At 71.5% G+C, this 55,983-nt stretch carries 48 protein-coding genes and 3 pseudogenes (1 of these 51 only partly in view); 26 read left to right on the top strand and 25 right to left on the bottom strand.

Annotated elements, in window-relative coordinates:
• The 4 genes from ABZ396_RS36945 to ABZ396_RS36930 all read right to left on the bottom strand — a co-directional run.
• A protein-coding gene (locus ABZ396_RS36945) for a hypothetical protein (protein ID WP_358922846.1) crosses the window boundary here: on the bottom strand, window positions 1–102 show its beginning. Its footprint begins 420 nt before the window's first position; only the first 102 of its 522 coding nucleotides appear in the window; the start codon lies at window positions 100–102; its stop codon lies off the left edge, out of view.
• Window positions 103–235: 133 nt separating this feature from the next.
• Window positions 236–2,191, bottom strand: a complete 1,956-nt coding sequence (locus ABZ396_RS36940; RefSeq protein WP_358922848.1) for an amino acid transporter — start codon at window positions 2,189–2,191, stop codon at window positions 236–238.
• Window positions 2,192–2,653: 462 nt separating this feature from the next.
• On the bottom strand, window positions 2,654–3,454 hold the full coding sequence (locus tag ABZ396_RS36935; protein WP_358922849.1) for an SDR family NAD(P)-dependent oxidoreductase: 801 nt from the start codon (window positions 3,452–3,454) through the stop codon (window positions 2,654–2,656).
• Window positions 3,455–4,114: 660 nt separating this feature from the next.
• Window positions 4,115–5,674, bottom strand: a complete 1,560-nt coding sequence (locus ABZ396_RS36930; protein WP_358922900.1) for a Na+/H+ antiporter — start codon at window positions 5,672–5,674, stop codon at window positions 4,115–4,117.
• 182 nt (window positions 5,675–5,856) lie between these two features.
• Here ABZ396_RS36930 and ABZ396_RS36925 point away from each other — a divergent pair, with 182 nt between their 5' ends.
• Window positions 5,857–8,355: an ATP-binding protein gene (locus ABZ396_RS36925; protein WP_358922850.1), complete on the top strand. Its 2,499-nt coding sequence runs from the start codon at window positions 5,857–5,859 to the stop codon at window positions 8,353–8,355.
• Complete coding sequence (locus ABZ396_RS36920) at window positions 8,352–9,137, top strand: DUF4118 domain-containing protein (protein WP_358922851.1); 786 nt, start codon at window positions 8,352–8,354, stop codon at window positions 9,135–9,137. The genes ABZ396_RS36925 and ABZ396_RS36920 overlap by 4 nt, the downstream gene beginning before the upstream one ends.
• Window positions 9,138–9,143: 6 nt before the next feature.
• On the opposite strand, the gene ABZ396_RS36915 is transcribed toward ABZ396_RS36920, so the two are convergent.
• Window positions 9,144–9,662 (bottom strand): hypothetical protein, encoded by a 519-nt coding sequence (locus tag ABZ396_RS36915; RefSeq protein ID WP_358922852.1) that lies wholly within the window; start codon window positions 9,660–9,662, stop codon window positions 9,144–9,146.
• Between the two features lie 260 nt (window positions 9,663–9,922).
• On the opposite strand from ABZ396_RS36915, the gene ABZ396_RS36910 reads away from it, so the two are divergent.
• The 7 genes from ABZ396_RS36910 to ABZ396_RS36880 all read left to right on the top strand — a co-directional run bounded on the left by ABZ396_RS36910 (window position 9,923) and on the right by ABZ396_RS36880 (window position 19,865).
• Entirely contained in the window at window positions 9,923–11,764 is a 1,842-nt protein-coding gene (locus ABZ396_RS36910) for an APC family permease (protein WP_358922853.1), read from the top strand.
• A gap of 298 nt (window positions 11,765–12,062) precedes the next feature.
• A complete protein-coding gene (gene kdpF, locus ABZ396_RS36905) occupies window positions 12,063–12,152 on the top strand; it encodes a K(+)-transporting ATPase subunit F (protein WP_016434100.1) in 90 nt (29 codons plus the stop codon).
• A gap of 7 nt (window positions 12,153–12,159) precedes the next feature.
• Window positions 12,160–13,824, top strand: a complete 1,665-nt coding sequence (gene kdpA, locus ABZ396_RS36900; RefSeq protein WP_358922854.1) for a potassium-transporting ATPase subunit KdpA — start codon at window positions 12,160–12,162, stop codon at window positions 13,822–13,824.
• Window positions 13,825–13,853: 29 nt separating this feature from the next.
• Complete coding sequence (gene kdpB / locus ABZ396_RS36895) at window positions 13,854–15,944, top strand: potassium-transporting ATPase subunit KdpB (RefSeq protein WP_358922902.1); 2,091 nt, start codon at window positions 13,854–13,856, stop codon at window positions 15,942–15,944.
• A 24-nt stretch (window positions 15,945–15,968) separates the two neighbouring features.
• The gene (locus tag ABZ396_RS36890; RefSeq protein ID WP_358922855.1) at window positions 15,969–16,637 is read left to right on the top strand and encodes a potassium-transporting ATPase subunit C; all 669 of its coding nucleotides are present in this window, start codon (window positions 15,969–15,971) and stop codon (window positions 16,635–16,637) included.
• Window positions 16,637–17,320: a response regulator gene (locus tag ABZ396_RS36885; protein WP_358922857.1), complete on the top strand. Its 684-nt coding sequence runs from the start codon at window positions 16,637–16,639 to the stop codon at window positions 17,318–17,320. The genes ABZ396_RS36890 and ABZ396_RS36885 overlap by 1 nt, the downstream gene beginning before the upstream one ends.
• 1 nt (window position 17,321) lies before the next feature.
• On the top strand, window positions 17,322–19,865 hold the full coding sequence (locus tag ABZ396_RS36880; protein ID WP_358922859.1) for a DUF4118 domain-containing protein: 2,544 nt from the start codon (window positions 17,322–17,324) through the stop codon (window positions 19,863–19,865).
• A gap of 24 nt (window positions 19,866–19,889) precedes the next feature.
• On the opposite strand, the gene ABZ396_RS36875 is transcribed toward ABZ396_RS36880, so the two are convergent.
• A complete protein-coding gene (locus tag ABZ396_RS36875; protein ID WP_358922861.1) occupies window positions 19,890–20,429 on the bottom strand; it encodes a universal stress protein in 540 nt (179 codons plus the stop codon).
• A 302-nt stretch (window positions 20,430–20,731) separates the two neighbouring features.
• On the opposite strand from ABZ396_RS36875, the gene ABZ396_RS36870 reads away from it, so the two are divergent.
• The 8 genes from ABZ396_RS36870 to ABZ396_RS36835 all read left to right on the top strand — a co-directional run bounded on the left by ABZ396_RS36870 (window position 20,732) and on the right by ABZ396_RS36835 (window position 30,451).
• On the top strand, window positions 20,732–21,079 hold the full coding sequence (locus ABZ396_RS36870; protein ID WP_358922862.1) for an SAV_915 family protein: 348 nt from the start codon (window positions 20,732–20,734) through the stop codon (window positions 21,077–21,079).
• 29 nt (window positions 21,080–21,108) lie between these two features.
• Window positions 21,109–22,443 carry a diaminopimelate decarboxylase gene (lysA, locus tag ABZ396_RS36865; RefSeq protein WP_358922864.1) on the top strand — a complete coding sequence of 445 codons (1,335 nt, stop codon included), beginning with the start codon at window positions 21,109–21,111 and terminating at the stop codon, window positions 22,441–22,443.
• 170 nt (window positions 22,444–22,613) lie between these two features.
• Window positions 22,614–24,431 (top strand): amino acid permease, encoded by a 1,818-nt coding sequence (locus tag ABZ396_RS36860; protein WP_358922866.1) that lies wholly within the window; start codon window positions 22,614–22,616, stop codon window positions 24,429–24,431.
• Between the two features lie 99 nt (window positions 24,432–24,530).
• Entirely contained in the window at window positions 24,531–26,045 is a 1,515-nt protein-coding gene (locus ABZ396_RS36855) for a glycoside hydrolase family 43 protein (protein ID WP_358922867.1), read from the top strand.
• A gap of 175 nt (window positions 26,046–26,220) precedes the next feature.
• Window positions 26,221–27,513 (top strand): extracellular solute-binding protein, encoded by a 1,293-nt coding sequence (locus ABZ396_RS36850; protein WP_358922869.1) that lies wholly within the window; start codon window positions 26,221–26,223, stop codon window positions 27,511–27,513.
• Between the two features lie 8 nt (window positions 27,514–27,521).
• Complete coding sequence (locus ABZ396_RS36845; protein WP_358922871.1) at window positions 27,522–28,517, top strand: sugar ABC transporter permease; 996 nt, start codon at window positions 27,522–27,524, stop codon at window positions 28,515–28,517.
• Window positions 28,514–29,347, top strand: a complete 834-nt coding sequence (locus ABZ396_RS36840; RefSeq protein ID WP_358922872.1) for a carbohydrate ABC transporter permease — start codon at window positions 28,514–28,516, stop codon at window positions 29,345–29,347. Before ABZ396_RS36845 ends, ABZ396_RS36840 begins: the two co-directional genes overlap by 4 nt.
• A gap of 51 nt (window positions 29,348–29,398) precedes the next feature.
• On the top strand, window positions 29,399–30,451 hold the full coding sequence (locus ABZ396_RS36835; RefSeq protein ID WP_358922873.1) for an endo-1,4-beta-xylanase: 1,053 nt from the start codon (window positions 29,399–29,401) through the stop codon (window positions 30,449–30,451).
• Between the two features lie 107 nt (window positions 30,452–30,558).
• On the opposite strand, the gene ABZ396_RS36830 is transcribed toward ABZ396_RS36835, so the two are convergent.
• Both ABZ396_RS36830 and ABZ396_RS36825 read right to left on the bottom strand, forming a co-directional pair.
• Entirely contained in the window at window positions 30,559–30,765 is a 207-nt protein-coding gene (locus ABZ396_RS36830) for a DUF5999 family protein (protein WP_358922875.1), read from the bottom strand.
• A 353-nt stretch (window positions 30,766–31,118) separates the two neighbouring features.
• Entirely contained in the window at window positions 31,119–31,703 is a 585-nt protein-coding gene (locus tag ABZ396_RS36825) for a hypothetical protein (protein ID WP_358922877.1), read from the bottom strand.
• Window positions 31,704–32,263: 560 nt separating this feature from the next.
• Here ABZ396_RS36825 and ABZ396_RS36820 point away from each other — a divergent pair.
• The gene (locus ABZ396_RS36820) at window positions 32,264–33,784 is read left to right on the top strand and encodes a glutamate--cysteine ligase (protein ID WP_358922879.1); all 1,521 of its coding nucleotides are present in this window, start codon (window positions 32,264–32,266) and stop codon (window positions 33,782–33,784) included.
• Between the two features lie 243 nt (window positions 33,785–34,027).
• Entirely contained in the window at window positions 34,028–34,768 is a 741-nt protein-coding gene (locus ABZ396_RS36815; protein WP_358922903.1) for a type II CAAX endopeptidase family protein, read from the top strand.
• Here the strand turns inward: ABZ396_RS36815 and ABZ396_RS36810 are convergent.
• Window positions 34,758–35,570 carry a PhzF family phenazine biosynthesis isomerase gene (locus ABZ396_RS36810; RefSeq protein ID WP_358922880.1) on the bottom strand — a complete coding sequence of 271 codons (813 nt, stop codon included), beginning with the start codon at window positions 35,568–35,570 and terminating at the stop codon, window positions 34,758–34,760. The two genes, ABZ396_RS36815 and ABZ396_RS36810, sit on opposite strands and share 11 nt — an antisense overlap.
• A gap of 217 nt (window positions 35,571–35,787) precedes the next feature.
• Window positions 35,788–37,236, bottom strand: a complete 1,449-nt coding sequence (argG, locus tag ABZ396_RS36805) for an argininosuccinate synthase (protein WP_358922905.1) — start codon at window positions 37,234–37,236, stop codon at window positions 35,788–35,790.
• A gap of 158 nt (window positions 37,237–37,394) precedes the next feature.
• Here argG and ABZ396_RS36800 point away from each other — a divergent pair, with 158 nt between their 5' ends.
• Window positions 37,395–38,003, top strand: coding sequence for a PadR family transcriptional regulator (locus ABZ396_RS36800; protein WP_358922882.1), 609 nt, complete (start codon window positions 37,395–37,397; stop codon window positions 38,001–38,003).
• Between the two features lie 81 nt (window positions 38,004–38,084).
• Here the strand turns inward: ABZ396_RS36800 and ABZ396_RS36795 are convergent.
• Window positions 38,085–38,516 (bottom strand): annotated as a pseudogene (locus tag ABZ396_RS36795) (SRPBCC family protein).
• A 54-nt stretch (window positions 38,517–38,570) separates the two neighbouring features.
• Window positions 38,571–38,765 (bottom strand): hypothetical protein, encoded by a 195-nt coding sequence (locus ABZ396_RS36790; protein ID WP_358922884.1) that lies wholly within the window; start codon window positions 38,763–38,765, stop codon window positions 38,571–38,573.
• A 196-nt stretch (window positions 38,766–38,961) separates the two neighbouring features.
• On the opposite strand from ABZ396_RS36790, the gene ABZ396_RS36785 reads away from it, so the two are divergent.
• Both ABZ396_RS36785 and ABZ396_RS36780 read left to right on the top strand, forming a co-directional pair.
• On the top strand, window positions 38,962–39,537 hold the full coding sequence (locus tag ABZ396_RS36785) for a Clp protease N-terminal domain-containing protein (protein ID WP_358922886.1): 576 nt from the start codon (window positions 38,962–38,964) through the stop codon (window positions 39,535–39,537).
• Window positions 39,538–39,583: 46 nt separating this feature from the next.
• Window positions 39,584–40,561 carry an EamA family transporter gene (locus ABZ396_RS36780; RefSeq protein ID WP_358922887.1) on the top strand — a complete coding sequence of 326 codons (978 nt, stop codon included), beginning with the start codon at window positions 39,584–39,586 and terminating at the stop codon, window positions 40,559–40,561.
• A 120-nt stretch (window positions 40,562–40,681) separates the two neighbouring features.
• Here the strand turns inward: ABZ396_RS36780 and ABZ396_RS36775 are convergent, their stop codons facing one another.
• A complete protein-coding gene (locus tag ABZ396_RS36775) occupies window positions 40,682–41,359 on the bottom strand; it encodes a pyridoxamine 5'-phosphate oxidase family protein (RefSeq protein ID WP_358922907.1) in 678 nt (225 codons plus the stop codon).
• 57 nt (window positions 41,360–41,416) lie between these two features.
• Here ABZ396_RS36775 and ABZ396_RS36770 point away from each other — a divergent pair, with 57 nt between their 5' ends.
• Entirely contained in the window at window positions 41,417–42,751 is a 1,335-nt protein-coding gene (locus tag ABZ396_RS36770) for an aminotransferase class I/II-fold pyridoxal phosphate-dependent enzyme (RefSeq protein ID WP_358922889.1), read from the top strand.
• Here ABZ396_RS36770 and ABZ396_RS36765 read toward each other — a convergent pair.
• Window positions 42,748–43,698, bottom strand: a complete 951-nt coding sequence (locus tag ABZ396_RS36765; protein ID WP_358922891.1) for a DMT family transporter — start codon at window positions 43,696–43,698, stop codon at window positions 42,748–42,750. The genes ABZ396_RS36770 and ABZ396_RS36765 overlap by 4 nt on opposite strands.
• A 74-nt stretch (window positions 43,699–43,772) precedes the next feature.
• Here ABZ396_RS36765 and ABZ396_RS36760 point away from each other — a divergent pair, with 74 nt between their 5' ends.
• Window positions 43,773–44,675 (top strand): LysR family transcriptional regulator, encoded by a 903-nt coding sequence (locus ABZ396_RS36760; protein ID WP_358922893.1) that lies wholly within the window; start codon window positions 43,773–43,775, stop codon window positions 44,673–44,675.
• Window positions 44,676–44,706: 31 nt separating this feature from the next.
• Here the strand turns inward: ABZ396_RS36760 and ABZ396_RS36755 are convergent.
• Together ABZ396_RS36755 and ABZ396_RS36750 are read right to left on the bottom strand one after the other, a co-directional pair.
• Window positions 44,707–44,904: pseudogene (locus ABZ396_RS36755) on the bottom strand (ArsR family transcriptional regulator); the annotation flags it as partial.
• Window positions 44,905–44,997: 93 nt separating this feature from the next.
• Window positions 44,998–45,462, bottom strand: a complete 465-nt coding sequence (locus tag ABZ396_RS36750) for a pyridoxamine 5'-phosphate oxidase family protein (protein WP_358922895.1) — start codon at window positions 45,460–45,462, stop codon at window positions 44,998–45,000.
• A gap of 76 nt (window positions 45,463–45,538) precedes the next feature.
• On the opposite strand from ABZ396_RS36750, the gene ABZ396_RS36745 reads away from it, so the two are divergent.
• Window positions 45,539–46,183: an isochorismatase family protein gene (locus ABZ396_RS36745; RefSeq protein ID WP_358922897.1), complete on the top strand. Its 645-nt coding sequence runs from the start codon at window positions 45,539–45,541 to the stop codon at window positions 46,181–46,183.
• Between the two features lie 8 nt (window positions 46,184–46,191).
• Here ABZ396_RS36745 and ABZ396_RS36740 read toward each other — a convergent pair whose 3' ends face one another.
• The 9 genes from ABZ396_RS36740 to ABZ396_RS36700 all read right to left on the bottom strand — a co-directional run bounded on the left by ABZ396_RS36740 (window position 46,192) and on the right by ABZ396_RS36700 (window position 54,842).
• On the bottom strand, window positions 46,192–46,629 hold the full coding sequence (locus tag ABZ396_RS36740) for a Rieske (2Fe-2S) protein (protein WP_358922899.1): 438 nt from the start codon (window positions 46,627–46,629) through the stop codon (window positions 46,192–46,194).
• Between the two features lie 162 nt (window positions 46,630–46,791).
• Complete coding sequence (locus ABZ396_RS36735) at window positions 46,792–47,889, bottom strand: MSMEG_0565 family glycosyltransferase (RefSeq protein WP_359186803.1); 1,098 nt, start codon at window positions 47,887–47,889, stop codon at window positions 46,792–46,794.
• The gene (locus tag ABZ396_RS36730; protein ID WP_358927069.1) at window positions 47,886–48,722 is read right to left on the bottom strand and encodes a carbon-nitrogen hydrolase family protein; all 837 of its coding nucleotides are present in this window, start codon (window positions 48,720–48,722) and stop codon (window positions 47,886–47,888) included. Before ABZ396_RS36730 ends, ABZ396_RS36735 begins: the two co-directional genes overlap by 4 nt.
• Window positions 48,719–49,570: a carbon-nitrogen hydrolase family protein gene (locus tag ABZ396_RS36725; protein WP_358927070.1), complete on the bottom strand. Its 852-nt coding sequence runs from the start codon at window positions 49,568–49,570 to the stop codon at window positions 48,719–48,721. Before ABZ396_RS36725 ends, ABZ396_RS36730 begins: the two co-directional genes overlap by 4 nt.
• On the bottom strand, window positions 49,567–51,039 hold the full coding sequence (locus ABZ396_RS36720) for an MSMEG_0567/sll0787 family protein (protein ID WP_359186800.1): 1,473 nt from the start codon (window positions 51,037–51,039) through the stop codon (window positions 49,567–49,569). The genes ABZ396_RS36725 and ABZ396_RS36720 overlap by 4 nt, the downstream gene beginning before the upstream one ends.
• Window positions 51,036–52,118 (bottom strand): MSMEG_0568 family radical SAM protein, encoded by a 1,083-nt coding sequence (locus tag ABZ396_RS36715; protein ID WP_358923889.1) that lies wholly within the window; start codon window positions 52,116–52,118, stop codon window positions 51,036–51,038. The genes ABZ396_RS36720 and ABZ396_RS36715 overlap by 4 nt, the downstream gene beginning before the upstream one ends.
• Window positions 52,119–52,126: 8 nt before the next feature.
• Window positions 52,127–52,651 carry an MSMEG_0572/Sll0783 family nitrogen starvation response protein gene (locus ABZ396_RS36710; RefSeq protein ID WP_358923887.1) on the bottom strand — a complete coding sequence of 175 codons (525 nt, stop codon included), beginning with the start codon at window positions 52,649–52,651 and terminating at the stop codon, window positions 52,127–52,129.
• A gap of 39 nt (window positions 52,652–52,690) precedes the next feature.
• On the bottom strand, window positions 52,691–53,506 hold the full coding sequence (locus ABZ396_RS36705) for an amidohydrolase family protein (protein ID WP_358923885.1): 816 nt from the start codon (window positions 53,504–53,506) through the stop codon (window positions 52,691–52,693).
• 19 nt (window positions 53,507–53,525) lie between these two features.
• Entirely contained in the window at window positions 53,526–54,842 is a 1,317-nt protein-coding gene (locus ABZ396_RS36700; RefSeq protein ID WP_358923884.1) for an MSMEG_0569 family flavin-dependent oxidoreductase, read from the bottom strand.
• A 271-nt stretch (window positions 54,843–55,113) separates the two neighbouring features.
• On the opposite strand from ABZ396_RS36700, the pseudogene ABZ396_RS36695 reads away from it, so the two are divergent.
• Window positions 55,114–55,747: pseudogene (locus tag ABZ396_RS36695) on the top strand (amidohydrolase); the annotation flags it as partial.
• Window positions 55,748–55,983 lie beyond the last annotated feature (236 nt).

Genomic DNA, 55,983 nt, shown 5'->3' with positions numbered 1-55,983 from the left:
CGTCAGGCCGCCGAAGCCGAGGGCACAGCCGACGGCCAGGCGGGCGCTCCCGCGCCAGGTGCGGTCGCCGGCTGCCCGGCCCCCGCGTCGTCTGTCCTCCATGACGTCGACGGTAGGGGCCGGTGGGCGCCTGGGGACGGCGGCTGACGGGGCTCTTATGCGGACTGGGCGGTTATTGACGGGATCCTTACGACCGGGCTCGCTCCGGCGTGGGGGGTGGATGCGGTGTGGGCGCTCAGCCCACGTGGACGCGCGGCCGCCGGGAGCGGTCCGGCTCCGCCTCGCGCAGCACCTCCCGGGTGACCGGGGCGACCTCGCCCTGGCCGAAGAGGAAGAAGCGCAGGAAGTTGGCGAACGGGTTGCCCTCGGTCCATTCGAAGTAGATGTGCGGGATGCAGCGGGTTTCGTCGCGGACGTGGAGCAGCAGCGCGGCCAGGGCGTTCGGGACGGACGCCGACTCCAGGGTGAGGACCCGGTAGCGGTTGTGCAGGACCTCGCCGCGGACGGTCAGGCCCGCCTCGAACTCGGAGGGGTCGGTGACCGTGACCTCGACGAAGACGAAGTCCTCCTGCTCCGGCATGTCGTTGTCGGCCCGGATCTGCTCGATCTTGTCGCGGTACTCGGCCTTGTCACGGGCGTCCGGCTCGTTGGCGATGAACCGGATCTTGCGACTGGCCATGTCCCTGATGAACCGTTCCGCCAAGTCGTCTAGCGTCACACTCGTCACGCGCAGCTCGAAGGCGCGGGCCAGCCGGGAGAGCAGCGAGAGCAGGATGATGCCGACGATGAAGCAGGCACCGATCTTCACACCGTCGGGGCGCTCGATGACGTTCACGACGGTCGTATAGAGGAACACCGCCGAGATGGCCGCGAAGCCGATGGCCCATTTGCGCTGGCCGGCCTTGCGGGCGGCGATGGTCACCGCGATCGCCGCGGAGCTGATCAGCACCAGCACACCAGTTGCGTAGGCGCCGCCCTGTGCGTCGACGCTGGCGTCGAAGATCCAGGTGACCAGGAAGGCGATCAGGGTGAAGACGATGACCATCGGGCGCACGGCGCGCGCCCAGTGCGGGGCCATGCCGTAACGGGGCAGGTAGCGCGGCATCAGGTTGAGCAGGCCGGCCATCGCGGAGGCGCCGGCGAACCACAGGATGCAGATGGTCGAGACGTCGTACACCGTGCCGAAGGCGTTGCCGAGGTACTCGTGCGCCAGGTAGGCGAGCGCACGGCCGTTGGCGTTGCCACCGGGCTTGAACTCCTGCTCCGGGATCAGCAGCGTGGTGATGAAGCTGGTCGCGATCAGGAAGCAGCTCATGATCAGGGCGGCCGTGGTGAGCAGCTTCTTGGTGTCCCGGATCCGGCCGGTGGGCCGCTCCTCGGTGTCGCCCGGGTCGCCCTGGACGTGCGGCATGACGGCGACGCCGGTCTCAAAACCGGACAGGCCCAGCGCCAGCTTGGGGAAGACGATCAGGGCCACGCCGATCATGACGAAGACATTGCCGTGTTCCGCGGTGAGGGCACTGGTCCAGTCGGTGATGACATGGCCCGCGGTGACGACGTGGTAGAGGCCGACGATCACGACCACGACGTTCAGCGCGAGGTAGATGCCGACGAGGGCGACCGCGACACCGATGGCCTCCAGGAAGCCCTTGAGGAAGACCGCGCCGAGCAGCGCCACCAGGAAGAGCGTGATCACCAGCTGCTTGCCCTGGAGGAAGTCCGTCAGATGCGGGTTCTCCACCAGGTGGGTGGAGGCGTCGGCGGCCGACAGGGTGATGGTGATGAGGAAGTCGGTGGCGGCGAAGCCGAGCAGGGTCAGCACGAAGAGCTTGCCCTGCCAGAAGGAGAGCAGCCGTTCCAGCATGGCGATGGAGCCCTCGCCGTGCGGGCTCTCCTCGGCGACGCGCCGGTACACCGGCAGGGCGCCGGCCAGGGTGACGATGACCAGCACGATGGTCGCGATCGGCGACAGCAGGCCGGCCGCCAGGGCCGCGATGCCCGGCTGATAGCCGAGGGTCGAGAAGTAGTCCACACCGGTCAGACACATCACCCGCCACCAGCGCTGGCCCTTGTGAGCGGGTTCCGGCTGCGCGTGGGGCCCCGTGTGGCCGCCGCTCTTACCCATGTCGGACAGCCCCTCCAGCATCCAGGCGCGCAGGCGACTGGTAGGGGGGTGTTCGGTCGTGGCCATCGGTCGGGCTCCTGGGTGTCCGGCGCGCTGAGTGAGGGGCAGTTCGATTCCGGCCATCACGCGGACGGCGGCACCAGCGTATGCAGAGAGTGACGCGTGGGCCCATGGATCAGCAGGCCCTGGGCGTCAAGCTTGCGTTAAGAATCGCCTGACAGGCGGGGGTGGCGCATCAAGAAGAGGTGGCCGAGAGGCCGGCACGGGGCGTTCGGCTGTACGTGGGACGGCGGGCGGGTGCCCTGGGCCGGACACCGAGCGTTATCCCGTACGAAGGTGACCTGCTGCTCCAGCGGGCTTTGACGCACGGAGGCCGGGGACAGGGGGTCTGCCCGTCCCCGGCCGTACCGGCGGAGGCGCTAGCCCTGGCCGGCCTTGGTGCCGTGGTTGGCCTTCCTCTTGCGACGGGCCCTCTTCTTGCGGGCTCGCTTGGACATGTACGTCAACTCCGTTCCCCTGGTGGTGCGTTCAAGCGGTGCGGCCGACGAGCAGGTCGGCGAGCTTGTTGAGCCGCCTGACCGTGCGGTCGTCCGTCGCCGCCGGGGCCGGATCGATGCGCGAATCGCGGTCGTAGTAGGCGCCGTTGACGATCTCGACGGCCGGGTCGCAGAGCCGCACGACGTGTGCCGCGCCCTCGGCGGCCGGGCCGCCCACGTGGGCGTAGAGCGGGAGCAGTGCGGTGTCGCAGGCGCCCGGGTGCACGGAGACGGCGGTGACGCGCGGGTCGGCCGCGAACACCGTGAGCGCCAACTGCGCCTGGGCGTAGGCGGCGAGCCGGGAGTAGCGGCGGGCGCGGTTCGGGTCGGACCACTGGATGGACGCCGTGCGGTGCAGGGCCGAGGAGACGTTGACCACCCGGCCGCCGGGGTCGCTGGTGAGGGCCGGTTCCAGCAGACAGGTGAGCAGGTAGTGAGCCAGGAAGTTGACCTGGAAGGCGATCTCGTTGCCGTCCGCGGTCACCGTGTGCCGCTCGGGCGCGGCGATGCCCGCGTTGTTGACGAGGACGTCCAGGTGCGGGTGCTCGGTGACCGCCTTGTGCGCGAGGCTCTCGACCTCGTCGAGACGTGCGAAGTCTGCGGCGTAGGTGCACAGCCGGCCGGCGTCGATCGCGGCGAGCCGGCCGGCGGCGGCGCTCGCCTCCTCGGCGGTGCGGCCGTGCAGCAGCACGGTGGCGCCCCGCTCGGCGAGCTGCCGAGCGGTCTCCAGGCCGATGCCGGAGGTGGCTCCGGTGATGAGGACAGTACGGGGCGAAAGGGTGGAGTCGGGCATGATCTCATCCGGGGGTGCGGGCACGCGGCTCGGCCCAGGGCGGGGCGGCGGCGGGCGTGCGGGGTGAAAGGAAAGAAGGGGGGCGCGGACCTGGGCCGCAGGCCCTCGGTGGGAGGGCGGGGGCAGGCGGCCCCAAGGTCACGGATGCCGTGTCAGCGGGACGCGAGGACTTCCGGGCAGCGCGGCACACGACACGACGGCCGAGCGGGACTCGGCGGCCGGTCGAAGCGAAGCCAGGCGCTGTTCACAGCGTCCACGGAAGCCGTCCCACAGCCCCCGGACTAGGGCCTGTTGCGAAAGTCCCGTCGTCCGCCCGGAGGGCGGGCCCAGCGGCGTCCGGTCCGTGCTCTCGGGGTGCCGGGTGCAAGCCCTCGTACTGGACGTAGTTGGGTTTGTGCCCGGTGCGGCGAGAGTGCGTGCCGGGCGTCGCGGGGCAGGCGGCACCTTCGCAACAGGCCCTAGCCGAAGCGCCGTTCCCTGACGGGCCTCTGACGTGCGCATGCGACTCCTTGACGGACCGGCCGGCCCGACACCCGCACGGCGGGCGCACCGGCACCGTGGGGGGCGGTGGAGCTGGCCGGGCTGGGACTGCGGACCCGGCTGGCGGAGTTCCGCTGAGGCCGGGCACCCTCCGGCCCGCAGCCCGTGTGGGGCGCCCCGTCAGGCGTCCGCCAGCCTCGCCTCCTCCAGGTCCAGGGACCGCTGGAGCCGCCTTCGGGTCGTGTCGCTGATCGTGTGTTCGTCGTACAGGCGCCGCAGTTCTGCCGCCTCCACCGCGATGAGGTCGCGGCGCAGCTGCCGGTAGACCAGGTCGGCGGACTCGACCGTGCTCTCGGCGAGGCGGTCCCGGGCGTCGTCGAGGCGGGCGCTGAGACCGCGCCGGAGCCGGTCGAGCACCACCTCCGGGACCGCCTCCAGTTCGGAGAGCTCCTCCAGGCGCCGGATGCCCGCGTCAGCCAGCCGGCAACGGGCGGCGGCCTCCTCGCGCTCGGTGTGGTCGGGCTCCAGGGCGATGCCGGAGCGGCGCACGACCGTGGCCAGGGTGAAGCCCTGGACGACGAGGGTGACGACCACGACCGAGGTGGTGAGGACCAGGACCAGCGGCCGCTCGGTCAGCGCCGAGCCGTCCTTTCCCACCATCGGGATCGACAGCGCGGCCGCCAGCGGCACCACGCCCCGGGTGCCGGCCCAGGTCAGCACCACCGGGACCCGCCAGTTCGGCCGCTGGATCCCGCCCTTGCGCTGCACCACCGCCGACAGCGGCGCCAGCCATAGCAGCCGTACCGCGATCAGCGTGCCGGCCACCGCCAGCGCGTACAGCGGCCACGCCCGGTCGCCGTCGGACAGCGCCTGCACCTGGGCGGGCAGCGCGAGCCCGATCAGGCTGAACACCACGCTCTCCAGCAGGAAGACGACGGTGCCGTAGACGGCGTGCAGCTGGAGCCTGATCCGGGCGTTGGTGAGCCGGTCGCCGCGGCCGCCCAGGACCACCCCCGCCACGACCACCGAGGTCACCCCGGAGGTGTGGGCGGCCTCCGCGAGAACGTAGGCCGCGTACGGCGTGACCAGCGAGATCACCGTCTCCAGGACCGGATCCTCGGTGCGCCGCCGGATCAGCGCGACGACACCGGCCACGACCGCGCCGATCAGGGTGCCGCCGCCCGCCAGCAGCAGAAACTCGCCGCCCGCCGCCCCCCAGTTCGCCGCCGCCGAGGCCACCGCGACGCTCACCGCGACCCGGTAGAGCACCAGGGAGGTCGCGTCGTTGAAGAGGCTCTCCGCCTGCACCAGTACCTGCACCTTCGGCGGCAGCGCGAGGCGGCGGCCGAGCGCGGTCACCGCGACCGGGTCGGTGCTGGCCAGGATCGCGCCGAGGACCAGCGCCATCTGCCAGGACAGCGGGGTGACCATGGAGGCGACCACGCCGACGGCCGCTGCCGAGGCCAGCACCAGGCCGACCGCGAGCACCCCGACCGGCCTCCAGACCGCGCGCAGCTCCCGCCAGGACAATTCCTCCGCACTGGCGTAGAGCAGTGGCGGGAGGACGACGAGGCCGATGACGTCCGGGCTGATCTCGATCGTCGGAGTGCCCGGCAGCAGGGCCACGGCAAGGCCCGCGACCACAAGGAGGGAGGGGGCGGGGATCCGCCAGCGACGGGCGAAGGTCGCCACCACCGTGGCCAGTACCACGAGTGAAAGAACCGTACCCACGCTGCGCATGCCGTCCCCCTGGGGCTGTACGGGAGCCACCCTGACTCCCCGCCGACCAGACTTCCCGGCACACCGCGTCCACCCTATCCCGGAGCGCAGCCGTCAAGACAGTGTCAACGTCCTCGTCAGCGGCGCCAGAGACACGTCAAGACGCCGACTCCGGGCCGGGCGGAGCGCTTCTCTTTGAGGTGATGAACGACGTACCGCGCGGACGACTGAAGGTCTACCTCGGGGCCGCCCCAGGGGTCGGCAAGACCTACCGCATGCTCGACGAGGCACGGCGCCGCGCGTCCCGGGGCGAGGGCGTAGTGGTGGGGTTCGCGGAGTGCCACGGGCGCCCCAGGACCGAGGCCATGTGCGGCGGACTGGAGGTCGTGGAGCGGCTGAGCTGCGCCTACCGGGGCGGCGCGTTCGAGGAGATGGATACCGCCGCCGTGCTGGCGCGCCGCCCGCGGGTGGCGATCGTCGACGAGTTCGCCCACACCAACATCCCCGGCGGTGGACGGCATCCCAAACGCTGGCAGGACGTCGAGGACCTGCTCGCGGCCGGCATCGACGTGATCACCGCCGTCAACATCCAGCACCTGGAGTCCCTCAAGGACGTCGTCGAGAAGATCACCGGGGTGCCACAGCACGAGACGGTGCCCGACGAGGTGGTCCGGCGGGCGGAGCAGATCGAGTTCGTCGACATCCCGCCGGAGGGCCTGCGCCGCCGTATGGCGCACGGCAACATCTACGCCCCCGAGAAGATCGACGCGGCCCTCGCCAACTACTTCCGCCCCGGCAACCTCACCGCCCTGCGCCAGCTGGCCCTGCTCTGGACCGCCGACCGGGTCGACGAGGCGCTCCAGTCGTACCGCGCCGAGCACGCCATCGGCGGGGTGTGGGAGACCCGGGAGCGGGTGGTGGTCGCGCTGACCGGCGGCCCCGAGGGTGACACTCTGGTGCGACGGGCCGCGCGCATCGCCGCCCGGTCGGCCGGCGGCGACCTGCTCGCCGTGCACGTGGCCCGCAGCGACGGCCTGGCCGCCGGCGTCTCGCACGCCTCACTGGCCAGGCAGCGGCGGCTGGCGGAGGACCTCGGCGGCAGCTACCACTCGGTGGTCGGCGACGACGTGGCCACCGCCCTGGTCGAGTTCGCCCGCGCCGAGAACGCCACCCAGCTGGTCCTCGGCACCAGCCGCCGGGGCCGCCTGGAACGCTTCCTCACCGGTCCGGGGACGGGGGAGACCGTCACCGAACTCTCCGGCGACATCGACGTCCACCGGGTCACCCACGAGCGTGCGGGCCGAGGCACCCTCCTCCCCTCCCGCCGCCGCACCCTCTCCACCCGGCGCCTGGTCGCCGGCCCGGTCGCAGGCCTCGTGCTCCCGGTGCTGCTCACCGCCGTCCTCGCCCAGGTGCGCGGCACCGTCAACCTGACCAGCGAGGCCCTGCTGTTCCTGCTCGCGGTGGTCGGCGTGGCCTGCATAGGCGGGGTCACCTCCGCCGTGATCGCCTCCGTCACCGCGTCCCTGCTGCTCAACTACTGGTTCATCCCGCCCATCGGACAGTTCACCCTCGACGATCCCAACGCACTGCTCGCGCTCGCGGTGTTCGCGGTCGTGGCCGCCACCGTCGCCGGGGTCGTCGACCGCTCCCTGCGCCTGTCCCGGCGCGCGGCCCGGGCCACCGCCGAGGCGGAGACCATGTCGTCGCTGGCCGGCAGCATCGTGCGCGGTGGCCAGACCATCCCGGCCCTGCTGGAACGCACCCGCGAGACCTTCGGCATGGACTCCGCCGAACTCGTCGACGCGCCGCCCGACGCCGTCGACGCCACGGTGGTGCCGGCCGGCCCCGGCAACCACCTGGTCCTGCGCGGCCGTACGCCCTCCGCCTCCGAGCGACGGGTCCTTGCCGCGTTCGCCGCCCACGTCGGCTCGGCCGTCGAGCGGGCCCGGCTCGCCCAGGCCGCCGCCGAGGTCGAACCGGTACGCGCCGCCGACCGGATGCGCACCGCGTTGCTGCGCGCCGTCGGCCACGACCTGCGCACCCCGCTCGCGGCCGGCTGGGCGGCGGTCACCTCACTGCGCAGCCGGGAGGTCGAGTTCTCCCCGGAGGACCGCGACGAGCTCCTCGCCACCGCCGACGAGTCCATGGCCCGGCTGAGCCGCCTCGTCGACAACCTCCTCGACCTCAGCCGCCTGGAGGCCGGTGTGCTCCCCCTCAGCCTGCGGGCCACGGCGCTGGAGGAGGTACTCCCGGCGGCACTGGCGGACACCCCGGCGGTCGAGGTGCACGGCCATCCGGAGAACATGCCCCCGCTGCTGGCCGACCCGCCGCTGCTGGAACGTGTGATCGCCAACCTGGTCGGCAACGCGGCCCGCTACAGCCCGCCCGGCGCGCGGGTGCTGGTGACGGCGAGTGTGCTGGCCGGGCGCGCCGAACTCCGGGTCGTGGACCGGGGCCCCGGTCTGCCGGCGAACGGCCGTGACCGTCTCTTCGAGCCCTTCCAGCGCTTCGGCGACACCGACAACACCACCGGCCTCGGCCTCGGACTCGCCCTCGCCCGGGGGCTCACCGAGGCGATGGACGGCACCCTGACCCCCGAGGACACCCCGGGCGGCGGACTGACCATGGTCGTCTCGCTGCCCCTGGCCGATCGGGCCCACGCCTTCCTGATACCGCAGCGTGTAGGAGGTGCCTCATGACCACCGCAGCCGGCCTGGGACCTGCGACCTTCAGATGGCCCATGCCCACCAGGGACCGGGTCGCCCTCGCCACAGGCCTTGTCGTCCCCTTCCTCGTCTCCCTCGCCCTCGTCCCCTTCCGCACCGACCTGTCCCACACCAACGCGGCCCTGGTCCTCGTCGTGGTGGTCGTCGCCGTGGCCGCGCTGGGCAGCCGTACGGCCGGAGCCGTGGCGGCACTCTCGGCGGCGGCCTGGTTCGACTTCTTTCTCACTCGGCCGTACGAGACCTTCGACATCACCGCCACCGCCGACGTCGAGACGGCCGTGCTGCTGCTCGTCGTCGGTCTGGTCGTGGCCCGACTCGCGGCCCGCGCACGCAAGCTGGAGGTCGTCACGGTGACCGACGAGGGCTACCTCACCCGTATCCACACCACCGCCGAACTGGTGCAGTCCGCCAGGTCCGCCGACACCGTCGTGGACCATGTGCGCGGCGAACTGACGGCGCTGCTCGGCCTGTCCGGCTGCCGCTTCGAGTACGGCAGCCTGCTGGGACGGCCGCCCCGCCTCGGCACCGACGGCGGGCTCACCGTCGGTCGGCGGGCCTGGGACCCGGACCGGAGCGGCTGGCCGGAGGGCGAGATCGAACTGCGCGCGTACGGCAACGGGCACTACCTCGGCCGGTTCATGCTCACCCCGGGACCGGGGCCGGTACCTCCCTTGCGGGCGCGGCTGGTCGCGGTGACGCTGGCCGAGCAGACGGGGGCGGCGCTGGACACGGCGGGGCCGGTACGCGAAGCCTGACCGGGGTTATTCGAGCCCCGAGGCCTTGAAGACCCCCAGGGCGTTCTCCCGTTCGACGCGGTCGGCGAGGCGGCTCAACGCGGTCGCGCCGCACAGCAGGGTGCCGGCCGCGGCCGCCTTTCGCGCGCCCTCGTCCACGCGTCGCCACAGGGCCGGGTTGTCGACCAGGACCTGCGGGTCGATCTCCAGCCGGTCGCCGCACGCGTCCCGGAGCAGGAGCCGGGAGGAGATCCCGTCCAGGCAGCGGACCGAGACCAGCAGGTCCGTGCGGACCCTGCGGGTGCGCAGCAGCCGGCGGGAGGTGAGCCAGCCGTCGCCGGCGCGGACCCTGGCGGGGAAGAGGACGGCGAAGAGGAAGAGGGCGAGCGCGGTCCAGAAGAAGGCGCGCCACCAGGTGAAGGAGGCCGCCGCCCAGTCGACCAGGAGGAGAAGGACGAGGAGCGCACCGGCGCAACGGGCCGATGCGCGGACGTCCTTGGACCATCGGCGGTCCTCGGTGGGGCGGGCTGCGTCGCCTTGCTGCATGGGGTGAAGGTAGGGAATGGGGTGTGCTGAGGTCAGCACCTCGTCACGTGCCTTGACGAGACTCTTACGGTGGTCGGTCACCGCGGGCCATGGGGACGGTTCGCGCCACCGTGCCCCCTGGGGGCGCTGGGGTTCACCTCCGTCAAAAGGGCGTCAGGGTACCTCTGTTCAGCGCGAAGAACGCGCAAGGAGTTGTCGGGCACGGCCGGAACCGGACAGAACCTTGTCGGGCGTTTGTCCCGTTCCAAAGGAGCACCCCCATGTCCGTACTCACCGCCGAACCCGGCGCCGTTCCCGCAGGTGAGGAGCCGCCCGATACCGGCGAACGGCACCGGCTCACCGCCGTCACCGGCCTCGCCGCGCTGTCGCTGGACGCGATGGCGTCGGTGGCGTACGGCCCGGAGGCCATCGTGCTCGTGCTGGCCGCCGCCGGTGCGCACGGGCTCGGCTACACGCTGCCCGTCACCCTCGCCATCGCGGCCCTGCTGGCGGTGCTCGTCGCCTCGTACCGGCAGGTCATCGCGGCTTTCCCGGACGGCGGAGGGTCCTATGCGGTGGCCCGTACGCACCTAGGGGCCCGGACCAGCCTGGTCGCCGCCGCCTCCCTGGTTCTCGACTACGTCCTCAACGTGGCCGTGGCCGTGACCGCCGGTGTCGCCGCTCTCACCTCCGCCTTCCCGGGCCTCTACGCGGACCGGCTGTGGCTCTGTCTGGCCGTGCTGGTGCTGATCACCGGCGTGAACCTGCGGGGCATCGTGGAGTCGGCCAGGGCGTTCATCGTGCCCACCGTGGTGTTCGTCGGGTCCGTTTTCGTGCTGATCGTCGTGGGGTTGTTCCGGTCCGCGCCGGCCAGCACCGTCAGCGCCGCCGGGCATGCCTCCGTGCTCGCCGGCAACGCCTCCAGCGTCGGCGCCCTGCTCCTGCTGAAAGCTTTCGCCTCGGGTTGTGCCGCGCTCACCGGCGTCGAGGCCATCGCCAACGCCGTGCCCACCTTCCGGGTGCCGCGCGTCAAGCGGGCCCAGCACGCGGAGATCGCCCTCGGGGCCGTGCTCGGCGTGATGCTGATCGGGCTGTCGGTGCTGATCTCCCGGTTTCATCTACAGCCCGTGGCGGGCGTGACCGTCCTCGCCCAGCTCGCCGGCGCCGCGATCGGCCACAACTGGGGCTTCTACGTCGTCCAGTTCGCCACGATGATCCTGCTCGCCCTGTCCGCCAACACCTCGTTCGGCGGACTTCCGGTGCTGCTGAAGCTGCTCGCCCGGGACAACTATCTGCCGCACGTCTTCGCGCTGAAGGGTGACCGCCAGGTGCACCGGCACGGGGTGCTCGCCCTGGCCGTCGTCTCGGCCGCGCTGCTGGTGTTCTCCGGTGGCGACACCAACACGCTGGTGCCGCTGTTCGCCATCGGCGTCTTCGTCGGCTTCACCATCGCCCAGGTGGGCATGGTGAGGCACTGGAGGCTGGAGCGAGGGCCCGGCCGCCGGGGGAAGGCGTTGCTCAACGGCCTCGGGGCGGTGCTCACCGGGGTGGCCACCGTCGTCGTCACCGCCGGCAAGTTCACCGAGGGCGCCTGGCTCGTCGTCGTGATGCTGCCGCTGCTCGTCGCCGCCTTCGGCGCCGTGCACCGCGCCTATGGGCGGATCGGTGAGCGGCTAGGGCTCGGGCGGATCCCCGAGCCGCCGCACCGGGAGCGGTCGGTCGTGATCGTGCCGGTGTCGTCCCTGTCCCGGCTCACCTCCGAGGCGCTGTCCGCGGCCGCCTCCCTCGGTGACGAGGTCCGTGCCGTGACCGTCTGCCACCCCGACCCCGAGGACCGGGCCCAACTGCACGCCCTGGAGCGCGCCTGGGCCGAGTGGGACCCCGGGGTGCCGCTGGTCCGGCTGAGCTGCGAGCGGCGCACCCTCGGCCGCCCCATCGCCGCGTACGTCCGTGAGGTCGCCGCGTCCGAGCCGGCCACCCAGGTGACCGTGCTGATCCCGGAGACCGAGCCCGAGCGGCTGTGGCAGCGGCTGCTGCAGAACCAGCGCGGTGCGGTCGTCGCGCACGCCGTGCGCCGGGAGACCGACGCGGTGATCTGCCGACTGCGGTTCCGCCTTCCCTGACGCGCGTGCTGCGCCCGAGGCCCGCGTTCCCCCTGTTCAGGGGGTTTCCAGGGGCCAAGCAGCGGTTTCCGGTCGCGGATCGGTCCAGGGGGCGTAAGAGTCCCGTCAAAGGCGTGAACGCCGCCGTAAGGGACCCGTCAACGGGAGCCGAATCAGGCCAGAAAGACGCTTTCCTCTAACAGTCCGAGTCCGTTCCGAACCTCATCCAGGAGTTCACGATGGCCGATCTGGCCTTCGTCGTCACCGTGCTCGCGGGTTTCTTGCTGGTGGCCCTCGCCGCCAAGGGGGTGACCAAGCTGTGACCGCCGAGAACATCGTCGGCCTCGTCGTGGCCGTCGCCCTGCTGGGCTATCTCGTCCTCGCCCTGATCTTCCCGGAGAGGTTCTGAGACAGCCATGGGTCCCGTAACCGCCGCCGTGCTCCAGCTCGTCGCGCTCATAGGCGCGCTGGCGCTCTGCTATATCCCCCTCGGCAACTACATGGCGAAGGTCTACTCCTCCGACCAGCACTGGCGGGTCGAGAAGTGGATCTACAAGGGCATCGGCGCCAACCCTGACACCGAGATGCGCTGGCCCGCCTATCTGCGCGGGGTCCTCGCCTTCTCCGCGGTCGGCGTCCTCTTCCTCTACCTGCTGATGCGGCTGCAGGGCGTCCTGCCCGGCTCGCTCGGCTTCTCCTCGGTCAACCCGGCGCAGTCGTTCAACACGGCCGTCTCCTTCGTGACCAACACGAACTGGCAGTCGTACTACGGCGAGCAGTCCATGGGGCACCTCGTGCAGACCGCCGGTCTGGCCGTGCAGAACTTCATCTCCGCCGCCGTCGGCATCGCCGTCGCGGTGGCCCTGGTGCGCGGCTTCGCTCGCTCGCGCACCGGTGAGATCGGCAACTTCTGGGCCGACCTGGTCCGGGGTGTCGTCCGCATCCTCGTGCCGTTCGCCGTGATCGCCGCGATCATCCTGGTCGCCTGCGGAGCCATCCAGAACTTCTCCGGCATCCACGAGGTCGGTCAGTTCATGGGCGGCTCGCAGCAGTGGAACGGGGGCGCGGTCGCCTCCCAGGAGGCCATCAAGGAGCTGGGCACCAACGGTGGCGGCTACTTCAACGCCAACTCCGCCCACCCGTTCGAGAACCCCACGCCCTTCACCAACCTCTTCGAGATCTTCCTGCTCCTGCTGATCCCGTTCTCGCTGACCCGCACCTTCGGTGTGATGGTCGGCTCGGTCCGCCAGGGCTACGCGATCCTCGCCACGATGTTCACCATCTGGCTGAGCTTCGTCGCCCTGATGATGTGGACCGAGTTCGCCCACCACGAGGGCGCGCTCCAGATCGCGGGCGGGGCGACGGAGGGCAAGGAGGTCCGCTTCGGGGTCGGCGCCTCGTCGATCTTCGCGGTGTCGACCACCCTGACCTCGACCGGCGCGGTGGATTCCTTCCACTCCTCGTTCACCGGACTCGGCGGCGGTATCCACCTGCTCAGCATGATGCTGGGCGAGATCGCGCCCGGTGGTACCGGCTCCGGCCTCTACGGCATCCTGATCATGGCGGTCATCGCGGTGTTCATCGCCGGTCTGATGGTCGGCCGTACGCCCGAGTACCTGGGCAAGAAGATCGGCTCCCGTGAGATCAAGCTCTCGGCCATCTACATCCTGATCACACCGGCGCTGGTGCTCGTGTTCACCTCGATCTCCATGGCCCTGCCGACCCCGCCGCACTCCATGCTCAACCCCGGGGCGCACGGCTTCTCCGAGGTCCTGTACGCCTTCACCTCGGCGGCCAACAACAACGGCTCGGCCTTCGCGGGCCTGAACGCGAACACCGACTGGTACAACACTATGACCGGACTCGCGATGCTGTTCGGCCGCTTCCTGCCGATGGTGTTCGTGCTGGCGCTGGCCGGCTCGCTCGCCGAGCAGCGGCCCGTCCCGGCCACGGCCGGCACCCTGCGTACCGAGAAGCCGCTGTTCACCGGCCTGCTCGTCGGCGCGATCCTGATCATCACCGGTCTCACCTACTTCCCGGCCCTGGCGCTGGGCCCGCTGGCCGAGGGGCTGGCGTCGTGACCACCCGAACGGAAGCCCACGAGGACACCATGTCCACTCCCACCCTTGCGCCCCACCAGGACGCGCCGACCGGGCACAAGCCCGCCGAAGGCCGCGTCGGCGCCGGCCTGTTCGACCCCAAGCAGCTGATCAAGTCCCTTCCCGAGGCCTGCCGGAAGCTCGACCCGCGGGTGATGATCAAGTCGCCCGTGATGTTCGTGGTGTGGGTCGGGTCCGTCCTGACCACCGTCTTCTCCCTCACGGACCCGGGCAACTGGTTCGGCTGGGCGATCAGCGCCTGGCTCTGGCTGACCGTGATCTTCGCCAACCTGGCGGAGGCGGTCGCCGAGGGCCGCGGCAAGGCCCAGGCCGAAACCCTGCGCAAGGCCAAGACCGACACCGTCGCCCGGCGGCTGGCCGGTGACACCGAGGAGCAGGTGCCCGGCACCGAGCTGAAGATCGGTGACCTGGTGGTCTGCGAGGCCGGCGACATCATCCCCGGTGACGGTGACGTCGTCGAGGGCGTCGCCTCGGTCGACGAGTCGGCGATCACCGGTGAGTCTGCCCCGGTCATCCGGGAGTCCGGCGGTGACCGGTCCGCGGTCACGGGCGGTACGAAGGTGCTGTCCGACCGGATCGTCATCAAGATCACGACGAAGCCGGGCGAGACCTTCATCGACCGGATGATCAGCCTGGTGGAGGGCGCCGCCCGGCAGAAGACGCCGAACGAGATCGCGCTGAACATCCTGCTGGCCTCGCTGACGATCGTCTTCCTGCTGGCCGTCGCCACCCTGCCGCCGTTCGCGGACTACGCGGGCACCCATCTGACGATGGTCGTGCTGGTCGCCCTGCTGGTCTGCCTGATCCCGACCACCATCGGCGCGCTGCTGTCGGCGATCGGTATCGCGGGCATGGACCGCCTGGTGCAGCGCAATGTGCTCGCCATGTCGGGCCGCGCGGTCGAGGCCGCCGGTGACGTCTCCACGCTGCTGCTCGACAAGACCGGCACCATCACCCTCGGCAACCGCCAGGCTTCCGAGTTCGTGCCCGTGGGCGGCACCACCGAGGCCGCATTGGCCGACGCCGCCCAGCTGTCGTCGCTGGCCGACGAGACCCCCGAGGGTCGTTCCATCGTCGTACTTGCCAAGGAGAAGTACGGGCTGCGCGAGCGACACCAGGGCGAGCTGGCGCACGCCGAGTGGATCGCCTTCACCGCCCAGACCCGGATGTCCGGTGTCGACGTCGACGGCCGGAAGATCCGCAAGGGCGCGGCCGGGTCTGTCATCGCCTGGGTCCGCGAGCGGGACGGCACCGTGGCCGAGGACGCCGACACCCTCGCCAACCGGATCTCGGAGGCGGGTGGCACCCCGCTCCTTGTCGCGGTCGAGGACACGGAGGGCGCCCGGATCCTGGGCGTCATCCACCTCAAGGACGTCGTCAAGGACGGCATGCGGGAGCGGTTCGACGAGCTGCGCCGCATGGGCATCAAGACCGTCATGATCACGGGTGACAACCCGCTGACCGCCAAGGCGATCGCCGAGGAGGCGGGCGTCGACGACTTCCTCGCCGAGGCCACCCCCGAGGACAAGATGGCCCTCATCAAGCGGGAGCAGGCCGGCGGCAAGCTGGTCGCGATGACCGGTGACGGCACCAACGACGCCCCGGCCCTGGCCCAGGCGGATGTCGGCGTGGCGATGAACACGGGTACGTCGGCCGCCAAGGAGGCCGGCAACATGGTCGACCTCGACTCCAACCCGACCAAGCTCATCGAGATCGTCGAGATCGGCAAGCAGCTGCTGATCACCCGCGGTGCGCTGACCACGTTCTCCATCGCCAACGACGTCGCGAAGTACTTCGCGATCATCCCGGCGCTGTTCGCGGCGGTCTACCCGGGCCTGGACAAGCTCAACATCATGAGGCTGTCCTCCCCGGACTCGGCGATCCTGTCGGCCGTCATCTTCAACGCGCTGATCATCATCGCGCTGGTGCCGCTCTCCCTGAAGGGCGTGCAGTACCGGCCGGTGAGCGCCGACAGGATGCTGCGGCGCAACCTCACGATCTACGGCATCGGCGGGCTGATCGCGCCCTTCATCGGGATCAAGATCATCGACCTGCTCATCTCCCTCATCCCCGGGCTGTGACTTCTTGAAGGCGTGCTGATCACCATGAACAATTCGCTTACCAACACCGCCCGGTTGCTCGGGGCGGGCCTGCGCGCCCTCCTCGTGCTGACCGTGGTGACGGGCGTCATCTACCCGCTGGTCATCACCGGCATAGCCCAGGCCGCGTTCCACAACAAGGCGAACGGCTCCGAGATCAAGGCGGACGGCAGGGTCGTCGGCTCCTCCCTGATCGGACAGTCGTACAACCTGCCCCTGAAGAAGGGTCAGCAGACCCCGGACGCGGACCTGAAGTGGTTCCAGGGCCGCCCGGCCAACGGCCTCGGCAGCAACAGCGTCAACACCCAGTACAAGCTGATCCTTTCGGGCGCCACCAACCTCGCCGCCGACAACAAGGTGCTCATCCAGCAGGTCAAGGACGCCAAGGCCGCGGTCGTCAAGGACAACTCGGTGCCCGGCTACACGGTCAGGCCCTCCCAGGTGCCCGCCGACGCCGTGACGTCCTCGGGCTCCGGCCTCGACCCGGACATCTCACCGGCCTACGCCGAGCTCCAGGTCCACCGGGTCGCCGCCGAGAACAACCTCTCCGTCGCCCGGGTGGAGAAGGTGGTGAAGGACCACACCGACGGCCGCACCCTTGGCTTCATGGGGGAGCCCCGGGTGAACGTCCTCGGGCTCAACATCGCGCTGAAGGAACTGATCAAGGGCAACTGATGACCCGAGTGCTGGTCGTGGAAGACGACCCACAGCTCGTACGCGCACTCGTGATCAACATGCAGGCACGCCAGTACGGAGTGGACGCGGCGCCCGACGGCGCCACGGCCCTCCGGCTGGCGGCCGCGCGTCAGCCGGACGTGGTGATGCTCGACCTCGGACTGCCCGACATGGACGGGGTCGACGTCATCAAGGCGCTGCGCGGCTGGACCCGCGTACCGATCCTGGTGCTGTCGGCGCGTCAGGCCTCCGAGGAGAAGGTCGCCGCGCTGGACGCGGGCGCCGACGACTACATCACCAAGCCGTTCAGCATGGACGAACTCCTCGCCCGGCTGCGGGCGGCGGTCCGCCGTACCGAGGACGCGGCGCTCGCCCCCGAGACCATCCTGGTGGAGACGGCCGACTTCACCATAGACCTGCTCGCCAAGAAGGCCGTACGGGCCGGCCACGACGTACGCCTCACCCCCACCGAGTGGCATCTGCTGGAGATCCTGGTCACCAATCCCGGCCGGCTCATCACGCAGAAACACCTGCTGCGCGAGGTGTGGGGTGTCTCCCAGAGCGACAAGACCAACTATCTGCGGGTCTACATGGCCCAACTCCGCCGCAAACTGGAGGCGGACCCCTCGCACCCCCGGTACCTGATCACCGAGCCCGGCATGGGCTACCGCTTCGAAGGATGACATGGCACGCGGCAGGCTTCGGATCTACCTCGGTGCGGCTCCCGGCGTGGGCAAGACCTACGCCATGCTCTCCGAGGCCCACCGCAGGATCGAACGGGGCACCGACTGTGTCGTCGCGTTCGTCGAGCACCACGGGCGGCCGCGCACCGAGGTGATGCTGCACGGCCTGCAGGAAATCCCGCGCAGGGAACTGGAGTACCGGAGCGCGGTGTTCAAGGAGATGGACGTGGACGCCGTCCTCGCGCGCCGCCCGCAGGTGGCCCTCGTCGACGAACTCCCGCACACCAACATCCCGGGCTCCCGCAACGTCAAACGCTGGCAGGACGTGGAGGAGTTGCTGGCCGCCGGGATCGATGTCATCTCCACGGTGAACATCCAGCATCTGGAGTCGCTGGGCGATGTCGTCGAGTCCATCACCGGGGTGCGGCAGCAGGAGACCGTGCCGGACGAGGTGGTGCGGCGCGCCGACCAGATAGAGCTGGTCGACATGTCCCCGCAGGCGCTGCGCCGCCGTATGGCGCACGGCAACGTCTACCAGCCGGACAAGGTCGACGCGGCCCTGTCCAACTACTTCCGGCCCGGCAACCTGACCGCCCTGCGTGAACTCGCGCTGCTCTGGGTCGCGGACCGGGTCGACGAGTATCTGAACGAGTACCGCAGCGAGCACCGGGTCTCGAAGATCTGGGGTTCGCGGGAGCGGATCGTGGTCGGCCTGACCGGCGGCCCGGAGGGGCGGACCCTCATCCGGCGCGCGGCACGGCTGGCCGAGAAGGGCGCCGGCGGCGAGGTCCTTGCCGTCTACATCTCCCGCAGCGACGGCCTGACCTCGGCCTCCCCGAAGGAACTCGCCGTCCAGCGCACCCTGGTCGAGGACCTCGGCGGCACCTTCCACCATGTCGTCGGCGACGATGTCCCAGGCGCCCTGCTCGACTTCGCGCGCGGGGTGAACGCCACCCAGATCGTGCTCGGCGTCTCCCGGCGCCGGAGCTGGCAGTACGTCTTCGGGCCGGGCGTCGGGGCCACGGTCGCCCGGGACTCGGGGCCCGACCTCGACGTCCACCTCATCACGCACGCCGAGGCGGGCAAGGGGCGGCTCCCGCTGGGGCGTTCGGCGCGGCTCGGCCGGTCCCGGATCATCTGGGGCTGGCTTGCCGGCGTGCTCGGACCGGTCCTGCTCACCTGGCTGCTGACCGGCGTCGCACCGGAGGTGGGCCTGGCCAACGACATGCTGCTGTTCCTTGCCTTGACGGTCGCGGCGGCCCTGCTCGGCGGTCTGCTACCGGCGCTCACCTCGGCGGTCGTCGGCTCCCTGCTGATCAACTGGTTCTTCACCCCGCCCGTCCACACCCTGACCATCGCCGATCCCGAGAACATCGTCGCCATCGCGATCTTCGTCGGGGTGGCGGTGTCGGTAGCCTCCGTCGTGGACCTGGCGGCCCGCCGCACCCAGCAGGCGGCCCGGCTGCGCGCCGAGTCGGAGATCCTGTCCTTCCTCGCCGGCAGTGTGCTGAGAGGGGAGACGAGTCTGGAGGCGCTCCTGGAACGGGTGCGGGAGACCTTCGGCATGGAGTCGGTGGCGCTGCTGGAGCGGGCGGACGACGTGGCGCCGTGGACCTGCGCGGGCAGCGTCGGACCGCAACCGTGTCAGTCACCGGAGAACGCGGACGTCGACGTGCCGGTCGGCGACCGTATGACGCTCGCTCTGTCCGGGCGGGTGCTGCCGGCCTCCGACCGGCGGGTGCTGGCCGCGTTCGCCGCGCAGGCCGTCGTCGTACTCGACCGGCAGCGGCTCCAGCAGGAGGCGGATCAGGCCAAGGAGCTGGCGGAGGGGAACCGGATCCGCACCGCCCTGCTGGCCGCCGTCAGCCACGATCTGCGGACCCCGCTGGCCGGTATCAAGGCGTCGGTGTCGTCGCTGCGTTCGGACGACGTCGAGTGGTCCGAGCAGGACCGGGCGGAGCTCCTGGAGGCCATAGAGGCGGGCGCCGACCGGCTCGACCACCTCGTCGGGAACCTCCTCGACATCACCCGTCTGCAGACCGGCACCGTCACGCCCATCGTCCGTGAGGCCGACCTGGACGAGGTGGTGCCGATGGCGCTCGGCGGGGTCCCCGAGGACAGCGTCGAGCTGGACATCCCGGAGACGCTGCCCATGGTCCATGTCGACAAGGGGCTGCTGGAGCGGGTCGTGGCCAACGTGGTGGAGAACGCCGTCAAGTACAGCCCCGCGGACACCCCCGTGCTGGTGAGGGCCAGCTCCATAGCCGACCGGGTGGAGGTGCGGGTCGTGGACCGGGGGCCCGGCGTCCCGGACGAGGCCAAGCAGCGCATCTTCGAGCCCTTCCAGCGGTACGGCGACTCCCCGCGCGGTGCCGGTGTCGGCCTGGGCCTGGCCGTGGCCCGGGGCTTCGCCGAGGCGATGGGCGGCGCGCTCACCGCCGAGGACACCCCGGGCGGCGGGCTCACGATGGTGCTGAGCCTGCCGCTGTCACCGGGGCGCAGACCCGGACGGCCGGACCTCTCGACGGCGACGTCACTGTCGTAGGGCCGACTGGGACGCCGTGACGTCTCAGCACGGCAACTTCCGTGCGCTCAGCGGCAGACGCCAGGTGTTGCGGCGGTGCATGGACGCCAGGGCCTCCTCCAGCGGGGACGGCGGAACCGCGAGGACCGGGCAGGTGGCGTGGGCCAGGCAGTAGCGGGCGACCCGACCGGAGAAGGCGCGGTACCAGCGGCGTCGGCCCGCGCCGACAACGAGGATGTCGTCCTCCCGGTTCGCCGTCTCCACCAGGGCGAGGCCTGGAGTGGCGCGTACGACGAGACCGTGCAGCGGGACGCCGGGCGGCCCGGCCTCGCCGAAGAACTCGTCGAGCACGTCCAGCAGCCGCTGCCGGGCCGCCCGCTGCCACTCCGCGACCAGGGCCGGCGGGGCAGGCGTGCGACGCGCCGCCAGTTCACCGCCCGGCGGCTCCCAGGCCAGCACCGGCCACAGCTGCGCCTCCCGCCGCCGGGCCTCCGCCGCCGCCCGGCACAGGGCCGTGACGCTGCGAAGCGAACCGCTCACACCGACGACGACCCGACCGGCCGGGCAGATGTCGTAACCGGACATGTATCCACCGAACTTCCGCAGCGGCCCCCGGGCGGCTCCCGGGAGCGGGACCGCCTTCATGACACTGCGCGGGCCGGGTCCGGGCCAGCTCCCCGGCCACTTCTTGGCACGCCTCTGACGCCCGCGACCAGCATCGACGGCCTGCCCGTCAGCGTCCCGTCAACGTCAGGGCGCTGACCGTCAGCGTCCCGTCATGAGGGATCGGAGGACCGCCGGGGGAGGGCATAGCGTCATGGGTGCGCCCCGGTCGGCCTCCCCGCTGCCGGGGCACCCCAGCTCAACCCTGTGCCAGGAGGCATCCCATGCAAGAACTCTTGTGCGGTGACGATCCGGAGCCTTCCGATCGCCGCCCGGCCGGACCCCTGTTCGTACCGGTCCGGCCGGGACCCGAGGGGTGCACGGTCCGGCTGTTCCGCACCCCCCTCGGCGAGCGCACCGCCGTCGGTTTCACCTCGGCCCGCGGACTCGCCGCCACGCTCGGCCCCGACCAGGCCTGGATCCGGCTCGCCGAACCCGCGCTGCGCGCCGTGACCGCACCGCTCGGCGTCACCGTCGTCACGGTCGATCCCCAGCTGTCGGCCCCGGCCCCCACGCCCGTGCGGCCCCTCACGCCTGTCGCCGCGTCCCCGCGGATCGCACGAATCGCCTGAGCACGAATCGCCTGAGAGGGGAGCGATCGATGACCACCCTGCACGAACCCGTCGTCACCACCACACCCGCCGATCTGTCGGTGTGGCCCGCCTCCACCACCGAGCCCCGGCCCGGCGAGACGGCCGTGGGCGGTGTCCCGCTCGCCGAGGTCGCCGACCGCTTCGGCACGCCCATCTACGTCCTGGACGAGAACGAGGTCCGCGAGCGCTGCCGCACCTACCGGCACGCCTTCCCGGACGCCGAAGTCCTCTACGCGGCCAAGGCGTTCCTGTGCCGGGCCGTGGTCCACTGGACGGAGGAGGAGGGCCTCGGCCTGGACGTCTGCTCGGCCGGCGAACTGGAACTCGCGGTCACCACCGGGTTCCCGCCGGAGCGGATCGTCCTGCACGGCAACGCCAAGTCCCCGCGCGACCTGGAGACCGCACTGCGGCTGGGCGTGGGCCGGGTCGTGATCGACAGCCCCTCGGAGATCGCCCGGCTCGCCGCCGCCGTCGGGCCCGACAGGCAGCAGAAGGTCATGGTCCGGGTGGTGCCCGGGATCAGCGCGGGCGGCCACGAGAAAGTCCGTACGGGAACGGACGACCAGCAGTTCGGCCTCTCCATCGCCGACGGTCACGCCCAGCACGCCATCGCCCGGATACTGGACCAGCCGCAGCTCCAACTGACCGGACTGCACTGCCACCTGGGCTCCCAGATCACCAGCGTCAAGCCGTACCTGGCCGCGGTGCGCCGGATGGTCGGGCTCATGGCCCGGTTGCACCGACAGCACGGCCTGGTGCTGCCCGAGCTGGACCTGGGCGGCGGCCACGGCATCGCCTACCGGCCCGGCGAGGCGGCCCTCGACCTCACCGCCCTGGCCCGCCGGGTGCGCGCCGAGTTGACGCAGGCGTGCGCGGCGGCCGGGCTGCCCGTGCCCCGTCTGATCATCGAGCCGGGGCGGGCGATCGTGGGTCCGGCGGGCGTCGCCGTGTACCGCGTCCTCGCCGTGAAGAAGACCGGCGAGCACACCTTCGCCGCCGTCGACGGCGGTATGAGCGACAACCCGCGGCCCGCGCTCTACGGCGTCCGCTACGCACCCCGGCTCATCGGCCGCACCAGCGGCGCGGCTCTGGCACCGGTGACCGTCGTGGGCCGGCACTGCGAGGCCGGGGACATCCTGGCCGCCGACGCCGAACTCCCCGCCGACCTGCGCCCCGGCGATCTGCTCGCGGTCCCGGTGGCCGGTGCGTACCACCTCTCCATGGCCTCCGGCTACAACCTGGTGGGCCGCCCGCCGGTCACCGCGGTCCGTGACGGCCACGCCCGCCTGCTGGTCCGCCGCGAGTCCCTGGAGGACATCCGCCGCCGGGACGTCGGACTCTAGCCCGGCCCGACCCCCTCCGGCCGAGCGCCGGCAGGTTGGTCGCACTGACGCCCGGGCGGGCCGGCCCCTCACCCACTCACGCCGGCCGGCCCGCCCGGGCCCCACGGGCGGGCCGGCCGGGCACGAAGGACACTGTTGCCGACCGTCCCACCGGCCGTGATGAGGTCCCGATGGCGTATGGCCTGGCACGTCGTGAACTGAGACCGAGGGTTCCGCTGCGCCCGGGCGAGGGTGACAAGCACGGTCTGACCACCCTGGAGGGCCTGGCCGCGCTGTCCCTGGACGCGCTCAGCTCGGTGGCGTACGGCCCCGAGGCGATCGTGCTGGCCCTGGTGGTCGCCGGCACCGGGGCGCTCAGCGCCACCCTGCCCATCACCCTCGCGATCACCTTCCTGCTCGCCGTGCTCGTCGTGTCGTACGGACAGGTCATCGCCGCTCACCCGGACGGCGGTGGCGCCTACGCCGTCGCCAAGGCGGACCTGGGCGCCACCGCGAGCCTGCTCGCCGCCGCCAGCCTGGTCGTCGACTACGTGCTCACCGTGGCCGTCAGCCTCGCCGCCGGCGCCGACGCCCTCGCCTCGGCCTTCCCGCCCCTGGCCCACGACAAGCTGCTCGTCTGCCTGATCGGCCTCGCCCTGCTGACGGCCGTGAACCTGCGGGGCGTCGCCGAGAGCGCCCGGGTGCTGATGCTGCCGACCCTCCTGTTCATCGTGGCGGTCCTCGGCGTGATCCTCCTCGGCCTGCTGCGCTCGCACCCGGTCGCCGTCGTCGGCACCCACCAGCCCGTGCACGCGACCGAGGCGCTGAGCGCGCTGGTCATCCTCAAGGCGTTCTCGTCCGGCTGTTCGGCCCTGACCGGCGTGGAGGCCATCGCCAACGCCGTACCGACCTTCCGTCCCCCCAGTGTCAAGCGGGCCCAGCGCACCGAACTGATGCTCGGCGCGCTGCTGGGCACCATGCTGATCGGCCTGGCGGTCCTGATCCACCGCGACCATGTGGCCCCGCGGGGCGGGGTGACCGTCCTCGCCCAGCTCACCGCGGGCGCCTACGGCACCGGCTGGCCCTACTACGCCACCAACCTCGTCGTCACCCTTGTCCTGGGCCTGGCCGCCAACACCAGCTTCGGCGGGCTGCCGGTGCTGATGAGCCTGCTCGCCCGCGACCACCGGCTGCCCCACCTCTTCGGCCTGCGCGCCGAACGCCCGGTCTACCGCTACGGCGTACTGGCCCTCGCCCTGCTCGCCGCGCTGCTGCTGCTCGCCACCGACGCCGACACCCACCGGCTGCTCCCGCTCTTCGCCATCGGCGTCTTCATCGGCTTCACCCTCAGCCAGCTCGGCCTGGTCAGGCACTGGGCGACCCAGCGCCCGCCCGGCTGGAAGCGCCATGCGCTGATCAACGGCACCGGCGCCCTGCTCACCACCCTGGCCGGTGTCATCCTGCTGCTCACCAAGTTCCTCGCCGGCGCCTGGGTGGTCGTGCTCGCCGTACCGCTGCTGATGCTGCTGTTCGCCCGCATCGAGCGCTACTACACCGCCGTGGGCGAGGAGCTGGAGCTCGGGCGGATCCCGCCGCCCCCACCCCGGCGCACCGGCAGTCTGGTGATCGTGCCGATCGGCGAGGTCAGCAAACTCTCCCGGCACGCCCTCGGCGCCGCCCTCGCCCTCGGCGACGAGGTGGTCGCCGTCGCGGTGCACGCGGACCCGGCCAGGTCCCGTGCGCTGGAGGAGGCCTGGCAGCGGTGGAACCCCGGAGTGCGCCTCGACATCGTCAACAGCCCGCACCACTCCCTGGTGCAGCCGATCGTCGAGTACGTGCAGCGGGCGTCGCAGGACGGCCGTCAGGTCGCCGTCCTCATCCCCGAGGTGGAGCCGAGGCACCGCCGCTACGAGATCCTCCAGAACCAGCGCGGTCTGCTCCTCGCCACCGTCCTGCGGGCCCGCACCGACGTCGTGGTCTGCCTGATCCCGTACCGCCTGAAGCTGTAGAACCCGCCTTGTCGGGCCTCGAACAGCCCCTTACAGTGCGCCTCGTAATGTTCGCCGACCTCGCCGAAACTTTCGGCGGCGCCTGGGGAGGGCACGCACATGCGGACGTACGACAACCCGGTCATCCCCGGTTTTCACCCCGATCCGAGCGTGTGCCGAGTGGGGGAGGACTACTACCTGGTGTGTTCCAGCTTCGAGTACTTCCCCGGTGTCCCGCTCTTCCACAGCCGGGACCTGGTGCACTGGCGGCAGATCGGCAACGTGCTCGACCGGCCCGGCCAGTTGGCGCTGCCGGACGAGACGCCGGCCTCGGGCGGCGTATACGCCCCGACGATCCGGCACCACGACGGGCTCTTCCACGTCATCACCACCAACGTCAGCGGCCGCGGCAATCTCCTCGTCACTGCCGAGCGCCCCGAGGGGCCGTGGTCCGACCCGGTCTGGATCGACCTGCCGAGCATCGACCCCGACCTCGCCTGGGACGACGACGGCCAGTGCTGGTGTGCCGTGGCGGGGGTGGCGGTGGCCCGGATCGACACCCGGACGGGGAAGGTGCTGGAGGGGCCCCTGCCGATGTGGTCCGGGACCGGGCTGCGCGACCCCGAGGCGCCGCATCTCTACCGGGTCGGGCAGTGGTGGTACCTGCTGATCGCAGAGGGCGGCACCGCTCTCGGGCACGGGGTGTCCGTGGCGCGCGCCCGTTCGCCGCGCGGGCCCTGGGAGGCCGCGCCGGGCAATCCGCTGGTCTCCCATCGGGGCACCGGCGAGCCGGTCCAGTGCACCGGGCACGCCGACCTCGTCCAGGCGGCCGACGGGAGTTGGTGGGCGGTGCTGCTCGGCACCCGCCCGCGCGGCTGGTTCCCGGAGTTCCACGTCCTCGGCCGCGAGACCTTCCTGGCCCCGGTGGAGTGGGTGGACGGCTGGCCGCGCATGGGGCCGGTGCGGGAGCGTGAGCAGGCCCCGGCCGTCTGGCACCCGGTAGAACAGCCGCCCGTACGGGACGACTTCACGGCCGCCGCCCTCGGACCGCACTGGATCTCCCCGCGCAGCCGGCCGGACGGCTCCTGGTCGCTCGCCGAACGGCCCGGGTGGCTGACCCTCACGGCCACCGGGGACAGCCTCGACCGGGCCGGGCACACCTTCGTCGGCCGCCGCCAGCAGCACGCGCAGTGCCGTGCCGCCGCACTGCTCGACCCGGGCTCGGCACGCGCGGGCCTCTCGGTCCGTGTCGACGAGGCCCACCACTACGACCTGGAGGTGAGCGGCGGAACGGTGAGCGCCGTCGCACGGATCGGGCCGCTGCGGCAGCGGATCTGCGAACACCCCGTGCCACAGGGCCCGGTGGCCCTCGTCATCGAGATCGGCACGACCCGGGTGCCGCCGCCGACCGCCACCGCGCCCGGGCAGTCCGGGACGACCGGAATCCGCCCGGCCGGGCCCGATGCCGTGACCCTTTCGATCGAAACGTCCGCCGGTGTCGTTCGGCTGGCCGAACTCGACGGGCGGTATCTCTCCACCGAGGTGGCGGGCGGGTTCACCGGCCGCGTCATCGGTATCTACGTCACCGGGGGCCGGGCCGCCTTCGACTGGTTCGAGTACGCGCCCATCAGCTGATGCGCGACACCTTGACGCTCCTGATCCGTCTTCCTAGAGTCGCGGTTCGGAACGTTCGGAGAAAGTGTCGAATGTTTCGAGTGAGATCGACGCTGAGCCCTCGAAAGCTTCGAAGTCCCCGGAGAACCATCGAACCAGGACGGCGTCGGTCGTCCCGTACCCCAAGGAGCGCATCATGGGCGACCCGGCACTGTCCCGTCGCGGTTTCCTGGCGGCCACCGCGGCCGCCGGACTGGGCATGACCGCCCTCAGCGGCTGCGGCGGAGGCTCGGACGGAGGATCGTCGGGGACCACCACCATCGAGTGGTGGAACATCTCCACGACCAACCCGACCAAGGGCGTCTGGGCCGCCCTCGCCAAGAAGTTCGAGGCGCAGAACCCCAAGGTCAAGGTAAAGATCGTGCAGTTGGAGAACGACGCCTACAAGTCGAAGATGACGGCGCTGACCGCCTCCGGGAAGCTCCCCGACATCTTCCACACCTGGGGCGGCGGTGTCCTGCGGCAGCAGGTCGACGCCGGGCTCGTCGAGGACCTCACCGACCCCACCAAGTCCTGGGCCGAAGGACTGCTCCCGGTCGCCAAGGAGCCGTACCTCCTCGACAACAAGACGTACGGCATCCCCTTCGACATCGGAATGATCGGCTTCTGGTACAACAAGGCGCTCTTCAAGAGGGCCGGGATCAGCACACCCCCCGCCACCTGGAGCGCCTTCCTCGACGCCGTGAAGAAGCTGAAGGCCGCCGGTGTCACCCCGCTCGCGCTGGCCGGCAAGGAGAGCTGGACCGGCATGTACTACTGGGCGTACCTGGCGATGCGCACCGCCGGGATCGACGCCCTCAAGAAGGCCGACGACGACAAGGACTTCACCGGCGCCGGGCTCGTCCAGGCCGGACAGCATCTGAAGGACCTCGTCGCCCTGGAGCCGTTCCAGAAGGGCTTCCTGGGCGCCGCCTACTCCAGCCCGACCGGCCAGGCCGCCACCGTCGGCAACGGCAAGGCCGCGATGGAGCTGATGGGCCAGTGGGCCCCGGTCGTCGAGGCCGACGCCGGCAAGGGGGTCGGCGCGAACCTGGGCTTCTTCCCGTTCCCGGCCGTGGACGGCGGCAAGGGCACCGTCACCGAGGTGTTCGGAGGCGGCGGCGGGCACGCGTTGCGCGCCGACGCCCCGCAGGCGGCCGTCGACTTCCTGAAGTTCTTCGCCTCCGAGACCACCGACGTCGAACTGGTGAAGAAGACCGGTGTGCTGCCCGTCGTCCCCGCCGCCGAGAGCGCGCTGACCGACGCCAACCTGGGGCTCGTACAGACCCAGTTGAAGGCCGCCACCGGCTTCCAGCTCTACCTCGACCAGGCCTACGCGCCCGCCGTCGGCCAGCAGGTCAACGACAGCGTGGCCGGTCTGATCGCCGGGTCCAAGTCGCCCGAAGACGTGACCCGGGCGATCACCAAGACCGCGAAGGAAGAGCAGTAGGCCGGACGATGACATCGACCTACCCGCCCGGCACGCGGTCGGGACCGGACGCCCCGCCCCAGCCGCCCCCGTCCGCCGGCCGGACCCACTCCCGGCGCCGACTGCTGAACTGGCTCACCGCGATGGGCTTCCAACTGCCCGCCCTGGTGCTGTTCGGCGTGCTCGTCCTGCTGCCGATCCTGTTCGCGGTGTACGCCTCGTTCTTCCGCTGGGGCGGCTTCGGCATGCCGTCCGACTACACCGGCACCGACAACTTCACCCGGCTCTTCCAGGACGACGTCTTCCTCGGCGACCTGTGGCGCTGTCTGCTCCTGGTCCTGCTCTCGCTGGCGCTGCAACTGCCGTTCGCGCTCGCCATGGCGGTCCTGCTCAACCAGAGGCTCCGGGGCCGGGCCGTCTACCGGATGCTGTTCTTCGCGCCGTACGTGCTGTCCGAGGCGATCACCGGTGTGCTGTTCGGCATGATCTTCGCGCCCGGCCAGGGGCTCGCCGACCATGTGCTGGGAGCCTTCGGGCTCGACGGCCTCGGCGGGGAGTGGTTCTCCGACCCCTCCACCGTGATGGCCACCCTCTTCCTGGTCATGACCTGGAAGTACTTCGGCTTCCACATGATGCTCTACCTGGCCGGACTCCAGTCCATCCCCGCCGAGTTGACGGAGGCGGCGATCGTCGACGGTGCGAACTCCTGGCAGCGCTTCCGCCATGTCACCCTGCCGCTGCTCGCCCCGACCCTGCGCATCAGCGTCTTCCTGTCGGTCATCGGCTCCATCCAGCTCTTCGACCTGGTCTGGGTGATCACCGCGGGCGGTCCCGACCACCACTCGGAGACCATGGCCGTGACCATGTTCCAGTACGGCTTCAAGCGTTACCAGGTCGGCTACGCCAGCGCGATCAGCGTGGTCATGTTCGCCATCAGCCTCGTCTTCGCCCTCGCCTACCAGCGGTTCGTGCTCCGCCGGGACCTGGCGGGCGCCACCACGAACATGAGGGGAGACGGCGCATGAGCGGCCGTAGGACGACCGTACGGAACCTGCCCCTGCACCTGGTCCTCGTCCTGGTCGGCGCGGTGATGGTCGTACCCCTGCTGTACGCCGCCCTGTCCGGGTTCAAGTCCACGGACGAGCTGTCCCGCAACCCGGTCGGGCTGCCCGGCTCCTGGATCGTCTCCAACTACACCGACATCCTCGGTTCCGGCTCGTTCTGGCGGCTGGTCGGCAACAGCACGCTGATCGCGGTGGGCACGACCGTGCTGGTGGTCGCTGTGTCGGCACTCGCGGCCTTCTCCTTCGCGCGGTTCGCCTTCCGTGGCCGCGAGGTGCTGTTCACGGTGTTCACGATGGGCCTGATGTTCCCGTTCGCGGTGGCGGCCCTGCCGCTGTTCCTGCTGCTGCGCTCGATGAACCTGCTCGACAACCCGCTGGGCGTGATCCTCCCGCAGGCCGCGTTCGGACTGCCGATGACCATCATCATCCTGCGGGGCTTCTTCCGGGAGATCCCCGGCGAGCTGGAGGAGGCGGCCACCCTGGACGGCTGCGGGCCGTTCGCCTTCTTCTGGCGGATCCTGCTGCCCATGGCCCGGCCCGCGCTCGGCACGGTCTCCGTGCTGGCGGTGGTCACCAGCTGGAACAACTTCCTGCTCCCGCTGCTGGTCTTCACCGACTCCACCTGGTGGACCATCCCGATCGGCGTGCAGCAGTTCCAGGGCCAGTACTCCTCGGACACCGCCCGGGTCTTCGCCTATCTGGTCCTCGCCATGGTCCCCGCCCTGGCCTTCTACTCGGTCGCCGAGCGGCAGCTCGTCGGCGGCCTCACCGCCGGCGCCACCAAGGGCTGAATCCCCGCTGACCACCCCTACTGATCAATCCTTCTTGATCGGAGTCACACGATGTCCCGCACACGTCTCAGACTCGCCGGTGCCCTCGCGCCCGTGCTCGTGGCGGCGGGGGTGGCCACCGGCCCCGCCGCCCAGGCTCACGACCGGCAGCCCACCCTCGCCGAGCTGGCCCAGCGGCACGGCCGCTACTTCGGCAGCGCCACCGACAACCCCGAACTCACCGACATCGCCTACACCAGGCTGCTCGGCACCGAGTTCGACATGATCACGCCCGGCAACGGTATGAAGTGGTACGCCACCGAGCCCCAGCAGGGCGTCTTCGACTGGACCAACGGCGACGAGATCGTCGACCTGGTCCGCAGGAACCACCAGCGGGTCCGCGCCCACACCCTGGTCTGGCACAGCCAGCTGCCCGACTGGCTCACCTCCCGCGACTGGACGGCCACCGAACTGCGGGCGGTGCTGAAGAAGCATATCCAGACGGAGGTACGGCACTACCGGGGCAAGGTGTACTCCTGGGACGTCGTCAACGAGGCCTTCAACGAGGACGGCAGCTACCGCGAGACCCTCTGGTACAAGACGCTGGGCCCCGGCTACATCGCCGACGCGCTGCGCTGGGCCCACCAGGCCGACCCGCACGCCAAGCTCTACCTCAACGACTACAACATCGAGGCCACCGGCCCGAAGAGCGACGCCTACTACGCGCTCGCCCAGGAGCTGAAGGCCGAGCAGGTGCCGCTGAACGGCATCGGCTTCCAGGCCCACCTCGCCCTCCAGTACGGCTATCCGAGCACCCTGGAGGACAACCTCCGCCGCTTCTCGCGCCTCGGCCTGGACACCGCGCTCACCGAGGTGGACGTCCGGATGCAACTGCCGGCCACGGACGAGAAGCTGGCCCAGCAGGCGACCTGGTACGCGGACCTGACCAAGGCCTGCCTTGCGGTACGGCGGTGCGTGGGCGTGACGGTCTGGGACTACACGGACAAGTATTCGTGGATCCCGGCGTTCTTCCCCGGCGAGGGCGCGGCCCTGCCCTGGGACGAGCAACTCGCTCCCAAGCCGGCCTACTTCGCGCTGCGCCGAGCGCTCGGCTACAGGGGGTAGCCATCTCCGGACGCACGTCGGGGCCGGTTCGCACCATGTGTGTGCGTCCGGCCCCTGTCTGTCACCGGGCGGAGCGGCGGGGCCGCCCGGGGTGGTGCGGTGGTCTTTCAGGCGGCGGTCATCACGCTGCCGGCACCGACCGGGCGGTGTGGCGCGATGATCTGGCCGTCGGGCAGGAGCTCACCGGTGTCCTCGAAGAGCAGAACGCCGTTGCACAGCAGGCTCCACCCCTGCTCCGGGTGGTGCGCCATCAGGCGGGCGGATTCCCGGTCGGCGGATTCTGCTGTCGGACACGGTGGCTGGTGCTGGCACATGGGTGGGGTCTCTCGCTCTGTCGTTGTCATGTCGGTCCCCCGTGGTGATGAGTCGGTCGGAAACCAGTGTTGCCCTCCGGGCGATGTTCCGCAGGGATTTCGCCGCACCGCTTCTCACAGGTTGGAGACGCGTCACCCGCGCGGACGGTTCATCTCGACCGGGCTGTCAATTCGGATGGTTTCGCATGGCCGGATGGAGCTGGTCAGGAGGGGCGGAGAAGGGTTAATCAGCTCTTAGGAGCAGTTAATTGCTCGTACGAGCGGCTTCCGGGGTCCCAGGTAATGACTTACGGAAATACGAACGTACCCCGTCACCCGTTCAGGGGTGGCGGGGTACGGCGGGGTGACGCGTCTCAGGCGGGTGTGATGAGCAGCGGGGCCGGGGTGACCCGATGGGTCAGCACCGGAAGCAGTTCGGCCACCGGGTGCGGCCGGTGGGCCGCGATACCGGGTGGGGCCGGAGCGAGCGGGACGAGCAGATCGTTGGCCGCCGGGTGGCCGTCGGCGCCGTCAGCGGTGCGGTCGCCGTGCAGCCACAGGGTGAGCATGTAGAGCCCGGGCAGGGACAGCAGGCGTGGCTGGTAGGTCTGTTGCAGGGTCTCGGCCTGGTGCAGGGCCCGCTCGGTGGAGGTGATGTAGGGCCCCTCGAAGAAGTGCGAGAAGGCCCAGCCGTCCGGGGTGAGCATCGTCTCGGCCGCGGCCACGGCACGGTCGCCGCATCGGATCAGGAAGCGCCAGCCGGCCAGCCGGGTGGCGGACACGCCCTCCGGGGTGATCCGGTCCAGAACGTGCACGGGCAAGGGGAGTTCAGGGGTCGCGGGTCCCTGGGCGGTGCGCAGGGCGGGGGTGCGGGCCTCGCGGACCGCGGTAGGGGAACCGAGGGCGGTAAGGACGGAACGCAGGGCGGGCGCGGGGGCAGGCGGGAATTGCAGCGGCATGGTGGGTCGCCTCTCATTCGACAGGCGCGGCGGCGCGAGGGCGGGGGCGGACGGCGCTGTCAGCTCACAGGGGAGGTCAGAGAGGCGGGGGCCCGGCTCGGTGAAGAGAGGTGCGGGCGTTGTCTGCCGCACGTCATTCAGAGGGCAGGAACCAGGACCGTGGGCGCCAGCCTTCTGCCTTGTTCGCGGAGCTTATACGACGCCTGTTCAGACGGCGTTTCAACGGCCCGTTTCACAGAACAGAACAAGGCGCAATTCGGCCGAGGATACGTGCGGAAACCTCCCGATTTCCAGCCCACTGCAACCGCGCTGACCTCGGAACACGCGGTTCTCGCGGTCGGCCGAATGTCATCGGCGTTTTTCACGAGGAGAACGGGGAACCCGCAGTTGCATGATGCCCCATGCCCCGTGAATGTGCCGCAGGACACATTCCAACAGAGTAGCGGCTACCCGTGCCGCGCGCGACGTTATCGATCGCTTCCACGGGGCATCATCCCACCTGGACCCGGGACCACCGGCGGCCGGAACCCCGGTCCGCCCATTCGAGGAGGGACGCTTCGATGGGGGAGAAGGTCGTGGCGGGCCGGTTCGACCTGTCCGATCGCCAGCGGTACCGCGAAAAGCTCCGCGGCTGTCTGTCGGGGCTGGAGCGGTTGCTGGTGGAGAAGCGGTTCGACCGCCCCAAGAACCTCATGGGCGTCGAGATCGAATTGAATCTCGCCGGCGCGGACGGCATGCCGCGAATGCTGAACGGACAGGTTCTGGAACGTATCGCGAGCCGAGATTTCCAAACAGAACTCGCCATGTTCAATCTGGAAGTGAACATAGCTCCCCACCGGCTCGGCGGCCGGGTATTCGACCGGCTCGACGAAGAACTCCGGACCTCGCTGGCATACGCAGACCGCAAGGCGGGCGAGGTGGACGCCGGCATCGTGATGATCGGCATCCTGCCCACGCTGGAGCGGGACGACCTGGTGTCCGCGAACCTCTCCGAGGTGGACCGGTACACCCTGCTCAACGACCAGATCGTGGCCGCCCGGGGCGAGGACTTCGTACTGGACATCGAGGGCGTCGAGCACCTCGTGTGCACCTCGAAGTCGATCGTCCCCGAGGCCGCCTGCACCTCCGTCCAACTGCATCTCCAGGTCACCCCGGCCCGCTTCGCCGACGTGTGGAACGCGGCGCAGGCGGCCTGCGCCGCGCAGATCGCCGTGGGCGCGAACTCCCCCTTCCTCTTCGGTCACGAACTGTGGCGCGAGTCCCGCCCCCCGCTGTTCCTCCAGGCCACGGACACCCGCCCGCCGGAGCTCCAGGCCCAGGGCGTACGGCCGCGCATATGGTTCGGCGAGCGCTGGATCAGCTCCGCGTACGAGCTGTTCGAGGAGAACCTGCGCTTCTTCCCGCCGCTCCTGCCGATCTGCGACGACGAGGACCCGCTGGCCGTGCTGGACGCGGGCGGGGTGCCGAAGCTCGCGGAACTCGTCCTGCACAACGGCACGGTGTACCGCTGGAACCGGCCGGTGTACGGCGTCGCCGACGGCGTCCCCCACCTCCGGGTCGAGAACCGCGTCCTCCCGGCCGGCCCGACCATCACCGACGTCATCGCCAACGCGGCCTTCTACTACGGCCTCGTCCGCGCCCTCGCGGAGGAGTCACGACCGGTGTGGACCCGGCTGCCCTTCGCGGCGGCCGAGGCGAACTTCGACGCGGCGTGCCGTCATGGCATCGACGCGCGGCTGGTCTGGCCGAGGAAGGGCCGGTACGGCGGCGGTACCGCGGAAGTGGACGCGGTCACCCTGGTCCGCGACGAGTTGCTGCCGCTGGCGGCGGCGGGACTGGACGCGTGGGGGGTGGAGGCCGCCGACCGGGACTTCTACCTGGGCGTGATAGAGGAGCGGTGCCGGCGACGGGTGAACGGGGCGTCGTGGCAGGCGGCGACGTTCCACCGGGCGGTGGAGCGGGGGCTGCCGAGGGACGAGGCGCTGGCCGCGATGACGCGGCGCTATGCGGAGCTGATGAATGCGGGCGAGCCGGTGCATACGTGGCCGGTCGGGTTATTGGAGCCGGTGCCGACGGGGTGAGGGCGGCTGCGGGGTTGGTGTGTCGCGGGTGTGGTGGGGTGTGGGCTGTAGGGGTGTGAGCTGTCGGGATGTGGTGTGGTGAGATGCCGGGTGCGGCGCCGCGGGGGCTGGTCGCGCAGTTCCCCGCGCCCCTTTCGGGGCCGAAGACGGGCGTGGGGCAGGATTGCCCAACCGGAGTCAGGAGTGCAGGTGGAGGCGGAGCAGGTGGCCGATTCATACCGACTGGAGCGGCCCTCGCAGCGCATGCTCAGGGACGAGACGCTGCTCGTTCTCGGGCTTTCGCTCGGTGCGAGCGGAGTGTCCGCCCTGATCAGCTTTGTCGGATCGGTCACCAAACCGGGCGGCCTCAAGGACCAGGCGGCGACCCTCAACGCTTCCGCCGCGCCGGGCCGCCCCTGGCTGGATCTCGCCTGGCAGCTGTTCGGCATCGCGAGCGCGCTCGTTCCCGTCCTGCTGGTCGCCCATCTCCTCCTGCGTGAGGGGGCGAGCCTGCGCACGCTCGGCTTCGACCGCACCCGCCCCTGGCCCGACCTCGGGCGTGGGGCGGGCGTCGCGGCGGTGATCGGCAGCACCGGCATCGCCTTCTACCTGGCCGCACGCGGCCTCGGCTTCAACCTCACGGTGGTGCCGGAAGCGCTGCCGGACGTGTGGTGGAAGTACCCCGTGCTGATCCTCTCCGCGATGCAGAACGCGATCCTCGAAGAGGTCATCGTCGTCGGCTATCTGCTGCGCCGCCTGGACCAGTTGGGGTGGAGTGCGGGCACGGCCCTGGTGGCCAGTTCCGTACTGCGCGGGTCGTACCACCTCTACCAGGGGATCGGCGGCTTCGTCGGCAACATGGTGATGGGCGTGGTCTTCGTCTACCTGTACCGGCGGTGGGGCCGGGTCGGTCCCCTGGTGGTCGCGCATTCCCTCCTCGACATCGGCGCGTTCGTCGGCTACGCGCTGCTGGCGGGCAAGGTGGGCTGGCTGCCTACGGCGTGAGCAGTTCGCCGTCGATCACGGTGACGGCCCGTCCGGTGAGCAGGGTGCGGTCGCCGCGCAGCGAGGTGCGGACGAAGCCGGTGCGGCGGGAGGCCTGGAGCCCCGTCAGATCGGGCCTGCCGAGCCGGCCGGACCAGTGCGGTGCGAGGGCGGTATGTGCACTGCCGGTCACCGGGTCTTCGTCGATGCCGACGTTCGGGAAGAAGCAGCGGGAGACGTAGTCGTAGCCACGGGCGGGGTCCTCGGCGCGGGCGGTGGCGATGATCCCGCGTGCCGAGTAGGCGCCGAGGGCCCTGTGGTCGGGTGAGAGGCCGAGCACGGTCTTCTCGTCGGCGAGTTCGAGAAGCAGGTCGCCGACGTTCGGTCCGGTGTCGAAGGCGGCGACGGGTTCGGCACCGAGCGTGTCGGCGACGCCGGCGGGGGCGTCGACGCGGGTGAGCGGGGCGGTGGGGAAGTCGAGGGTGATCGTCCCGTCCGTGCCGGGCGTGGCGATCAGCACCCCGCTCCGGGTGGCGAACCGCACGGGCCCCCTGTGCACCCCCGTCGTGCTGATCACGTGGGCGGTGGCGAGCGTGGCATGCCCACACATCGCGACCTCCGTGACCGGGGTGAACCACCGCAACGCCCAGTCCGCGTCCCCGCTCTCGGGCAGGGGGTGCGCGAACGCGGTCTCGGCGTGGTTCACCTCCATGGCGACGTTCTGCATCCACCCGTCCTCGGGAAAGCCGTCCAGCAGCACGACTCCGGCCGGGTTCCCGGCGAAGGGCCGCTCGGCAAAGGCATCGACGATTCGAATCCGCATGAACCAGACGCTAGGGCTTCCACGAGCCAACCGCCCAAGGCCACTCCCGCGTTACTGGACCCATTTCCGATCCCTGATCTCGGCACCGCCGGAGGAAAGGGCGTGTGACGGCGGCCCCGCACCCGCCAGTCGGCTGCCACGGCGCCGTGACCCGGTGCCACCGGCAACGCGAAAGGGCCGACCCGGTGGTGTCGGGTCGGCCTTCTGAGCGGCACGCTCAGTCCGTGCCGAGTTCCATCGCCGCCCGGTCCAGCAGCTCGTCGGCGTCCGGCGCGGCCTCCCCACGGGACGCGATCGCCTCGGCGCCGCCCTCCGGCATGCTGCCGATCAGGCCCGTCGCCGCGGCCTGCGCCGCGCCGATCGCCGGGTTGGCGGAGCCGATCAGGCCGAGGCCCGCGTACTGCTCCAGCTTCGCGCGGGAGTCGGCGATGTCGAGGTTGCGCATGGTGAGCTGGCCGATCCGGTCCACCGGACCGAACGCCGCGTCCTCGGTGCGCTCCATCGACAGCTTGTCGGGGTGGTAGCTGAATGCCGGGCCCGTGGTGTCGAGGATCGAGTAGTCCTCGCCGCGCCGCAGCCGCAGCGTCACCTCACCGGTGACGGCCGCGCCGACCCACCGCTGCAGCGACTCGCGGACCATCAGGGCCTGCGGGTCCAGCCAGCGGCCCTCGTACATCAGCCGGCCGAGCCGCCGCCCCTCGTTGTGGTACTGGGCGACCGTGTCCTCGTTGTGGATCGCGTTGACCAGCCGCTCGTACGCGGCGTGCAGCAGTGCCATGCCCGGCGCCTCGTAGATCCCGCGGCTCTTGGCCTCGATGATCCGGTTCTCGATCTGGTCGGACATGCCGAGCCCGTGCCGGCCGCCGATCGCGTTGGCCTCCATGACCAGTTCGACGGCGGTCCCGAACTCCTTGCCGTTGACGGTCACCGGCCGGCCCTGGTCGAAGCCGATCGTCACGTCCTCGGGGAGGATCTCGACCTCGGGGTCCCAGAACCGCACGCCCATGATCGGGTCGACGGTCTCGATGCCGTTGTCCAGGTGCTCCAGGGTCTTCGCCTCGTGCGTGGCGCCCCAGATGTTGGCGTCCGTGGAGTACGCCTTCTCGGTGCTGTCCCGGTACGGCAGCCCGTGCGCGAGCAGCCACTCGGACATCTCCTTGCGGCCGCCGAGTTCGGTCACGAAGTCCGCGTCCAGCCAGGGCTTGTAGATCCGCAGGTGGGGGTTGGCGAGCAGGCCGTACCGGTAGAACCGCTCGATGTCGTTGCCCTTGAAGGTCGAGCCGTCGCCCCAGATCTGGACGTCGTCCTCAAGCATGGCCCGCACCAGCAGCGTGCCGGTGACGGCACGGCCGAGCGGGGTCGTGTTGAAGTACGCCCGCCCGCCCGAGCGGATGTGGAACGCGCCGCAGGTCAGCGCTGCCAGGCCCTCCTCGACCAGCGCGGCCCGGCAGTCGACCAGGCGCGCGATCTCGGCACCGTAGGTCTTCGCGCGGCCGGGCACCGAGGCGATGTCGGGCTCGTCGTACTGGCCGATGTCGGCGGTGTAGGTGCACGGAACGGCGCCCTTGTCGCGCATCCACGCGACCGCGACCGAGGTGTCGAGGCCGCCGGAGAAGGCGATGCCGACGCGCTCGCCGGCGGGAAGGGAGGTGAGGACCTTGGACATAGGAAGAGTATGCATGATGCCGCATGGTCATGCAACGTCGTCCCAGGTTCATGGCTGAACAGGTCGCCGGAGAGGGTTGTCATCCGAATACTTCCGATATATCGTTGACGCATCGTGAACGATACGCGACAGATCAACGATGGAATGGAGTGATTGCGATGCGTTCCCACGGACACGAGCGCGGACATGGACAGGGATATGGACAGGGTCAGGGTCGCCGTGCGGCGTTCGGGCCCTTCGGCCCGGGTGGCCCGGGCTTCGGTCCCGGCGGGCCCGGCTTCGGACCTGGACACTGGGGGCCGCGAGGGCGCGGTGGTCCCAGGGGGAGGGCACGGCGCGGTGACGTACGGGCCTCGATCCTGGCCCTGCTGAAGGACCGCCCGATGCACGGCTACGAGATGATCCAGGAGATCGCCGAGCGCAGCGGCGGTGCGTGGAAGCCCAGCCCCGGCTCGGTCTACCCCACCCTCCAACTGCTGGAGGACGAGGGCCTGATCGCCAGCGAGAGCGAGGGCGGCAAGAAGCTGTTCTCCCTCACCGACAGCGGTCGCACGGCCGCCGGCGAGGGCCCGGACGCCCCCTGGGAAGAGGCTTCCCGAGGGGTCGACTTCGAGGCCCTCGGTGAGATCCGGCAGGCCGGTTTCGGCCTGATGGAGGCCTTCGGGCAGGTCTGGAAGACCGGCACCAAGGAACAGCGCGACAAGGCGCTGGCCGTCGTCAACGAGACCCGTAAGAAGCTCTACCTCATCCTCGCCGATGAGGACTGACCCTCGTACCCACGGGGGAACAGGGCGCCCCGCGGAGTGATCCGCGGGGCGCCGTGCCGTGTCCGCGGGGTGGTGGCGGCATCAGGTCACCAGCCCGGCCGGCTTGCGCAGTGACTCGTTCAGGGCGGCTGTCGCCGAGCCCTTGAGCTTGCCCGCCATCAGTGACACGGCCGCGCCCGTGAACTCGCCGTCGATCCGCACCCCCGTCGCGTCCCCGTCCGGGGTCAGCGTGTAGCGCGTCGCGACGGTCACCGCCATCGGGCCCTTGCCGCGGATCGCCGGCACCCGTGCCGGCTCCAGTTCCTCGATGGTCCACTCGACCTCCGCCGGGAAACCCATCAGCTTCATGTTCTCCTGGAAGGTCCCGCCCACCGCCAGGCTCGCGGGGCCGCCCTTCGGGAAGCTGGTGTGGGTCGCGTTCCGCTCCCCGTACGCCGGCCAGTCGGTGAGCTGTGACCACCCCTTCGTGTCGGGCTACGGTGTCGCGGAACGTAGCCGCGCGACCTCGAACATTCAATACTGATGAACCGTCAGGAAATGAGCGGATCCCCGGCCCCGCCCGGAGCCTCAGCCCACCCGCCGTATCTCCGCAGCGTCGAACAGGTCCCACGCCCGCGGCAACGCGCACTCGTCGTGACCATGCCACGCGTCCCAGAACAGGTCCGCGAGCGGCGCGTCCTCAGGCGCGTACACCCGGTACACGTACTGCCTGCCGTCGACCGCAGGGCGCGACCAGCCAGCAACCGCACCCGCTCTCCACATCGACGAGGGACGTACGACCGGTGTGTGACGGTTGCGCACAGGGCGCGCCGCAAGACGGCGCGCGCCCCTGTGGGGGAATCGGCCTGATCTCATCCGCAAGGAGGAGATTCCAGCCGTCGCCGTCCACTCTCCGTGGGACGCGAAGATGCTTCCCCTCGGCGATGACTCAAGCGCTTGCGGTTGATGAGGTAGGGGTGTGCAACCCCGTATTCCCCGCCAGTCCGTCCAGGACCAGGGCGGCATCCACGCGGACGACGATGCCGGGCTCGGTGCCGAGCTGGCAGCGGTGGTCGCCGGTGCCCGCCGGAGGGCGGTGCGGGACGGGGACCGCCAGGTCGACACCGCCCATCTGCTGCACTCGCTGATCGAGTACGACGCCGAGGTCCGCGCCGTCATCGGCGACGCCCCGCAGCTCGCCCGTCTGCTCGGCTATCTGGTTCAGCGCAGCATCGGCTACGGGCTGCGCTGGCAGGGCGGGGTCGAGGACTCCGGCGCGCTGCCCGCCGTCCCGCAGGCCGGGGCAAAGGGAGACGGCGCCTGGTCGCCGGTGGCCGCGGCCGCCCTGGAGTACGCCCGCTGCCGCGCCGGGGGCCGCGCCGCGGACCATGCCGACGGCACCGATCTGCTGGCGGGCCTGGTCGTGGACCCGGAGTCCCGGGCCGTGGAGGTGCTGCAGCGGGCCGGAGTGGCCGCCTCCGCGCTGGCCGTGCGGATCGACGGGGACGGCGGAGCGTGGGACACCGGGGCGGAGAGCCGCACGTCCAGCCGCTGAGACAGGGGTCAAAGGGGGTGACGCTCATGTCGCCCCCTGTCATCATGTGCCGGTGCGCATCACTGACAGCAGCCATGGAAGGGGCCTCGGGCTCTCCCTCGCCCTCGGATCGGCGCTCGCCTTCGGCGGCTCCGGCGTCGCGGCCAAGCCGCTGATCGAGGCCGGGCTCGACCCGCTGCACGTGGTGTGGCTGCGGGTGGCGGGCGCCGCCCTGGTGATGCTGCCGCTCGCCGTCCGCCACCGTGACCTGCCGCGCCGCAGGCCCGCGCTGCTCGTCGGGTTCGGCCTGCTCGCCGTCGCGGGTGTCCAGGCCTGCTACTTCGCCGCGATCTCCCGCATACCGGTGGGGGTGGCGCTGCTGGTGGAGTACCTCGCCCCCGCGCTGGTGCTCGGCTGGGTCCGCTTCGTGCAGCGCCGGCCGGTCACCCGCGCCGCCGCACTCGGTGTCGTCCTCGCGGCCGGCGGCCTCGCGTGCGTCGTGGAGGTGTGGTCGGGGCTGAGTTTCGACGCGCTGGGGCTGGTGCTGGCGCTGGGGGCGGCATGCTGTCAGGTGGGCTACTTCGTGCTCGCCGATCACGGTGGGGGAGACGGGGTGGATCCCCTGGGGGTCATCGCGTACGGGCTGTTGGTGGGGGCCGGGGTGCTGACGATCGTGGCGCGGCCGTGGGGGATGGACTGGTCGGTGCTGGCCGGTTCCGCGCGGATGAACGGGACGACAGTGCCGGCGGTCGCCCTGCTGCTGTGGATCGTGCTCCTCGCGACGGTCGTCGCCTACATCGCCGGTGTGCTGTCGGTACGGCGGCTGTCCCCGCAGGTCGCGGGGGTGGTGGCCTGTCTCGAGGCGGTCGTGGCGACCGTTCTGGCCTGGGTGCTGCTGGGGGAGCGGCTGGCGGCGGCGCAGGTCCTGGGCGGGGCCGTTGTGCTGCTGGGCGCGTTCATCGCGCAGTCCTCGACTCCGGCGAAGGAGTCGGTGGTGGGCCGGAGCGCGGTGGGGGAGAGGGTCGCCTCGACGTCCGCGCGGTGACCGGGCCGCCCACGCGCGCGCGAATGTGCCGTGGCCGGCCGCGCCCACACGGCGGCGACCGCGTCTCGCTACGGCCCCGCGTCCCCGAAGGGGCGCGTCAGCCCTTGGCGGAGTCGTGCGTCAGACGCGCTTGAGGTACGACGGCACCGGGACGTCCGCCGCCAGGTCCCCGTTGGCGATAGGCGTGTCGTAACCCTTCCGCAGCGGCAGCACGCCCGCCCAGTACGGGAGGTCCATGTCCTCGGGCTCGTCGTTGGCGCCGCCCGTGCGGGTCTTGGCCGAGACCTCGTCCAGCTCCAGGCGGATCACCGCCGTCGCGGCCAGTTCCTTCCGGTCGGCCGGGCGGGAGTCGGCGGAGCGGCCCGGCACCACGTGGTCGACCAGGGCGGCCAGCGCTAGGCGCTTCTCCTCGGGGTCGGTGACCTGGTGGGCGACGCCGTGCACCACGACCGAGCGGTAGTTGACCGAGTGGTGGAAGGCGGAGCGGGCCAGCACCAGGCCGTCGACATGGGTGACCGTCACACACACCGGGAGCCCGGGGTCGGCCTGGCCGGTCATCCGCAGGGGTCGCGAGCCCGTCGAGCCGTGCACGTAGAGCACCTCGCCGACCCGGGCGAACAGCGTCGGCAGCACCACCGGCGTGCCCTCGCGCACGAAGCCGAGGTGGCAGACGTACCCCTCGTCGAGGATCGAGTGCACCACTTCCTTGTCGTACGACGCCTTCTGCGCGGCGCGCGTCGGGACGGTGCGGTCGGTCGGGGTGTAGGCGGCGGGCTGCGTCGGTACGGTGCCCTGCACGGCCGGCTCGGCGGTCTCCATTGCGCGACTCCATTGCACTAGTGCATAATCTGCTTTGTGCTAGGAGAATATCCGATCGAAGGCCGGGGCGCAGCGGAGATTGCGGCCAGCGTCGAGCGCGCGGTGGGTGCGGGCGAGCTGGAGCCGGGCCAACTGCTGCCGCCGATGAGGGAGTTGGCGACCCGGCTCGGGGTGAATCCCAATACGGTCGCGGCCGCGTACCGCACCCTGCGTGAGCGCGGAGTCATCGAGACCGCCGGCCGGCGAGGCAGCCGTATCCGGTCCAAGCCGGCCACCACCGGCCGTGATCAGATCCGCGTCGATGTCCCGGCCGGCGTGCGCGACCTGTCCTCCGGCAACCCCGACCCCGCGCTGCTCCCGGCCCTCGCGCCGGCCCTGGCGGCCCTGGCGGCCGACGAGGCCGACCGCCCCCCGGTCCTCTACGGCGCCGACCCCGTCGAGCCGGAGCTGGAGCGGATCTCGCGCGCCGAGCTCACCGCCGACGGCGTGCCCGACGGGCCGTTCACCGTCACCTCCGGCTCCCTCGACGCCGTCGAACGGGTCCTGCTGGCGCACCTCAAGCCGGGCGACCCGGTCGCCGTAGAGGACCCCGGATGGGGCCGCACCCTCGATCTCATCCCCGCGCTGGGGCTGCGCACCGTCCCGGTGGCCGTCGACGACGACGGGCCGCGGGCCGACAGCCTGCGCCGGGCGCTGGAGGCCGGGGCGCGCGCCCTGATCGTCACCGCCCGGGCGCACAACCCCACCGGGGCCGCGGTGTGCGGCGCACGCGCGCGTGCGCTGCGCGCCGTGCTGCGCGACCACCCGCACACCGTGCTGATCGAGGACGACCACGGGCACGGCATCGTCGATCTCCCCCTGCACCCCCTCGTGGGCGTCACCCGGCACTGGGCCTTCGTCCGCTCGGTCGCCAAGGCCTACGGCCCGGACCTGCGGCTGGCCGTCCTGACCGGCGACGAGGTCACGGTCGACCGGGTGCGGGGCCGGCAGCGGCTGGGGCCGGGCTGGGTGAGCCGTCTGCTGCAGCGGACGGTGGTCCGGATGCGGAAGGACGGCGCGGTGCGCGGCCCGGAGGTGGCGGCGGCCTACCGGGCCCGCCGCGAGCTGCTGATCGACGCGCTCGCGGACCACGGCATCGAGGCCCACGGCCGCAGCGGTATGAACGTCTGGGTCCCGGTCCCGGACGAGACGGGCGCGGTGTCCCGCCTGCTGCACGAGGGGTGGGCGGTGTCCCCGGGGGCGCGGTACCGCCTGGCCGCCCCGCCGGGAATCCGCATCACCGTCTCGACCCTGACCCCGCGGGAGGCCGCCCCGCTGGCAGCGGCGGTGGCCGCAGCGGTGGGTCCGGCAACGGGCCGGATCCAGGCCTAGGGGGTGACCGGCTGCGGGCGCCGCCGCACCTGCGTCAGCGCGGCCCCGGCCAGCACGACGACCGCCCCGGCCGGCGTACTCCACCGCAACGACTCACCCAGCACCGCGACCCCCGCCGCCGTGGCGATGACCGGAATGAAGTACGTGACCATCTGGGCGGTGGTCGGCCCGACCTCCGCGACCAGCCCGTACTGGATCAGCACCGCCAGCCCCGTCCCCAACGCCCCCAGCGCCGCGACGGCCAGCAACGGCACCGCCGCGAAGTGCGCCGGAACCGAGGTGAACAACGGTGTCACCACGGCCAGTTGGACCGTCGCCAGCAGCAACTGTGCCCCCGTCATGGACAGATGCGAGTGGCCGGTCCCCGCCAGCGTCCGCCGGACGTAGATCCACCCGATCGGATAGCTCAACGAGGCCAGCAGCGCCAGCACCGTCCCGGTGACGTCCAGTCCGTGGAACCCCTCCCAGGCTCCCAGCACGGTCAGCACCCCCAGGAATCCGAGTCCGAGTCCGGCCACCCGCACCCGAGTCGGCCGATCCTCGGAGAGGGCCACCAGCGACAACGCCATCCCCCACAGCGGTGAGGTCGCGTTGCAGATACCGGCCAGCGTGGACGGAATCGTCAGCTCCGAATAGGCGAACAGAGAGAACGGCAGGGCGTTGAGCAGAAGCGCGGCGACCGCCAGACGCGCCCACGTACGCGCCCCGCGCGGCAGCCGCTCCCGCTTCACCACCAGCGCCGCCGCCAGTACCGCCGTACCGAAGACCAGCCTGCCCAGCGTGACCTGGAAGGGTGCGTACCCGTCCGTGCCGACCTTGATCAACAGAAAGCTGAAGCCCCAGATCAGCGACAGGAAGCCGAACCGGAGTCGCCAGTCGAGGCGGGGGCCAGAGGGGGTGGCGTCAAGCGTCGGCCGGCCGGACGCGGTGGTGGTCACGGTGCTCATGCCGTCCACCCTGCTGGAGCCGACGGCGTAGCACAATCGAGATTTCCCTCGCAGTACCTCTTAGAATCGCTTACATGTTGAACCTGGAGCGCCTGCGCACCCTCGACGCCCTCGCCCGGCACGGCTCGGTGAGCGGGGCCGCCGAGGCCCTGCATGTCACCACCTCGGCGGTGTCGCAGCAGATGGGCAAGCTGGAACGGGAGGTGGACCAGCAGCTCCTCGCCAAGAACGGCCGGGGTGTGCGGCTCACCGACGCCGGCCGGCTGCTCGCCGAGCACGCGGCCCGGATCCTCTCCCAGGTGGAGCTGGCCCAGTCCGACCTGGAGGCGCACCGCGGTCAGGTCGTCGGCGAGCTCAGAGTGGCGGCGTTCCCGACGGCGGCCCGCGGCCTGTTCCCGATCGCGCTGGCCGCCCTGCGTGCCCAGCACCCGGCGCTGCGCGTGCGCTCCAGCGAACTGGAACCGGAGAACGGCGTCGCCGGGGTCGTACGCGGCGACCTCGACCTCGCCGTCGTCCTGGACTGGTACAACAAGCCGATGCCCCTGCCCGACGGGCTGGTCAAGGCGCCGCTGCTGGACGACCCCGCCGATGTTGCCCTGCCGGTCGCGCACCGGATGGCCGGACGGGACGAGGTGGACCTGGGGGAGTTCGCCGAGGACGAGTGGATCACCTGGGGCGAGGGCGAGTTCTGCCACGAGTGGCTGATGTTCACGCTGCGCTCCCGCGGCATCGAACCGGTCATCGGCCACCGCGCCGCCGAGACCCACACTCAACTCAACCTGGTGGCCGCCGGACTGGGGGTCTGCATCGCCCCGCTGCTGGGCCGCCACCCGGTGCCGGAGGGCGTCCTCATGGTGCCGTTGAAGCAGCGGACGCGCCGCCATGTGTACGTCGTCTGGCGGGCCGACGCCGACCGCCGCCCCTCGATCCGGGCGGCGGTAGAGGCCCTGCGGGGCGCGGCCGAGGCGATTTCCTGAACCGCCCCGGCCCGTCCCGCCCCGTGGCCGCTCAGCGCAGCACGGCCGCCAGCACATCGCTGCCCAGTGCCGTCAGATCGGGCAGGCTGAGGCTGTAGCGGACGTAACGGCCGTGGCGCCGGGCCGTGAGCAGGCGCGCGCGGCGCAGGACGGCGAGGTGACGGGAGACCCCGGGCGGCGAGAGTTCCCAGGCGTGCGCCGGCTCTCGGGTGGTGTGCGGGCCACGGGCGGCGTGCGCAGCAGCCGCAGCCGTGTGCCTCGCCGTCTCCCCAGCGGTCATCACCACGCTTGCCGCGCGCGGCCCGATCGCCCTCGATGCTCCTCAGCTCCCCAGCTTGCGGAAGTCCCAAGAGGCGATCTTGGCCGGGGACAGCCGGGCCCAGGCGTGCCGGCCGTCGTGCGGCATCTCGTCCAGGCCGAAGTTCTTGCGGGCGAACAGCGTCTCGACGTAGTCGAGCTCGGCGTACAGCTCACCGGTGCGCGGCACCTCGCCCACGAACTCGACCGTCCCTCTCAGCTCCACGCCGCGCAACTGGTCGTACTCCTCACCGGAGTCGACGACGACCGCCACCCGCGGATCGCGGGTCAGGTCCTTCCAGCGCTGGCTGCGCACCACCGAGTACAGCCACAATGACCTGCCGTCCCACGCGAACCACAGGGCGCTCACATGCGGGGCGCCGGACGCCGACACGGTCGCGACCCGGCAGGTGCGCTGCGTGGTGAGGAACTCGTCCAGCTCACCGGGCGTCATCATGATCTTGCGGCCCCGGCGCTGAGTGACGGTCATGCGGCCCCCTCTACTTCCGTTCCCGCGCAATGGTGGTTGGTCTCACCCGCCCCCCCAAGGCGGAAGGGTGCGTCACATGCCGTGGTACGAACGGCTCGCGGAGCTCACCGACCCCGTGAATACCGTCCTGCTCACCGTCGAGTGCCAGCAGGGCGTGGTGGGGCCGCACAGCGCGCTGCCCGAACTCGCCCACGAGGCCCGGGTGGCGGGCGCCCTCGGCGGCATCGCCCGCCTCGTCGCCGCCGCGCACGACACCGGCGTCCAGGTGATCCACGCGATCGCCGAACACCGCCCCGACGGACGGGGCGCCAACCGCAACGCGCGTCTGTTCCGCGCCGCCGAGCGGCAGCCCGTGCAGCAGCTCTCCGGCACCTCGGCGGTCCGCGTCGCGCCCCCCGTCCAGGTCTCGGAGGAGGACCTGGTCGTACGGCGACTGCACGGCCTGTCGCCGATCCAGGGGACCGACGTCGACGCGCTGCTGCGCAACCTCGGCTGCCTCACCCTGGTCGTCACCGGGGTCTCGGCCAACGTGGCCGTCCCCAATGCGGTGTCCGACGAGGTCAACCGGGGCTACACGGCCGTCGTCCCGGCCGACGCCATCGCGGGAGCGCCCGCCGAGTACACCCCCGCGGTGGTCCGCAACACCCTCGCATCGGTCGCCACGGTCGCGACCACGGACGAGGTGCTCGGCTGCCTCGACAACCCGCGACGGCGGGCCTGAGCCGATGGTCAGGCCAGGGTGATCTGGTCGCCGGAGACCGTGATGTTCGCGGCCGTCAGACCCGTCGTCGCCGGGCCGTGCTTCACACTGCCGTCCGCTATGGAGAACTGGCTGCCGTGGCAGGGGCAGACGATCGCCCCGTTGGCCACACTGGTCACCGGGCAGCCGGCGTGCGGGCACTTGGTCGCGAACGCCTTGTAGGTACCGGACGTCGGCTGGGTGACGACCACGGCCTGGTCCTTGAAGATCGTGCCGCCGCCCTCGGGGATGTCCGAGGTCTTGGCGAGCGCGGTGCCGCCGCCCGCGTTGTTCGTGGTCGTCGAGCTCGACGAGTCGTTCGACGACCCGCAGGCGGTCAGCGCTGCGGTGAGCCCCGCCGCTCCGGCCGCCGCCATGATCGTACGACGGGCCGGTCCGGCTGAGGGGTTGAGCGGTGCGCTGGTCATGTGAGGGGTCCCTTCCGCGGAGCTTCTCGTTGATCCGTCCAGGGGTACGGTCTTCGGGCACCACCTGTTCAGACGGCCTCCCCATAGTCACCACCTCGAACATGAGCCCCCGGTAAAACAGCGCTGTCGGTTCACTGTCGGCCTCCGCGGCCGGCGAAGGATTCAGGCCGAGGCGGCCCGTGCCGTCTTGAGGGAGCGGTAGACGTCGAGGTGCCGGCGGGCCGCGGTGCGCCAGGTGTGGCGGGCGGCGAGCGCGTGCCCGGCGGCCCGGCGGCCCGGGTCGTCGGCCGTCAGGGCGTGGCCGAGTTCGCCGGCCAGCTCCCGGGGCGTGCCGGCGAAGCGGGCGGCCGGCCCGAACACCTCACGCAGGACGGGCAGCTCGCGGACCACCAACGGCACCCCGGCGGCCAGGGCCTCCATCGCGGCCAGTCCGAAGCCCTCCTTGCGGGACGGGAAGGCGAAGGCCGCGGCGGCGGCCACCAGGGACGGGAGTTCGTCGTCGGGCACGGCTCCGAGCACGACCGGGTCGAGGCCCAGTTCGTCGGCGCGTTCCTCCCAGCGGGCGCGGTAGTCACGGTAGTCGAAGAGCGTCTCGCCGCCCGCGATCACCAGCCGTACGTCGGGGTGATCGGCGCGCAGAAGGGCGTACGCCTCCAGCAGGTCCAGCGAACCCTTGCGGGGCTCGATGCCGCCGACGGTGAGCACATAGCGGCCCAGCCGGGCACGCCAAGCCGCCCTCGCCGCGGGGTCGGTGGTGGCGAACCGGTCGTACGCCACACCGTTCGGGACGACGGTGGCCCCGATGCCCCACCCGTCGGCGAGTTCGCCGGCGACGGCCGCCGACACACAGATGTGCGCGTACGGCTCGACGACGGCCCGCTCGTGGCAGGCGGCCAGCTCCGGCGTGGTGAAGCGGTCGATGTGGTGGACCGTACGGACGCACCGGCCGGCCGCGTTGGCGCTGATGCAGTCCTGCGCGTGGACGATGTCGTAGGGGGCCGGGTCGAAGGCCTCGCGGAGCGTGGCGATGGACCGCAGGACCCGCTCCCCGACCGTCTCACCGGCGGGCCCGTCGGCGAACGGCACCAGCCGCACCCGCACCGCCGGGGACACGGGCCGGAAGAAGCCCGGGTCGCCGCCCCGGCCCAGCGTCCACACCGTGACGTCCTCGCCCAGCGCCGCCAGGGCCTCGGCGAGGGCGAGGGTGTGCACCACCCCGCCGCGCGGCTTGGTGGAGTAGGTCAGCAGGGCGATCTTCACGAGGGGATCTCCCGATAGGCGGCGGGACGGCGTTCGCCGAGGTGGCGCAGGACCCGGCGGGCCCGCTCGATCTCGGCGGCCACGTCGAGTTCGGCCACCGCCAGCCCCGCCTTGGACCAGGTACGGGCGAGAATGTCACCGCCGGGACTGACGACCTTGGCCTGGCCGAGGAAGCGCATACCGCCCAGGGCGCCGGTCTGGTTGGAGGAGGCCAGGACCACCTGGTTCTCGGCGGCGCGCGCCTGGTCGTACAGGTCGAACAGCTTGGCCTGGCGGTCCTGGGTCATCCGCGGGGCGCGGTTGGTGATGCTGGTCGGCCAGGCGGAGAGACAGGCGAGGACCTCGGCGCCGTCCAGGGCCAGCGAACGCGCCGACTCCGGGAACGTCTTGTCGTAGTCGATGAGCATGCCGATCCGGCCGACTGGGGTGTCGAAGGCGTCGAAGCGGTCGCCGGGGGTGTAGGCGGCGGTCTCGCCGGCCGGCAGGTGGACCTTGCGGTGGTGGCCGAGGATCCCGTCGCCGCTCACACAGACGGCCGCGTTGTGGCGCTCTGTCCCGCCGTCCTCGCAGTAGCCGACGCACACCACCATCTCGGCGGCCAGCCGCCCGACCTGGAGGATCAGCGGGTCGTCGGGCTTGAGGGCCGGGGGCAGCGCCTCCGGATCGGGGTGGCGCAGATCGGCGAGATAGCCGCCGAGCGCGGCGTCCGGCAGCACCAGCAGCCCGGCTCCGGCGGCCCGCGCGTCGTCGATCAGCTTGCCGATACGGGCCAGGTCGAACTCCAGGTCGCGGCCGAAGTGGGCGGCCGCGGCCGCGATCCTGATGATGGTCATACGGTGACTGCTCCCGGTGACAGGTCGTAGGTCTCGGGCCGCCGGTCTCGCAGATGCCCCATCGACCGGCGGGCGGTCTCCAGGGCCCGGACGACGTCGAGTTCGGCGACGGCGATGCCGGCCGGCACACCCGTGCCGGCGAGGATATCGCCGCCGGGGTCCACGACCTTGGCACTGCCGACGAAGCGTAGCGACCCGAAGGTGCCCGACTGGTTGGCCGACAGCCACACGATCTGGTTCTCCAGGGCACGCGCCCGGTCGAACAGGTCGAAGCGGCGCTTCCAGCGGTCCTGTTCGAGATCGGCGGACGGGCTGGTGCGCGCTCCCGGCCACGCCGACACACACACCCCGATCTGGGCCCCGTCCAGCGCCAGCGCGCGGGCGGACTCCGGGAACGCCTTGTCGTAGCAGATCATCATCCCGATCCGGCCGACCGGGGTGTCGAAGGCGTGGAAGCGGTCGCCGGAGGAGTAGCTGGCGTCCTCGCTCAGCGGCTGGTGGACCTTGCGGTGGTTGCCGAGGACCCCGTCGCCGGTGACGCACACCACGCTGTTGTAGCGGGTGTCCCCGGCGGCCTCGCAGTACCCGGCGACCACCGTCATCTCCCCTGCCAACGCGGCCAGTCGGCGGATCTCGGGGCCGTCGAGGGCGAGGGCGGGCGGGCCCTGGTCGAGCGCGGTGGGGTCGTCCAGGCCGAGCAGATACCCGCCCAGGCACGCCTCCGGCAGCGCGAGCAGCCTTACGCCCTGCTCCCGCGCCTCCTTGATCAGCCGTTCGGCGATCGCGAAGTCCTCTTCGAGGTCGCGGCCGAACTCGGCGGCCACGGCCGCCATGCGCAGCGTGCTCATGCTGCTCCCATCCCGGTCACGGTGGCGGTGACCGCTTCGGTGATGTCTCCGTCGGGCCAGCGCAGCCCGACGCCCCGGCCCTCGGTCAGCTCACCGCACACGGCGTTCGCCGCCGGGCCCGCGGGCGGCGCGGGGGCGCCGGGCGGGGCCGCGGTGAGCATCGCGTAGCCGGGGAAGCAGGTCAGCCAGTCCCCGGCGGTGGCGGCGGGCGGGCGCGGTACGGCGGCCACGTCGAGCACGGCCCGGCAGCCGCTCGCCTCGGCGAGCATGCCGAGGGTGCCGGCGATCCCGGCCATCGACACGTCCTTGGCGGCGGCGGGCCGCGCCGCGGCCACCGCCCCCGCCATGGCGCGCAGTTCGTCCGTACGGCGGTGGCTCGTCGAGTCCCACTGACGGCCCCCGTAGCCGGGCCGCCAGCCGCCACCGAGGTCCGCCGTCAGCCGTACGGCGTGCCCGGGGCGCCCGCCGCCGCCCGGTACGGGGTGTTCCGCGCGGCCGAGGGCGGTCACCGACAGGGCGGCCGGGACACCCAGCTGGGTGTGGCCGCCGAGCACCGGCACGCCGTACGCCGCGGCCGCCCGCGCCAGTCCGGCCAGCACCCGCGCGGCGTGCCCGGCGTCGGCCGCGCCCACCGCGTCCAGCAGCCCGAGCGGTGCGGCGCCCATGGCCGTGAGGTCGTTGATGTTGACGAGGACCGCGCACCAGCCCGCCCAGTCGGGGTCGCGCTCGACCATGGACGGCACGATCGCGTCGCATGCGGCGATCACGTCGGTGCCGGGCACCGGCGCCCCGTCGTCGCCGACGAATCCGGCGCCGCCGAGGGCGGGCAGTGCCGTACCGGCCGGCCGGCCGCGCAGGCCGGCGAGGAGCGGACCGAGGGCGGCCTTGGTCGCGGCCGCGTGGGCCGCGATACGGCCGGTCGGCCATCGCATCAGCACATGCGGGGCACCGGCCACCGTGACCGGGCGCACGGACCGCCAGCCCAGCCGCCGGAAGAGCACCTCGTTGCGGCGCTGCACGGTCGCGTCGAACCGCAGCGCGCCCGCCGCCTCCGCGCGGGCGCAGGCAGCGCGCACCAGCGCCGCGCCGACACCGTGCGCGCCGCGGGCACGCGGCGCGACGACCAGCCGGCCGCCGGCCCACCAGCCGATGTCGGCCCCGTCGGCGACCGGCCCCAGCCGCACACCGCCGACCACCTCACCGCCCTGCCCTCTGGCGACCAGGACCACCGTACGGGGGTCGGCATCCCGCTCGTCCAGGTCATCGCCGGTGAACAGCCCCTGCTCATGGACGAACACGTCCCGGCGCAGCCGCCGGTAGGCGGCCACCTCCGCCGCGCCCTGAGCCTCCTCGATCAGGAAGCCGGCGCGGCGCGCGAGAGTGCTGCGGTCGCCGAGCAGCGCCAGGATGTCCGTCTGCCGCTCGCCCGTCGCCGGTGCCGCCACGTCGTCGAGATACACGCCGGTCACCCGCCCGCCGCCTTGAGCACACTGCACGCCCCGCAGGCCGCGCAGCCGGCCCGCTGGTCGGCACCGCTCATCCCGGCCGCGCGCAGAGCGGCGGCGACACCCTCGGTGACATACCGCAGCACCTCCGCGCTCGGCGCGCCGACGCCGTCCCCGGCGGCGAGGGTGCCGCGCATGGGCCGGAAGGGGACGACGAACGGATACACCCCGCGGGCGATCAACTCCTCTGCTCCCGCGACCAGTTCGTCGGGGTCCTCGCCGAGGCCGACGAGCAGGTACGTGGAGACTCGGTTCGGCCCGAAGACCCGCACCGCCTCGTCCCACGCGGCCCGGTACTCGGCCAGCGGGACCGCCGACTTGCCCGGCATCCAGCGGCGGCGCACCGCGTCGTCCAGGGACTCGACATGGATGCCGATCGCCGTCGCCCCCGCGTCGTACAGGGCACGGATCCAGGCGAGGTCGGCGGGCGGCTCGCACTGCACCTGGACCGGCAGGTCCGGCACCGCCCGCAGCACCGCGCGGACGGACCGTACGAGGTTGCGGGCACCGCGGTCCGGTCCGGTGGTCGTGCCGGTCGTCATCACCATCTGCCGCACCCCGTCGAGCCGTACGGCCGCCTCCGCGACCTCGGCGAGCTGCGCCGGGGTCTTGGCGGCCACCGTGGCCCCGGAGCGCAGGGACTCCTCGATGGTGCAGAAGCGGCAGCGATCCGCCTCGGCGTAGCGGATACACGTCTGCACGACCGTGGTGGCGAGCACGTCCGCGCCGTGCAGCCGGGCGATGTGCTCGTACGGGATGCCGTCGGCGGTGGTCAGGTCGTAGAACCGGGGGCGGTGTACGGCGGTGAGGGTGAGGCCGGTGTCCTCGTCGCCGAGCCAGACCCGGCCGTCGCGCACCCGGTAGGGACTGTCGGGGTTGCGGGGGAGTGCGGCACCGGCACCGTCGACGAGGAGGTGTCCGTCGTCGCTGGGTCCCGCGCCGTCCGGCCGTCGCACGGGGGCGTCCAACGCCACCCCGTGCAGGGCGAGTTCGGCGCGGGTCATGATCCGCACATCCACCGTCGTACCGGTGCCGGTGCTCATGGCGCCCCCTACAGCTGGTAGGTCGAGTTGATGATGGCGCCCTTGCGCGCGTAGTGGATCAGCGCGTCCTGGACGTCCAGCGGATGGGTCGGGATGACGCCGTCGATGAGGTCCTCCTCGCGGGCGCCGTGCAGCGACAGGCCGAAGCGGCAGCAGTAGACCTTGCCGCCCTCGGCGATGAGCGTCTTCAGCTGGTTGTTGATGTTGTGCTCGCCGGGGAAGGCGGAGTTGCCGGTCGTCGGGAAGCCGCGGGTGGCCAGGCAGTTGAGGGAGCCGGGGCCGTAGAAGTAGATCGCGGTCTCGAAGCCCTTGCGCAGGGCGCGGGTGGCCTGCAGGACGGCGACGAAGGAGACCGACGACTCGTGGGCGATGCCGTGCACGAGGGTGAAGTAGGTCTCGCCGTTCTCGGCCTGGTAGTCGGGGAAGACCTTGGTGGAGCCGTAGATGCTGGAGCCCTCGGGCAGAGAGGGGTGCGGGATCTCGTCGAGGGACTTCTGCTCGACGTCGCTGAGCTGGGCGGCGGTCTCGGTCATGGTGTTCTCCTTGTGCGAGGCGGAGGTTGGGGGAGGGGGTCAGTCGTAGAGGGCGGCGAAGGTGTCGCGGAAGACGAGGCCGGCCAGTTCGCCGCCGCCGGTCGCGGCGGTCATCCGGGCGTACTCGCCGGTGAAGTCGCCCCAGGGCTGGTCGCTGGCGAAGAGCACACGGTCGTGGCCGATACCGCGGTGCTCGATCTCCCGGGCCAGCCAGTACGGCAGGAAGCCGATCGCCCAGGAGAGGTCGGTGTAGACGCGCTTGCCGGCGGTGATCCAGTCGAAGAACCGGGAGCCGGCGAGCTTGATGTGGCCGCTCATCCCGCCGCCGAAGTGCACGAGATGCAGGGCCACTTGGTCGGCGTACCGGTCGACGAGATGGCCGACCTCGTCGATGTCGGAGGCCGCCCCGGGAGAGGTGTGGACATGGACGACCAGGCCGTGCCGGGCGGCCTCGGCGAAGATACGGTCGAGCAGCGGGCGGCAGGCCGGGTCCGTGGCCCGGCCGCCCAGCAGGAAGCTGAGCTTGAGCGCCTTCACGCCCGGTTCGCCGGCCAGTTTGAGTGCTTCGAGCGTGCGTTGCTCGTCCTCGGGGCGTGGGGAGACCCACAGTCCGGCCCGGATCCGGTCGTCGGACTGGGCGGCCTCGACGGTCAGTTCGTTGAACGAGAAGGCGACGGCGGGGTCCGGGACGCCGTAGTTGGGAATGACCAGGGCGCGTTCGGTGCCCTCGGCGTCCAGATCGGCGATGAGCTGTGCGATGGTGGCGCGGGCGGTGGTGTCGGGGTTGACGGGCGGGCCGCCGTAGAAGGGATAGGCGGGCAGCACCCCGATGTGGCGGTGGGCGTCGTGGACCATGGCGGTGTGTGCCTCCTTCTCAGCCCACGGGGACGGCGGCCGCGACCCGGGTGGGGGCGCCGGTGAGGGTGCCGCAGACATCGGCGAGCCGGCGCCCCGCGTCGATGTGGCCGGCTATGAACTCGGCGTCCCGGCCCACCGCCTCGAAGCGGCCGGACCCCCAGGTGTGCTGCCAGGGCAGGCCCAGGAAGTACAGGCCCGGGACGCTGGTGACACCGCGCCAGTGCATCGGGTAGCCGCGCCCGTCGAACGCGGGGATCTCGATCCACCGGTGGTCGCGGGCGAAGCCGGTCGCCCAGACGACACAGGTGATTCCGGCCGCGGTGAGGTCCAGGTCGCCCGTCCCCCCGTCCGGTTCCCAGACCGGGGTGTAGCGGGGCTCGTGCGGGGCGTCGATCCCGTGGGCGCTGATATGGGCGTCGATGGCGTCCTTGATGGACTCGGCGACCGCGTCCGCGTGGTCGAGGTTGGCCTTGAGGTCGTCGCCGAACTCCAGGGCCGGACCGTTCACCGCGGTGAGGCGGCCGTACAGCCGCATCCCGTCCCGGGCGAAGGCCCGCAGGTCGATGTCACGGCCGCCGTCGCGGCCGGTGACATAGTGGTTGACCCGCATGCGCACCGCGCCGACGTCGTCGAACTCGTCGACGGCCCTGGCGTAGTGGCCCATCTCGTGCAGCCAGGCCACACAGTCCCGGCCCCGGTAGAAGCGCGCCACCCTCGGCGCACTGCCCACCGCCAGGTGCACCTGCCGGCCCGCGAGGTGGAGGTCCTCGGCGATCTGGCAGCCGGACTGTCCCGTGCCCACCACCAGCACCGCCCCTGCGGGCAGCCGGTCCGGGCTGCGGTAGGCGGAGGAGTGCAGCTGCCGGACACCGGAGGGCAGGCGCTCGGCGGCCCGTGGGATCCTCGGCCGGTGGTAGGGGCCGGTCGCCACGACCACCTGGTCGGCGGTGAAGTCGCCGTCCGTCGTGGTGAGTTCGAAGACCCCGCTGGGCGCCCGGCGGATCCGGGTGACGGACACGCCCTCCACCAGCGGCGGCTGGAAGAAGGCGACGTAGTCCTCCAGGTAGCGCACGATCTCCTCGCGCACCATGAACCCGTCCGGGTCGCCCCCTCGGTAGGGGTAACCGGGCAGTCGGCACTGCCAGTTGGGCGTCACCAGGCAGAAGGAGTCCCAGCGGCGCGATCGCCACTCGTGCCCGACCCGGTTCGCCTCGAACACGACGTGCTCGACACCGCGCTCGTTCAGGCAGTAACTGACCGACAGACCGGCCTGACCACCGCCGACCACCGCCACGGGGAGGTGTTCCCCGGCCGGCCGCGGTGCCGGGGTCATCGGGCGCTCCCGGTCGAGCCCTGCGGGTTGTCGAGCGTCACTCCGACAGCCGGGCCGTCGGGCAGGCGTACGCTGAAGCAGATCTCGGGCATGACATCCTCCATACGAGGCGCCGAGGTCGGGACACCTCGCCGCTGCTTGCGTGACCCACTCCATCCACCGACCGTTTCCGAACCGAGTCATCCGGAATAAAGCGGAGTTACGTGATCCTCACGCTGAGTGCGGGATCCGGCACGATGGGTTGCCTCAGAGGCAAAAGCGAGGGGGCGGCCGGGGCCGCGAGCACTCCGACGCCGCGATCGAGGCGCTGATCGACACGGGTATCCCGGGCGTACACGCCTCCATGGGCCCGCACTTCGGCGACTGGGCGGCAGTGGCCCGGTGATCCGACCTGAATCAAGGACCAGTACTTCAGCAGCGACGACCAGCTGCTGACCCTGCGCCTGGCGGCCCTGGCCACCGACGAGAACGCCGGACCCGCACTCGCCTACGGCCTCCAACTCGCCCGCGCCGCGAAGCCACGTGGGCGTCGGAGTGAGCGTGGACGCGGTGTTCGGCGCGCCCGGATCCGAGGCCGTGCTGCGCTGGGCCAAGGACGGCATCCTCAGCCCCTACGTCACCCTCATCCACTCCACCGCACTCACCTCCGAGGCGTGGAAGGCCATGGGGGAGACCGGCACCACCGTGGCGCTCGCCCCCACCTCCGACGCCCAGATCGGCCTGGAGACCGCGATCCCCGCCGTCGACGAGGCGCTGTCCGTCGGTATCCGTCCCGGTCTGAGCATCGACGTCGAAGTCGCACTCGCCAGCGCATGTTCACGCAGATGCGGGCGCTGCACGCCATCCAGCGGATGCGCGCCGTGAACACCGTGTACGGCACCGACCAGCAGCCCTCCCGCATCACCGGTGCCGCCGGCGCATGGCGGGGTCTGGCCACGCGCTACGACAAGACGCCCGCGAGCTACACAGCGGGGCTCCAGCTATGCGGATCCATCATCTGATGCGGAGCCTCAACGCGGGGCCGCGGTTGCGGCGCCCGGCTGGCATCGAGGGAGGTCCACAGGCTCACGCGGCAACGCTAGGGGAAGCACGGCGACCGGTCAGCGGACCACGGGGCAGGCCGGGTTGCCCCGCCCCGCAC

This window comes from Streptomyces sp. NPDC005866, from assembly GCF_040629895.1.
Classification (GTDB): Bacteria; Actinomycetota; Actinomycetes; order Streptomycetales; family Streptomycetaceae; genus Streptomyces.
This window is presented reverse-complemented; position numbering and strand designations above follow the sequence as displayed.

What these genes read in the sequence shown, in the direction of transcription:
- ABZ396_RS36940 (WP_358922848.1), bottom strand. Translation starts at nt 2,191, where the DNA reads ATGGCCACGACCGAACACCCCCCTACCAGTCGCCTGCGCGCCTGGATG.
- ABZ396_RS36935 (WP_358922849.1), bottom strand. Translation starts at nt 3,454, where the DNA reads ATGCCCGACTCCACCCTTTCGCCCCGTACTGTCCTCATCACCGGAGCC.
- ABZ396_RS36930 (WP_358922900.1), bottom strand. Translation starts at nt 5,674, where the DNA reads ATGCGCAGCGTGGGTACGGTTCTTTCACTCGTGGTACTGGCCACGGTG.
- ABZ396_RS36925 (WP_358922850.1), top strand. Translation starts at nt 5,857, where the DNA reads ATGAACGACGTACCGCGCGGACGACTGAAGGTCTACCTCGGGGCCGCC.
- ABZ396_RS36920 (WP_358922851.1), top strand. Translation starts at nt 8,352, where the DNA reads ATGACCACCGCAGCCGGCCTGGGACCTGCGACCTTCAGATGGCCCATG.
- ABZ396_RS36915 (WP_358922852.1), bottom strand. Translation starts at nt 9,662, where the DNA reads ATGCAGCAAGGCGACGCAGCCCGCCCCACCGAGGACCGCCGATGGTCC.
- ABZ396_RS36910 (WP_358922853.1), top strand. Translation starts at nt 9,923, where the DNA reads ATGTCCGTACTCACCGCCGAACCCGGCGCCGTTCCCGCAGGTGAGGAG.
- kdpA (WP_358922854.1), top strand. Translation starts at nt 12,160, where the DNA reads ATGGGTCCCGTAACCGCCGCCGTGCTCCAGCTCGTCGCGCTCATAGGC.
- kdpB (WP_358922902.1), top strand. Translation starts at nt 13,854, where the DNA reads ATGTCCACTCCCACCCTTGCGCCCCACCAGGACGCGCCGACCGGGCAC.
- ABZ396_RS36890 (WP_358922855.1), top strand. Translation starts at nt 15,969, where the DNA reads ATGAACAATTCGCTTACCAACACCGCCCGGTTGCTCGGGGCGGGCCTG.
- ABZ396_RS36885 (WP_358922857.1), top strand. Translation starts at nt 16,637, where the DNA reads ATGACCCGAGTGCTGGTCGTGGAAGACGACCCACAGCTCGTACGCGCA.
- ABZ396_RS36880 (WP_358922859.1), top strand. Translation starts at nt 17,322, where the DNA reads ATGGCACGCGGCAGGCTTCGGATCTACCTCGGTGCGGCTCCCGGCGTG.
- ABZ396_RS36875 (WP_358922861.1), bottom strand. Translation starts at nt 20,429, where the DNA reads ATGTCCGGTTACGACATCTGCCCGGCCGGTCGGGTCGTCGTCGGTGTG.
- ABZ396_RS36870 (WP_358922862.1), top strand. Translation starts at nt 20,732, where the DNA reads ATGCAAGAACTCTTGTGCGGTGACGATCCGGAGCCTTCCGATCGCCGC.
- lysA (WP_358922864.1), top strand. Translation starts at nt 21,109, where the DNA reads ATGACCACCCTGCACGAACCCGTCGTCACCACCACACCCGCCGATCTG.
- ABZ396_RS36860 (WP_358922866.1), top strand. Translation starts at nt 22,614, where the DNA reads ATGGCGTATGGCCTGGCACGTCGTGAACTGAGACCGAGGGTTCCGCTG.
- ABZ396_RS36855 (WP_358922867.1), top strand. Translation starts at nt 24,531, where the DNA reads ATGCGGACGTACGACAACCCGGTCATCCCCGGTTTTCACCCCGATCCG.
- ABZ396_RS36850 (WP_358922869.1), top strand. Translation starts at nt 26,221, where the DNA reads ATGGGCGACCCGGCACTGTCCCGTCGCGGTTTCCTGGCGGCCACCGCG.
- ABZ396_RS36845 (WP_358922871.1), top strand. Translation starts at nt 27,522, where the DNA reads ATGACATCGACCTACCCGCCCGGCACGCGGTCGGGACCGGACGCCCCG.
- ABZ396_RS36840 (WP_358922872.1), top strand. Translation starts at nt 28,514, where the DNA reads ATGAGCGGCCGTAGGACGACCGTACGGAACCTGCCCCTGCACCTGGTC.
- ABZ396_RS36835 (WP_358922873.1), top strand. Translation starts at nt 29,399, where the DNA reads ATGTCCCGCACACGTCTCAGACTCGCCGGTGCCCTCGCGCCCGTGCTC.
- ABZ396_RS36830 (WP_358922875.1), bottom strand. Translation starts at nt 30,765, where the DNA reads ATGTGCCAGCACCAGCCACCGTGTCCGACAGCAGAATCCGCCGACCGG.
- ABZ396_RS36825 (WP_358922877.1), bottom strand. Translation starts at nt 31,703, where the DNA reads ATGCCGCTGCAATTCCCGCCTGCCCCCGCGCCCGCCCTGCGTTCCGTC.
- ABZ396_RS36820 (WP_358922879.1), top strand. Translation starts at nt 32,264, where the DNA reads ATGGGGGAGAAGGTCGTGGCGGGCCGGTTCGACCTGTCCGATCGCCAG.
- ABZ396_RS36815 (WP_358922903.1), top strand. Translation starts at nt 34,028, where the DNA reads ATGCTCAGGGACGAGACGCTGCTCGTTCTCGGGCTTTCGCTCGGTGCG.
- ABZ396_RS36810 (WP_358922880.1), bottom strand. Translation starts at nt 35,570, where the DNA reads ATGCGGATTCGAATCGTCGATGCCTTTGCCGAGCGGCCCTTCGCCGGG.
- argG (WP_358922905.1), bottom strand. Translation starts at nt 37,236, where the DNA reads ATGTCCAAGGTCCTCACCTCCCTTCCCGCCGGCGAGCGCGTCGGCATC.
- ABZ396_RS36800 (WP_358922882.1), top strand. Translation starts at nt 37,395, where the DNA reads ATGCGTTCCCACGGACACGAGCGCGGACATGGACAGGGATATGGACAG.
- ABZ396_RS36790 (WP_358922884.1), bottom strand. Translation starts at nt 38,765, where the DNA reads ATGTGGAGAGCGGGTGCGGTTGCTGGCTGGTCGCGCCCTGCGGTCGAC.
- ABZ396_RS36765 (WP_358922891.1), bottom strand. Translation starts at nt 43,698, where the DNA reads ATGAGCACCGTGACCACCACCGCGTCCGGCCGGCCGACGCTTGACGCC.
- ABZ396_RS36760 (WP_358922893.1), top strand. Translation starts at nt 43,773, where the DNA reads ATGTTGAACCTGGAGCGCCTGCGCACCCTCGACGCCCTCGCCCGGCAC.
- ABZ396_RS36750 (WP_358922895.1), bottom strand. Translation starts at nt 45,462, where the DNA reads ATGACCGTCACTCAGCGCCGGGGCCGCAAGATCATGATGACGCCCGGT.
- ABZ396_RS36745 (WP_358922897.1), top strand. Translation starts at nt 45,539, where the DNA reads ATGCCGTGGTACGAACGGCTCGCGGAGCTCACCGACCCCGTGAATACC.
- ABZ396_RS36740 (WP_358922899.1), bottom strand. Translation starts at nt 46,629, where the DNA reads ATGACCAGCGCACCGCTCAACCCCTCAGCCGGACCGGCCCGTCGTACG.
- ABZ396_RS36730 (WP_358927069.1), bottom strand. Translation starts at nt 48,722, where the DNA reads ATGACCATCATCAGGATCGCGGCCGCGGCCGCCCACTTCGGCCGCGAC.
- ABZ396_RS36725 (WP_358927070.1), bottom strand. Translation starts at nt 49,570, where the DNA reads ATGAGCACGCTGCGCATGGCGGCCGTGGCCGCCGAGTTCGGCCGCGAC.
- ABZ396_RS36715 (WP_358923889.1), bottom strand. Translation starts at nt 52,118, where the DNA reads ATGAGCACCGGCACCGGTACGACGGTGGATGTGCGGATCATGACCCGC.
- ABZ396_RS36710 (WP_358923887.1), bottom strand. Translation starts at nt 52,651, where the DNA reads ATGACCGAGACCGCCGCCCAGCTCAGCGACGTCGAGCAGAAGTCCCTC.
- ABZ396_RS36705 (WP_358923885.1), bottom strand. Translation starts at nt 53,506, where the DNA reads ATGGTCCACGACGCCCACCGCCACATCGGGGTGCTGCCCGCCTATCCC.
- ABZ396_RS36700 (WP_358923884.1), bottom strand. Translation starts at nt 54,842, where the DNA reads ATGACCCCGGCACCGCGGCCGGCCGGGGAACACCTCCCCGTGGCGGTG.